The sequence below is a fragment of the Pedobacter psychrotolerans genome, from assembly GCF_004340665.1.
Classification (GTDB): domain Bacteria; phylum Bacteroidota; class Bacteroidia; order Sphingobacteriales; family Sphingobacteriaceae; genus Pedobacter; species Pedobacter psychrotolerans.
The window spans coordinates 90,076-137,622 of sequence record NZ_SLWO01000007.1 but is presented as its reverse complement, the minus strand read 5'-3'; the positions used below and the strand labels follow the sequence as shown (position 1 = coordinate 137,622).

The 47,547-nt window shown below is 38.0% G+C and carries 36 protein-coding genes and 3 tRNA genes (1 of these 39 only partly in view); 17 read left to right on the top strand and 22 right to left on the bottom strand.

What is annotated here, in order from left to right; genetic code table 11:
• Nucleotides 1-556: 556 nt before the first annotated feature.
• From EV200_RS17455 to EV200_RS17425, 7 genes are all read right to left on the bottom strand, one after another.
• Nucleotides 557-1,792 carry a PQQ-dependent sugar dehydrogenase gene (locus EV200_RS17455; protein ID WP_132534935.1) on the bottom strand — a complete coding sequence of 412 codons (1,236 nt, stop codon included), beginning with the start codon at nt 1,790-1,792 and terminating at the stop codon, nt 557-559.
• A gap of 442 nt (nt 1,793-2,234) precedes the next feature.
• Nucleotides 2,235-3,395 (bottom strand): esterase, encoded by a 1,161-nt coding sequence (locus tag EV200_RS17450; RefSeq protein WP_132534933.1) that lies wholly within the window; start codon nt 3,393-3,395, stop codon nt 2,235-2,237.
• 284 nt (nt 3,396-3,679) lie between these two features.
• Nucleotides 3,680-4,159, bottom strand: coding sequence for a glycosyl-4,4'-diaponeurosporenoate acyltransferase CrtO family protein (locus EV200_RS17445; protein WP_188754076.1), 480 nt, complete (start codon nt 4,157-4,159; stop codon nt 3,680-3,682).
• A 102-nt stretch (nt 4,160-4,261) separates the two neighbouring features.
• A complete protein-coding gene (locus EV200_RS17440; protein WP_132534929.1) occupies nt 4,262-5,083 on the bottom strand; it encodes a helix-turn-helix domain-containing protein in 822 nt (273 codons plus the stop codon).
• Nucleotides 5,084-6,055 carry an aldo/keto reductase gene (locus tag EV200_RS17435; protein WP_132534927.1) on the bottom strand — a complete coding sequence of 324 codons (972 nt, stop codon included), beginning with the start codon at nt 6,053-6,055 and terminating at the stop codon, nt 5,084-5,086.
• 255 nt (nt 6,056-6,310) lie between these two features.
• Nucleotides 6,311-7,741: a hypothetical protein gene (locus EV200_RS17430; protein ID WP_132534925.1), complete on the bottom strand. Its 1,431-nt coding sequence runs from the start codon at nt 7,739-7,741 to the stop codon at nt 6,311-6,313.
• A 30-nt stretch (nt 7,742-7,771) separates the two neighbouring features.
• The gene (locus EV200_RS17425) at nt 7,772-8,575 is read right to left on the bottom strand and encodes a porin family protein (protein ID WP_132534923.1); all 804 of its coding nucleotides are present in this window, start codon (nt 8,573-8,575) and stop codon (nt 7,772-7,774) included.
• Nucleotides 8,576-8,923: 348 nt separating this feature from the next.
• On the opposite strand from EV200_RS17425, the gene EV200_RS17420 reads away from it, so the two are divergent.
• Nucleotides 8,924-9,436 carry an NAD(P)-dependent oxidoreductase gene (locus tag EV200_RS17420; protein WP_132534921.1) on the top strand — a complete coding sequence of 171 codons (513 nt, stop codon included), beginning with the start codon at nt 8,924-8,926 and terminating at the stop codon, nt 9,434-9,436.
• A gap of 78 nt (nt 9,437-9,514) precedes the next feature.
• Here the strand turns inward: EV200_RS17420 and EV200_RS17415 are convergent, their stop codons facing one another.
• On the bottom strand, nt 9,515-10,318 hold the full coding sequence (locus tag EV200_RS17415; protein ID WP_132534919.1) for an AraC family transcriptional regulator: 804 nt from the start codon (nt 10,316-10,318) through the stop codon (nt 9,515-9,517).
• A 101-nt stretch (nt 10,319-10,419) separates the two neighbouring features.
• On the opposite strand from EV200_RS17415, the gene EV200_RS17410 reads away from it, so the two are divergent.
• From EV200_RS17410 to EV200_RS17385, 6 genes are all read left to right on the top strand, one after another.
• On the top strand, nt 10,420-11,913 hold the full coding sequence (locus EV200_RS17410) for a 2-isopropylmalate synthase (protein WP_132534917.1): 1,494 nt from the start codon (nt 10,420-10,422) through the stop codon (nt 11,911-11,913).
• Nucleotides 11,914-12,552: 639 nt separating this feature from the next.
• Nucleotides 12,553-13,869: a DNA polymerase IV gene (dinB, locus tag EV200_RS17405; protein ID WP_132534915.1), complete on the top strand. Its 1,317-nt coding sequence runs from the start codon at nt 12,553-12,555 to the stop codon at nt 13,867-13,869.
• Nucleotides 13,870-14,164: 295 nt separating this feature from the next.
• A complete protein-coding gene (gene dnaE, locus EV200_RS17400) occupies nt 14,165-17,176 on the top strand; it encodes a DNA polymerase III subunit alpha (RefSeq protein WP_132534913.1) in 3,012 nt (1,003 codons plus the stop codon).
• Between the two features lie 152 nt (nt 17,177-17,328).
• Entirely contained in the window at nt 17,329-17,535 is a 207-nt protein-coding gene (locus EV200_RS17395) for a DUF2683 family protein (protein ID WP_132534911.1), read from the top strand.
• A complete protein-coding gene (locus EV200_RS17390; protein ID WP_132534909.1) occupies nt 17,535-17,828 on the top strand; it encodes a type II toxin-antitoxin system RelE/ParE family toxin in 294 nt (97 codons plus the stop codon). Before EV200_RS17395 ends, EV200_RS17390 begins: the two co-directional genes overlap by 1 nt.
• A 147-nt stretch (nt 17,829-17,975) precedes the next feature.
• A complete protein-coding gene (locus tag EV200_RS17385; RefSeq protein WP_132534907.1) occupies nt 17,976-18,479 on the top strand; it encodes a YdeI/OmpD-associated family protein in 504 nt (167 codons plus the stop codon).
• A 576-nt stretch (nt 18,480-19,055) separates the two neighbouring features.
• Here the strand turns inward: EV200_RS17385 and EV200_RS17380 are convergent.
• From EV200_RS17380 to EV200_RS17345, 8 genes are all read right to left on the bottom strand, one after another.
• Complete coding sequence (locus tag EV200_RS17380; RefSeq protein WP_132534905.1) at nt 19,056-19,784, bottom strand: polyprenol monophosphomannose synthase; 729 nt, start codon at nt 19,782-19,784, stop codon at nt 19,056-19,058.
• 132 nt (nt 19,785-19,916) lie between these two features.
• Nucleotides 19,917-21,419, bottom strand: coding sequence for a peptide MFS transporter (locus EV200_RS17375; RefSeq protein ID WP_132534903.1), 1,503 nt, complete (start codon nt 21,417-21,419; stop codon nt 19,917-19,919).
• A 1-nt stretch (nt 21,420) separates the two neighbouring features.
• Nucleotides 21,421-23,184 (bottom strand): peptide MFS transporter, encoded by a 1,764-nt coding sequence (locus EV200_RS17370; protein ID WP_132534901.1) that lies wholly within the window; start codon nt 23,182-23,184, stop codon nt 21,421-21,423.
• 146 nt (nt 23,185-23,330) lie between these two features.
• Complete coding sequence (locus EV200_RS17365; protein ID WP_132534900.1) at nt 23,331-24,224, bottom strand: hypothetical protein; 894 nt, start codon at nt 24,222-24,224, stop codon at nt 23,331-23,333.
• A gap of 3 nt (nt 24,225-24,227) precedes the next feature.
• Nucleotides 24,228-25,403, bottom strand: coding sequence for an acetyl-CoA C-acyltransferase (locus tag EV200_RS17360; protein WP_132534898.1), 1,176 nt, complete (start codon nt 25,401-25,403; stop codon nt 24,228-24,230).
• 172 nt (nt 25,404-25,575) lie between these two features.
• Nucleotides 25,576-25,743 (bottom strand): Arc family DNA binding domain-containing protein, encoded by a 168-nt coding sequence (locus EV200_RS17355; protein ID WP_132534896.1) that lies wholly within the window; start codon nt 25,741-25,743, stop codon nt 25,576-25,578.
• The gene (locus EV200_RS17350) at nt 25,727-26,266 is read right to left on the bottom strand and encodes a hypothetical protein (RefSeq protein ID WP_132534895.1); all 540 of its coding nucleotides are present in this window, start codon (nt 26,264-26,266) and stop codon (nt 25,727-25,729) included. The genes EV200_RS17355 and EV200_RS17350 overlap by 17 nt, the downstream gene beginning before the upstream one ends.
• A gap of 1 nt (nt 26,267) precedes the next feature.
• Entirely contained in the window at nt 26,268-27,125 is an 858-nt protein-coding gene (locus EV200_RS17345) for an SPFH domain-containing protein (RefSeq protein WP_132534893.1), read from the bottom strand.
• Nucleotides 27,126-27,243: 118 nt separating this feature from the next.
• Here EV200_RS17345 and EV200_RS17340 point away from each other — a divergent pair, with 118 nt between their 5' ends.
• The 5 genes from EV200_RS17340 to EV200_RS17320 all read left to right on the top strand — a co-directional run bounded on the left by EV200_RS17340 (nt 27,244) and on the right by EV200_RS17320 (nt 31,755).
• Nucleotides 27,244-29,322: an HD family phosphohydrolase gene (locus EV200_RS17340; protein WP_373287832.1), complete on the top strand. Its 2,079-nt coding sequence runs from the start codon at nt 27,244-27,246 to the stop codon at nt 29,320-29,322.
• An 81-nt stretch (nt 29,323-29,403) separates the two neighbouring features.
• Nucleotides 29,404-29,490: transfer RNA gene (locus EV200_RS17335), tRNA-Ser, on the top strand.
• A gap of 96 nt (nt 29,491-29,586) precedes the next feature.
• Nucleotides 29,587-29,660: transfer RNA gene (locus EV200_RS17330), tRNA-Pro, on the top strand.
• A 54-nt stretch (nt 29,661-29,714) separates the two neighbouring features.
• Nucleotides 29,715-29,788 (top strand) — tRNA-Pro (locus EV200_RS17325).
• Between the two features lie 182 nt (nt 29,789-29,970).
• Entirely contained in the window at nt 29,971-31,755 is a 1,785-nt protein-coding gene (locus EV200_RS17320; protein ID WP_132534891.1) for an ABC transporter ATP-binding protein, read from the top strand.
• Between the two features lie 881 nt (nt 31,756-32,636).
• Here EV200_RS17320 and EV200_RS17315 read toward each other — a convergent pair.
• On the bottom strand, nt 32,637-33,740 hold the full coding sequence (locus EV200_RS17315) for a linear amide C-N hydrolase (protein WP_132534889.1): 1,104 nt from the start codon (nt 33,738-33,740) through the stop codon (nt 32,637-32,639).
• Between the two features lie 545 nt (nt 33,741-34,285).
• Between EV200_RS17315 and EV200_RS17310 the strand changes: the two genes are divergently transcribed.
• On the top strand, nt 34,286-35,518 hold the full coding sequence (locus EV200_RS17310; protein WP_229676689.1) for a glycoside hydrolase family 76 protein: 1,233 nt from the start codon (nt 34,286-34,288) through the stop codon (nt 35,516-35,518).
• A gap of 207 nt (nt 35,519-35,725) precedes the next feature.
• Here the strand turns inward: EV200_RS17310 and EV200_RS17305 are convergent, their stop codons facing one another.
• The 3 genes from EV200_RS17305 to EV200_RS17290 all read right to left on the bottom strand — a co-directional run bounded on the left by EV200_RS17305 (nt 35,726) and on the right by EV200_RS17290 (nt 38,683).
• Complete coding sequence (locus tag EV200_RS17305; protein ID WP_132534887.1) at nt 35,726-36,250, bottom strand: STM3941 family protein; 525 nt, start codon at nt 36,248-36,250, stop codon at nt 35,726-35,728.
• Between the two features lie 1,017 nt (nt 36,251-37,267).
• Nucleotides 37,268-37,807, bottom strand: coding sequence for a hypothetical protein (locus EV200_RS17295; protein ID WP_132534885.1), 540 nt, complete (start codon nt 37,805-37,807; stop codon nt 37,268-37,270).
• A 432-nt stretch (nt 37,808-38,239) separates the two neighbouring features.
• A complete protein-coding gene (locus EV200_RS17290) occupies nt 38,240-38,683 on the bottom strand; it encodes a hypothetical protein (protein ID WP_132534883.1) in 444 nt (147 codons plus the stop codon).
• Between the two features lie 279 nt (nt 38,684-38,962).
• On the opposite strand from EV200_RS17290, the gene EV200_RS17285 reads away from it, so the two are divergent.
• Nucleotides 38,963-40,888, top strand: a complete 1,926-nt coding sequence (locus EV200_RS17285; RefSeq protein WP_165877961.1) for a tetratricopeptide repeat-containing sensor histidine kinase — start codon at nt 38,963-38,965, stop codon at nt 40,886-40,888.
• Nucleotides 40,889-40,891: 3 nt separating this feature from the next.
• Nucleotides 40,892-41,524 carry a response regulator gene (locus EV200_RS17280; RefSeq protein WP_132534879.1) on the top strand — a complete coding sequence of 211 codons (633 nt, stop codon included), beginning with the start codon at nt 40,892-40,894 and terminating at the stop codon, nt 41,522-41,524.
• A 330-nt stretch (nt 41,525-41,854) separates the two neighbouring features.
• Here the strand turns inward: EV200_RS17280 and EV200_RS17275 are convergent, their stop codons facing one another.
• Together EV200_RS17275 and EV200_RS17270 are read right to left on the bottom strand one after the other, a co-directional pair.
• Nucleotides 41,855-42,709: an alpha/beta hydrolase family protein gene (locus EV200_RS17275; RefSeq protein ID WP_132534877.1), complete on the bottom strand. Its 855-nt coding sequence runs from the start codon at nt 42,707-42,709 to the stop codon at nt 41,855-41,857.
• 133 nt (nt 42,710-42,842) lie between these two features.
• Nucleotides 42,843-43,760: an AraC family transcriptional regulator gene (locus tag EV200_RS17270; RefSeq protein ID WP_132534875.1), complete on the bottom strand. Its 918-nt coding sequence runs from the start codon at nt 43,758-43,760 to the stop codon at nt 42,843-42,845.
• Nucleotides 43,761-44,109: 349 nt separating this feature from the next.
• Here EV200_RS17270 and EV200_RS17265 point away from each other — a divergent pair, with 349 nt between their 5' ends.
• Both EV200_RS17265 and EV200_RS17260 read left to right on the top strand, forming a co-directional pair.
• On the top strand, nt 44,110-46,467 hold the full coding sequence (locus EV200_RS17265; protein WP_132534873.1) for a TonB-dependent receptor: 2,358 nt from the start codon (nt 44,110-44,112) through the stop codon (nt 46,465-46,467).
• A gap of 41 nt (nt 46,468-46,508) precedes the next feature.
• Nucleotides 46,509-47,547, top strand: the 5' portion of a protein-coding gene (locus tag EV200_RS17260; RefSeq protein ID WP_132534871.1) for a PepSY-associated TM helix domain-containing protein. It continues 167 nt past the right edge of the window; only the first 1,039 of its 1,206 coding nucleotides appear in the window; it begins with the start codon at nt 46,509-46,511; its stop codon lies beyond the right edge, outside the window.

The window sequence follows — 47,547 nt, the reverse complement described above, 5'->3', positions numbered from 1 at the left end:
TAAAATTTGTCATGTTGAGCTTGTCGAAACACCGTTAAAGACAATTTTTTATAAGTCCTTCGACAGGCTCAGGATGACATCTACGAGATAGAAAAGGTTATGATGAGTTGCTGAATGATTTAGAGAATGAATTTTTGAAGAAGAAATAACGTAGATCTATTGAGTATATTGATATGGAAAAGAGGCTGTATCATCATTATTAATTAAGCTTAAAATTTGTCATGTTGAGCTTGTCGAAACACCGTTAAAGACAATTTTTTATAAGTCCTTCGACAGGCTCAGGATGACATCTACGAGATAGAAAAGGCTATGATGTGTTGTCGGATGATTTAAAGAATGAATTTTTGAAGACGAAATAATATAGGTCTATTGAGCATATAGATATGGAAAAGAGGCTGTATCATCATTATTAATTGAGATTAAAATTTGTCATGTTGAGCTTGTCGAAACACCGTTAAGGACATTTTTTTATAAGTCCTTCGACAGGCTCAGGATGACATTTTCGAATTTTGATACAGCCTCTTTTTATAGTTTAATTTTTTGTATTGCTTATCTGTTATGATTTATCAATTCGGTAAAGCCTTCCGCCATCGGTAACGGCATACAAGGCATTATCTGTACCTTGTGTAATGTCTCTGAAACGTTGACCTTCACTGGCGAGTAGCCTTTCTTCACCAGTTACCTGATTGTTCACGATAACTAAGCGAGCAATGTGTGTGGCAGAAAGGGAGCAAATGAAAAGGTTATTTTGCCATTCAGGCACACGGTTATTTTTATAAAATACCATGCCACTTGGTGAGATCACGGGATCCCAGTAGTATGCGGGCTGTTCCAGTCCGTTTTGCTGTTGAATGGCCGATCCAATGGCTGCACCACTGTATTCAATGCCATATGTAATCGTTGGCCAGCCATAATTTCGTCCGCCCTGAAGCCTGTTGATTTCATCTCCGCCACGTGGGCCGTGCTCACTTTGCCAGATTTCTCCGGTAACGGGATGAAGTGCCAATCCTTGTGGATTTCGGTGTCCGATGCTATACAATTCAGGAAGTGCACCTGAGGTACTAAAAGTTGGATTAGCTGTTGCAGGTTGTCCGCTGGTATTGATTCGGATTACTTTACCTAAGCCAGCGGTAACCGATTGGGCCAGTGGTCTGGTGGCCAGGTCTGATCGTTCTCCAGTGCTAACTATGAGGTTACCTGTGCGGTCGAACAAGATTCTTCCACCGTAGTGAAGCGTACCGTTATAAGCCGGGCCTGCACGATAAATCACCGTTGCATTTTCAATTGTTAATTCGTTTTGTGCTAATTTACCTTTAGCTACTGAGGTTAGGTTACCGCCAGCAACGTTTTCTGAGAACACCCAGTAAACCATTCTATTGGTGCTGAACTGTGGATCAATGCAAAGTCCGAGCAATCCGCCCTGTCCGTTCGCATTTACTGCCGGAAGCCCTGTAATCGGTGCGCTCAGTGTTCCGGTAGTGGTAGCGATGCGCATGGTTCCTGCTTTTTGCGTGATCAATAGTCTTCCATCCGGTAGTGTGGTAATGCCCCATGGTGCGGTTAAAGCGGTAGATATTGCAGTGCCTTTAAAGGCGGTATTGGTGCGTACCGCAGTAATTCTGGTCTGTCCGGCAAAGGCAGGGGTGTAGCTGGTATTGGGTGGGTTGGTTTCTACACCGGGGCCACTTACTGATCCTGGTTCAGGATCTGTATCAATGATGCCTCCTTTTGAACATGCGGTTGCCATCAGCACATAGCTGGCAATGGCAATCAGGTAGATTTTTGTTTTCATGGTAGTGATTTTTAGTTTTCCTGTTAATGATCTGATTATCAATACAACCCTTATGATGATCGATTAGTTTTTAAGGAAGAACTAAATATTTGCAATCGCATCTACAGTGTGCTAACAATGGATTGAATTTTTTAAGTTTTGATAATCAATGTCTTGAATAGTATTTAAACAAATAGGTAGTTGGTGCCCATTTATTAGAATGGAAGCAAATCAAATGAGAAATGCATTAAACGCAATACCTGTCTGTATCGAAATACAGACCATTGAAAACTTCATTCGGCATTTGGCTTTGAAGCCAGGTGAGCAGGAGAAATTTCAATCATTCCCCTGTATAATTGGTACAGGGGAATGCTGATTTATAAAGAAGTTTTGTTACCCTAGCGGGGTTTAATAGATCTCTCGCTGAAGTGGAATTTTCAATCGACAGTTTATAACCTCTTCCTTATTTGAATAACTGTGGTGCAAAAAGCACCAGATAATCACGCCAGTTTGACCAGGTGTGTCCGCCTTCACTTTCTACATACGTATATTTCGCACCCATTCCGTCAAGCTTCTTTCTGTAATCGGCTACAGCCTGATAAAGAAAATCAGTTTTGCCAATGCCAATCCAATACAGTTTTAAACCATTATTAAACTGGTTTTTTAAAGAGGCATCAACATCTGCATAAACAGGTGATTCTGTTTTGCCAAATGGCATAATGGCGGGAGAAAACAGTCCGACATAATCGAAGGTCTTTGGATAGAACCTGGATGTATGCAAAGAATGAAAGCCACCCATAGATAAACCCGCTATCGCCCGTTGTGATGGTTTTGCGTTCACGCGGTAATTGCTTTCTACAAATTTGATGATATCGGGGAAGGTTTCTTCCATTTTGCCATCCATGGTATGCGGTAATTGCATGGTGGGTTTATAGTAGCCTTTGGCATCTTCACCAGGGGCTGCCTGCTGCGCCACATTTCCATTTGGCATCACCACAATCATGGGTTTTGCCTTACCTGTGGCAATCAGGTTGTCTAAAATTTGTGGGGTACGGCCTAATGCTGCCCAGGCTTCTTCATCACCACCCATGCCGTGTAATAAATACAATACCGGGTATTTGGTTTTGCCGCTTTCGTATCCGGGCGGGGTGTAGATGGTGATTCGTCTTTCCATCCCATTACCTGGAGAATTGTACCATCTTTTTGCAACGGTACCATGAGGTACATTAGCTACTAAATAATTATCGGCCTTGCCGCTACCTACAATTAAAACATTAACTACCGATGCCACATCTCTGATTTGATAAACGTTATTGGCATCTCTGATTTTTAAACCATCTACTATAAAAGAATAGCTGTACAGTTCTGGTTTCAGGGTTGTTGTGGTGTAAGTCCAAACGCCATCAGCCTGTTTTTTCATTGCGGCGGTTCCGGGTGCAGCTAATAAATCGCCTTGTAGCTCTACCTTTTTTGCCTGCGGCGCATCCAGCCTGAACGTTACACTTCGATCAGTATTGATTTCGGGTGAGGTAATTTCTTTTTGTTTGTTGAAATTTAAATTTTCTTGGGCATAGGAGCCGAGCGTGGTGAAAAGCAGGAAGTTTAATAATAGTTTTTTCATCATAGGGGATGTTTTGGTTAGGTTTTGTTTTTTTGTTTACTGTCAATATACAAATCAGAATTGATATTGTTGCTTTGGTAGCAAGCTGAATTTGATTAATGATATGCCTTACAATACTATTTAAACAGGTTATCGCTATTAGTTAAACCCCTATCCGCCTATCGGCACCTTTCCCCTGAAAGGGAAAGGACGAAAAAAAAGGTAATTCCCCTCTTTTTGATGGCTGGTTGCAGACCGAGGTGTTTAAATCAATTCATAATTATCTAATTCAGGTTATTAAAAGAAAACTAAATGGCTAAGATTTTTGAGTTCATTTTATTTTTAAATTGATCGATTCTTCTTTTATTTTCCTGTTGCAATAAAGATGGGTATAAATTCATTAGAATGTTTACGATGGTAATGATTAATGCAAACAGGAACTTACCTTTAAATATCATCACACAGGCAAATATCATCACAAAGCCAAACGCTATTAAATGACCGATCTCAGCAGTAGTCATTTCATTTCGGAGTTGATCTAATTCCCCTGGCTTAATTTGCTTCTTTATAGAAAGTTTTGGATTAAAGTATTTAAAGAATGAATTTTGAACGAGCCATTTAAATATTCCTAGCCCTATTTTATTGCTGATATTCTGATTTTTTATGATTAAAAGATTCGACAGGTATTTGCTGTAAAATTCAGTTTTGAGTAAAAGCGTATTGACCATAATGCCTACTATCCAGGAGATAAATGTGATTGAAATGCTAAAAGTGAGGTAATGAACCATTGTTATTTGAATAAGCGCTTCCTGCTAAGATACTAAGCTTTTTCAAAATTTAATCTCCAATTTCTGCGGGCATTTGTTATTTATCTAATCAAGCAATCATGATTAAGAAATAATATAGATCAACTCATTTGGTGATTTGCCAAACTTCGTTTTAAAAGCATGAGAGAAGTGCGAGAGGCTTTTAAAGCCTAGATCCAGATAGATGGAAGATGGTTTTTGGTGCTTGATTTCGATCAGGTATTTTGCTGCGTTCAGTCGTTTGTTCTGCAGCCACTGTCGCGGTGGTGAATCGAAAGTTTTTTGGAAATCGCGTTTGAAACTTGCCAGGCTGCGGCCAGTTAGCTGTGCGAATTTTTCGACAGGAACGTTGAAATGAAAATTGCTAAGCATAAATCTTTCCAAATCGATTTTATGGGGTTCAGTAAAATCGAATAAAAAATTGCGAAGTTGTGGCAAGGCCAGCAGAAGTAATTTAACACCTTCTTTCACTTTCAGAATACCCATTTCATCCGTCATCGTTGCTCCTGAGCTTCGGGCATAAGGAACAATGGATTGAAAATATCCCTGCAGAAATTCGTTAGATGGAATTAATAGATTTGGTGGGCCGATATATTTCTGATCTGCTTCAAGCTTTTCTTCTAATACAATTTTGCATAACAGATCTTCCTGCAGGGAGATTACGATTGTTTCATAATTTGCGCCGGGTAGTGGTGTTTTAGTTAGAATACCTACCTGGTTTTTGCGAATCAGCAACATTTCTCCTCCATTCATTGAAATTTTTTGCTCAGAAGTTTCTAAAACAAGCTGTCCTGAAACCTGAAGGATTAGGGTATGGTGGTTCCATAAACAAACTTTCTCCTTCCGCTTTGCAGAGAGGTAGGAATAAAAGATCACGCCGGGGAGAATTTCTTCTGGACTGGTCATTTAGCGTTGTAAATATGTGCCGCCATGTATAGCGCCTATTGCAAAAGTAGTGTTTAAAATGTTCATTTCTTCAGGCGTAAATACAATATCCATTGCCAGTATATTTTCTGGTAAGCGGGATCTGCGGCTCATGCTTACTAAAGGCATGATGTGATTTCCCTGCTCTTTTACCCAGGCAATAGCAAGCTGTGTTGGTGTGCAATTTTTATTGCTGGCTAATTGCTTTAAAATTTCTACTTTTTCCAGGTTATGAACAAGGTTTTCACCTTGAAATCGAGAGAAATGATTGCGGTAATCATTTTCGGCAAGCGGAGTTTTCATTTCTCCCGTTAATAAACCTTCTGCAGTATTGGCGAAGGCCACGATGCCAATGCCTAATTCCTTTGCCGCTGGTAACAGCTCGCTTTCAATTTGACGATCAGCTAGCGAATAGCCAAGCTCAAGTGCACTAATGGGGTAAATGCTGTTGGCTTTGCGAAGTTGCTCAGCCGTGATTTCCGATACACCAATATGGCGCACTTTACCTTCTTTAACCAGGTCTGCAACTGTTCCGATGATGTCTTCTACCGGTACACTGTCGTCCATTCGGCTGGGCTGGTAAAGGTCGATGGTTTCGATACCTAAACGGGTAAGTGAATAATTTATAAAATTCTTAATAGCGATGGGTCGCAGATCCATTCCCATCCATTGTCCATTGTGAAAAATGGCCCCGAATTTTACGCTGATGAAGGCATCGTTGCGCCTTTCCTTGATGGCTTTGCCGATCAGCATTTCATTATGGCCGGCACCATAAAAATCTCCGGTGTTTAAAAAGTTGATACCGCTATCTAAAGCTTCATGAATGGTGGCTATACTTTCTTTTTCGTCGGGTGTGGAACCGCCCCAGATGGAGGACATGCGCATACAGCCTAAGCCAAGTTTAGAAACAAATGGGCCATCTTGACCCAATTGGATTTTTGTAATGTTTTTCATGCTACAAAGATCGATGTTGATTGCCTATTGCAGGTTTCTTCTACGGCTCAAATCATTAGTCTGTACGGCTCATAGCTTTGATTATCTCTTTTATCAGACCTGATACTGGATTGGCGACAATTTTTTTGATGGGCTTAACCTAAAAAATAGTGCAATAATAAAATAATTTCGGACAGATACATTGTTTCCTAAATACAAAAACCCCTGCAAGTAAACTTACAAGGGTTTGTTAAAATTTTATAGGATCGTATTTTTCTAGTATACTTTCTTCACTCTGCTTTCGCCAGCACCGTAATAGAAGTTAACGATTCTCTTATCACCTTTATTAGGAAGCAAGTAATTTAAACCGGTACTTAAATTGGTGGTGAAGTTTAAATTTGAAGTATAAGTTAAAACGTATAGGTTTTGAGAAGAATCATAAACCGTAGCTTTTGAAATTACACCTTTGGCATTTGCCACGATCCTTCCGGCAGCGTCTCTTCTTAAATGAACGTACCCATATCCACCTTCAACAGAGCTGGTTATCTGTAATTTCCCGGAACTGTTAGTGGTAGCGCTTAGAAGCGGCTGGCTTTTGATGATGTTACCTGTAATGTCGATAACCGAAACATCTAATTTTGTGTTTGCATCAAATGTGCTTTGATTTAAATCATAATACATACCGTTGTAATAGTTGTAACTAGATACATTAAGGCGCTCTATCTGATAACCATCAGCTATCGAACTCAGGTAAGCCGTGCTGTTATAGTTTCCATTTACTTGCATATATAGTTCTCTACCTAATTTATCTTTTGGAAATTTAAGATAAATAGGGCTGATAATGCTAGGAATATTTACACCATAAGAATTTACGTTAAAATAAGTTTTAACGGAAGCCATATAAGGTAATTGAAAAGGCATTAAGCTAGCATCTGTATCTTCTGTACCATAAACATACAATTTCTGATCTGCCTCTATTTGTGCAAAACTAAGTGCATATCCACCTGGTGCTGCAGGTAATTTTAGTGAATAAGTACCAGTTGCTGTTGTATAAGTTGGAAACTGTACGCTATATGTGCCACTGAAACCGTTAGGGACAGATGTAGAAGCCGTAACCAATACATTTCCGCCTACTTTTTCTGGTGTCGAATTAGTTAAATCGGTATCAATGTATAATGTTCCTGAAATTTCGTTTGACAATTCTGCTGTATTCCACAATTTTGCTGTTCCTAAAGTGATATCCTTACGCATAATTTGTGTTGCTGCATAACCAGTCTTGGTAATTAAGAAAGTACTGGTAGGAAACAAATACAAAGAAGAAAACGTTGCTATACCTTGTGCACTTGTTTTGGTTGAGAAAAGCTTGCCCTCTGATGAAACAATTACTTCAGCATCAGCCACTGGTGCATTGGTTACCACATCAGTAACAGCTACGCTATAGTCTTGTTTTGCGGCAGCTACAGCACTTGTACGGGCTAAACTGTCATTCAATTTTAGCTGTTGAAGTGCAGCAGTATTAATAAGTTGTTGCAGTGCATTTGCACCTTTTTGTTTTAACGTTTCTAAATCCATCTCATGCTGGTATTTTAGCGTTAATAATTCCTTTTGGGCAGCAATTGCATCTGCTTCTGAAAAATCGTCTTTTGAACACCCTGTGGCATAGAGCGCCAGGGCAACTAAGAATAGTCTGGTAAATTTTAATTTCATATGAGTTAATTCTGGATTAAGATTTTTAAGTTACTGTACCGGAATGATCAGGCCCAGTTTAGCTATAAAAGAGTTGGATTTGATGTCGCTTCCGAAACCTACTTTCTCCATGTAGGAGTAGCTTTCCCTTGCCGGAGTTGCGCCAGCCATATATCTGAAGTCTAATAGCAATTTTACATTGCTAAAAAGTGGTAAACGCAGATCTGCCCCTACAATCAGGTTTAGTCTATCCCGGTTATACCTGCTGGTCACATTTTCTGAATCTGTTACGGTAGTGATAATATCTTCTCCTGGTAATAAGTTGCCCGTTTTTTGGTAATGTTCGTTTACATTAAAGTTATAGGCATAACTCCCGCCAACATACACGGCTGGTTTCCAGTCTTTTTTTAGCGGAATAGAGTACCTTAAAAGCAAAGGGATGTTCAGGCTATTTAAATGTACGGAGCTGTTTTTAACATTTTTGGTTGTAAAGCTCTCTGGTAAACCATACCTGGTATCATCTTTAAAAGTTAAGAGTTGGCCACCCTGTTGAGTAAAGCTTGCCTCCAATTGGATACTCCATTGCTTATAAACGTTATAGGTAAGCAGTAATCCGGCATCATATCCGGTATTGGTTCCTGTTTGTGGCTGACCACTACTAAATTTGTTCACTGTTAATCCTCCTGCAACACCAATCTCAAATTTAGAGATAGGGGTTTGAACATTCGCCGTATCAACCTGACCTTGTGCATGAATGGTATTGAGTAATAAAAAAAGTGTAACGAAGCTGAAAATACGAACAGCGTATAGCTTGAAAATTGCAATAAATTGCAATGTAGAGGTAAGAGGGCGCATTAGTTATTTGTTTGGTCGCCAAAAGTAATAAAATTTTGTAGATATTATCATTCATATTTATTTTTTTGAGAATTTATTTTCAACCTCTGAGTAGAAAATAATAAACCTCCTAAGATTTTAAAACCTTTAAGGTTTGATAGAGAAATCTTGTTAGTACAAACCCATAATTTATATATGTTTGTTTTATTAGAATTGTCTTGTAAAATATTGAATGAGTTACAGAATCGGTGTTCGGTTCTGTAAACAGCTTAAGCGAAATGTTTAGATAATAAATAAATATTAACAAATTTTACAAGAAACAATGAATCAGCATATAAAGATAGCCGTCTTTGGTGGCGGTGGTAGAACTTGAAAACACCTTATTATCAGTTAATTGAAAATGGGTACAGTATTAAGATCCCTCTCCGAAATCCAGAAACCTTCGAAATCAAGCATCCTTTAGTCCAAATAGTTAAAGGAGATGCCATTGAGTTTGAAAAAGTGAGTGCGCTTATAGATGGTTGTCAGGCCTTAATCAGTACCATTGGCCAACGCCCAGGCGAACCTTTGGTTGCGGAGCTAGCAACTAAAAATATTTTAAAGGCGATGTCAAATTATGGCGTAAAGCGATATATTTTGGTGGCAGGTGTTAACATTGACACTCCTTTTGACCATAAAGGACCTGAGACGATTATTGCGACGAATTGGATGAAAGCCAACTTTCCTATAATTCAAGAAGATAGGCAAAAAGCTTATAGGCTTCTAGTAGAAAGTAGTGTCAATTTTGGAAATGTTCGCTTAAGTCCGTCGATAAGCTCGCTTTTTGAAAAAGGCTTAAATTGTAAGTTTTGCATCAGATGTAATTGTTACCTATTTTTTTAAGACGAAGAAGTTCATGTTTAGCAAATGCTATGCAAAAACATTTACTGATCACCGGAATTCGATCATTTTTCTGGTTTATTAAGCCTGTCTGTGTTTCTTCTTTAGTAAGTAGGTTTGGGGCCTAAATCCTAAAACTTCGTGAAAATTATTACTAAATGTAGAAACACTTTCATAACCAAGACGGTATACGACCTCACTCACATTCGATATGCCATCATCAAACCATTCTAGCGCTTTGATCAGCTTTAAAATTTTTAAGAACTGAAACATTGGCATGCCAAGCTCTTTTTGAAAAAGCCGGGACAATGTGCGCTCTGAAATACTAAATTGCTTTGCAATACCAGCAATAGAATGTTTTATAAGAAAATGCTCGGTTAAAAAATTTATTATTTCAACCATTTTTGATGATCTGGGCGCAGGGAGTGCTAACGGTATTTCTTCTTTACAGATATCCGGTAAAATATTTTTGAAGTTGCGGTAAAAGCATTGTTCAGTTTCATCAGCAATGGTATTTTCGTTCCATTTTCTTGAATAAAATATTAATTCATCTAATAAAGAGCTGGTTTGGTAAATGCCAATTTGTTTATAGAATGGGTCTTGTTTGTCAGAAATATCAAGGTATATCGTACGGATTAGCAGATCAGGAGAATAGGAAACTAATTTATGGTTTTCATTCTGAGGTATCCAGGCGCAGAACTTTGTTGGTAATAAATATCTGTTGTTTAAAGTATAAAGAAAAAGAAGCCCATTTTCTGCAAATACCAATTGACCATGGGGATGCTCGTGCCAATCTGTACTGAACTGACCAAAATGCTGATGAAGTACATACCCATCTCTCACCTCTTCAACGCAATTGATATTTTTAAGATTTTTTTTCAGCATGGCGTAATGGAATAAATTTCAGGCATTATACGATAAAATGCCAGATTTTGCAATGATAACTTTGAAGAATAAGCGTGAGTTGTAAATGAAATTATTATAATATGCAAGAGAAGATATTCCTATTTGACACTACATTAAGAGATGGTGAGCAGGCACCGGGATGCCAGTTAACTACGATAGAAAAAATATTGATAGCAAAAGAACTGGAGTTGCTTGGGGTAGATATTATTGAGGCAGGCTTTCCGGCTTCTAGTCCCGGAGATTTCAACGCTGTGGTGGAAGTTTCTAAAGCCATAACTAATCCTATCATATGTGCTTTAACACGAACTAAAGAAAAAGATATTTCAATAGCAGCCGAAGCCTTAAAATATGCCAAAAGAAAAAGAATTCAGACAGGCATTGGAACTTCTGACTATCATATAAAATATAAATTTCAGTCAACGAGAGAGAATATCATAGAAATTGCTACCTCTTCTGTGAGGTTTGCCAGAAACCTGGTGGATGACGTGCAATTTTTTGCAGAAGATGCAGGAAGGGCTGATTTAAATTATCTTGCTAAAGTAATTGAGGCTGTAATTGAAGCAGGGGCAACCGTAGTTAATATTCCTGATACCAATGGTTTTTGTTTGCCTGAAGAGTATGCTGCCAAAATACGTTTTCTTAAAGAAAATGTAAAAAACATCGACAAAGCAATTATTTCCGCACACTGTCATAATGATTTAGGTATGGCTACGGCTAATTCTATAGCTGCGTTGTTAAGTGGGGCAAGGCAAGTAGAATGCACCGTTAATGGTGTTGGAGAACGTGCCGGTAATACTTCACTTGAAGAGGTTATTATGGCTTTACACGTAAAAAACAATCTTCCCATTAAAATTAATGCAGACACCACCAGACTTTATTCTTTAAGCCGTATGGTATCTCGAATGATGCGTACTCCGGTTCAGCCTAATAAAGCCATTGTCGGGAAAAATGCTTTTGCACATTCATCAGGCATTCATCAAGATGGTGTGATTAAAAATAAGGCAAACTACGAAATTATGAAACCGGAGGATGTGGGTACAAAAGCTCCAGTGCTTATGCTTACGGCACGGAGTGGGAGGGCTGCCTTACAATATAGGCTCCAACTTATAGGCTATAATGAAATAACGAAAGATGAACTGGATGAGATTTACGAGAGATTCATCCAAATTGCAGACGTTAAAAAAGAAATTCATGATCATGACCTTAAGGCGCTTATGGGAGAGGAAAATGCCGGAAGTGGAATTGTACTTAAGAAATTAGAAATAAAAACGGGACTTGATATTAAGCCCGAGGCATTTATCACTCTCCTGGTGAATCACGAGGAAAAAACTATTCAATCAAAAGGGAATGGACCTTTGGATGCTGCAGTTTGTGGGATAAACAGCTTAATACAAAAAGTTATCACTATTGAAGATATCGACGTACAGCCAGTTACGGCGGGATCTTCTGCAGATTCGAATGTGTTTATAAGAGTTTTATACAATAAAATTTTTTACGAAGGATTTGCTTCGGGCCCAGATATTGTTTTAAGTATGGTGAACGCTTACCTGGTGGCTGTAAATAAAATTGAATAACAAACCATTTTTTCGAAAAATATTATTTTCTTTCGCCCTTTCTCTTCAAAATGAAAGGTGCCGCTAGGCGGATAGGGGTTAGTTCAAAGATTCATCCACTGCGGTCGGAATGACGAGATTTTTCGAATCTAACCACCCCGCCCGATGGGCACCCCTCCTTAAAAAAAGGAGGGGATTTTGATTTTACGATATGGTTCGATAAATAATTTTTCATCGCCCTTTCCCTTTCAGGAGAAAGGTGCCGCTAGGCTGATAGGGGTTAGTTCAAAGATTCAGCCACTGCGGTGGGAATGACGAGATTTTTCGAATCGAACAACCCCCCACCCAATGGGCACCCCTCCGATACAACAGAGGGAGTGGCGATCATAATTTCCCATTTTCAGAGGAGTGGTCGCAGACCAAAGTGTCAAAATCAATTTAATAATTATCGAATTCAGGTTCCTGAGGGACTTGCTAACTAATTTCTATCTGCCAAATAATCTGATGAGTATGATTTAATTAGGTGTAATATTCTTAAATAATTTAAGCTAATAATGTTAGTATTTTGTTAGTAAGTCAATTGGCTTTTAAAATATAAAAGCTAAATATATTAGTAAATTTGTTTTAATGTAACGCCACGAAATTTAAATTGATAAGGAGATGACGGACAAGGATAAAAAAATTATTCATATGGATCAGGATGCTTTTTTTGTATCGGTAGAATTAAAGAAAAATCCTAAACTTATAGGCAAGCCTGTTGTTGTGGGTGGTAATTCTGATCGGGGCGTGGTTACTTCCTGTAGTTATGAAGCCCGTAAATTTGGTGTGCATGCAGCAATGCCTGGTAGAATGGCAAAACAACTTTGCCCACAGGCTATTTTTGTGAAAGGAAACATGGATGATTATTCAAAAGCATCGCATGAGATTACGGAAATTATTTCTGAGCGCGTTCCTTTGTTTGAAAAGGCCAGTATTGATGAGCATTATATCGATATGACCGGGATGGACAAGTTTTTTGGCTGTATGAAGTTTGCTTCCGAACTGCGGCAAACCATTATCAGGGAAACCGGTTTGCCCATTTCGTTTGGCTTATCAGTAAATAAAACGGTTTCGAAAATTGTAACCAATGAGTGTAAGCCTAATGGTGAAATGGAAATTCCTTTTCCTGGGGTTCGCCCATTCTTAAACCCACTGGCGGTTTATAAAATACCTGGAATAGGCGATGCCACACATAAAAAACTGAGTGAAATGGGCGTGCGTAAAGTGCAGACCTTAGCCGAAATCCCTCAGGAATTGATGTTCAAGATTTTAGGTCAGCATGGCTTGGGCATCTGGCAAAAAGCAAATGGAATTGATCTTTCTCCTGTTGTTCCCTATCGTGAAAGAAAATCCATTGGTACACAAACCACCTTTGAAAACGATAGCATGGATATTTCGAAAATGAAAGCCATATTAAGTGGAATGGTAACCAATTTAACCTATGAACTCCGGAGCCAGCAAAAATTAACCGCTTGCATTACTGTTACCATTCGTTATTCAAATTTTGAAACTGTTACCCAGCAAGCGCGGATTCCATACACGGCACTTGATTCCTTTTTAATTAATAAAGCACATGATCTGTTTAAAAAACTCTATGCTAAAAGAATGTTGCTGCGCTTAATTGGAGTTAAACTCTCACATCTCGTGAGTGGCTTTGAACAGATTGGACTGTACCATAGTTCAGAAGAAGAGTACGATTTGTATCAGGCGATGGATAAGGTTCGAAATCATTATGGAATTGAATCAGTAGTTAAAGCCTGCATTGTAAAGCGGCCTGAACGAGATGAATATGGAAAGGTCATTAAATATAATCCTCGAAAAAAGCACCTTGATAAGCAATCAGAAGAAGAAAACGAGCCTGTTGAAGAACGTAAAAAGTCAAGAATCAGAACTTTTATCAATTCTGATTTAGGTACAGCTACAAAGTTGGATGGATAAAAACCAGCGTTAACTTGCGAAGTTTCAAAGGCTATAAGCGTGACAGAACTTCGCCAGTTTTATAGGAGATCCTAAGTGTTAAAGCCTTGATATGATTTGGTAGTTGCTCACTAGAATTTAACGATACGAACTATAATCAAGAACAATTAGACTGATGAAGTTATCCCTTCACACTATGCCATCAAAACTTCGTAAGTCGGCTGACTACTTGCGAAGTTTCAAAGGCCATGAGCGTAGTAAAACTTCGCCAGTTTTAAACTATGAACTGAGTGGAAATTAAAAACTGACAACTAAAATGTTTCTAAATGTACATTCTTCTTATAGCCTGAAATACGGAACGATGGATATCCCAGCCATTGTTTCGAAGGCCCGTGCTTTGGGCATCCATCAAATGGTGTTAACTGATATTAACAATTCTACCGGAGCAATCGAATTTATCCGCGAATGTTATAAACAAGGTATTGCTAAAGAACCCGATGAAGTACAAGCCGGAAATATTCCATACCATTTAAAGCCAATTGCCGGGATTGAGTTCCGAAAAGAAGGTCAGCTGTTATATATCGGTATTGCAAAAAGCAAAGAAGGGATGCGGGAACTTAACGAGTTTTTAAGTATCCACAATATTGAAGATCAGGCCTTACTAAATGATGCACCTGTTTTTAAAAATGCTTTTATTATCTATCCGTTTACCAGAAACTTCAACAGGGTTTTAAAGGCAAATGAGTTTGTTGGAATTAAGAGCAGTCAGCTGAATGGCCTCTATAAACATGATTTATTGCAGCAAAAGGAAAAACTGGTGGTTTGGCATCCTGTTACGGTAGGCAGTAAGGTAGAACATCGTTTGCACGAATATTTAAGGGCAATTGAATTGAATACCTTATTGAGCATGGTGCCTGACGATTCAAAATGTGATCCTGATGAAATTTTGATCGCGGAGGAAGCACTTCAATCAAAATTTGAAGCCTTTCCTTTTATTATTGATAATACCCAAAAGTTGATGGATGCCTGCGATCTGAGCATTTATTTTGAACCTCAGATAAAATCCAAAAACAGATATGCGTATACGAAAGAAGGTGAAATGTTTGATCGCACCTTGCTCAGGCGAATTGCTTATAAGGGTTTGGCTTATCGTTACGGAAATGATCACCCTGTTGCCAGGGAAAGGATGGAGAAGGAGTTGAGTATCATTGAGTTTAAAAACTATTGTGCCTATTTTTTAATCACATTTGATATTGTTCGTTATGCGATGGGGCGGTGTAAATTTTACCATGTTGGCAGAGGTTCGGGAGCCAATAGCATTGTAGCGTATTGCCTGCGGATTACCGATGTAGATCCCATAGACCTTGATCTGTATTTTGAGCGTTTTTTGCATGAGAAACGTACAAGTCCTCCGGATTTTGATATCGATTTTGCATGGGATGAGCGGGAGACCATCCAGAAGTACATTTTCAAAAAATACCCTAAATGGCATGTTGCTTTTTTAGGAACGATGAGCACTTTTAAAGACCGGGCAATTATCAGGGAAATTGGAAAGGTTTTGGGTTTACCAAAAGAAGAGATTGATACCTTTACCGACCCGACAAAAGAACGCGAAAACCAGCAGAATTCAACTTACCAGAAGTTGCTGGCGGTTCATCATCATATGAGAAGTATGCCCAATCAGCGCTCTATTCATGCGGGTGGAATCTTAATTTCTGATGAGCCCATTACTTACTATACGGCACTGGACATGCCGCCGAAAGGTTTTGTAACTGTTCAATGGGATATGTATGAGGCAGAAGCTATTGGCTATGAGAAGTTTGATGTGTTAAGTCAGCGGGGAATAGGGCATATTCGGGAAGCCGTTCAACTCATCAAAAAAAACCAAAATAAAGAGATTGACATTCATGATTTCAAGACATTTAAAGATGACCTTCGATTAAATGCAATTCTTCGTGAAGGACAACCTGTGGGCTGTTTTTATATCGAATCGCCAGCCATGCGGCAATTGCTGAAAAAATTAAAGTGCGAAGATTACCTGACATTGGTGGCAGCCAGTTCCATCATTCGTCCAGGTGTGGCCAGTTCAGGGATGATGAAATCTTTTATTGAGCGTTATCATGCTCCAGATAAAGTGGTTTACCTCTGCAAGGAAATGGAAGAGCAGCTGAAGGAAACTTATGGCGTAATGGTTTACCAGGAAGATGTGATCAAAGTTTGCCATTATTTCGCTGGCCTGGATTTAGCTGATGCAGACGTATTGCGAAAGGCCATGAGTGGAAAGTACCGTTCAAAGCTTGCTTTTGAAGAATTGGTCAACAAATTTTTTCAATCTGCCAGGGTTCAGGGGCATGCAGAAGAACTTATTACGGAGGTTTGGCGACAGATTTCTTCCTTTGCAGGTTATAGTTTTTCAAAAGCACACTCTGCATCATTTGCAGTAGAAAGTTATCAAAGTTTATATCTTAAAACCTACTATCCGAAAGAATTTATGGTGGCCGTTTTAAATAACTATGGCGGTTTTTATAGTCGTTGGGTTTATGTTCATGAGTTACAAAAAACAGGCGCAAAGGTTTATCTCCCCTGCGTAAACCACAGTGATGAAGTGGTAAACATCAAGGGCAACGAGGTTTATCTCGGTTTTGAAAAGGTGCTGGGTTTAGAAAATAAAATGATTAAACAGATTCCGCAGGAGCGGAGAAAAAATGGTTCATTTAAAGATCTTGAACAATTTGTAAAGCGAACACAGATTACTTTAGAACAAGCCATTTTATTGATTCGGTTGGGTGCTTTGAGGTTTACTGGAAAAGATAAGAAGACATTGCTTTGGGAGATTTATAATTACCTGGGGCATAACCAAAAAAGAATGGATTCAGCAGAATTGTTTCAACTGCAAAGTAAGGAATATACATTGCCTGTATTAGAAAATTCGGCACTCGAAGATGCTTATGTAGAACTGGAGTTGTTAGGATATCCGCTAAATTTCAATATGTTCGATTTTTTGAAAACGAGTTATCGTGGAGAGGTAATGGCTGCAGATCTAAGTGAACATGTGGGGGAAATAGTGCGCATGGTGGGTAATTATGTTTGTGAAAAAACAGTGCATACGATTAAAAACACTAAAATGTGGTTTGGTACCTTTCTGGATGTAAAGGGTGATTTTTTTGATACTACCCATTTTCCGAATACTACTCCCATGTATCCATTTGCAGGGAAGGGTTGTTATTTAATTTTAGGTAGGATCGTGGAAGATTTTGGCTTCCCAAGTGTGGAGGTTTTGAAGTTTGCCAAGCTAGATATTGTAATGAATCCGGTAGCTACTGATTAATTATGAGCCGAATAAATATGCTAATCGGCTCATGAATTAGCTGTTTTTTGAGCCGAATAGCAAAAATAGCTACTTCTTTATAAGGCAAGAAAGATTTATAGGTTTTGCCTGATAATTTTTAAATTTGTACATTAGTTAAAAATCATATCAAAATGGAAACTTACCTTGTACATCCTGATAAAATACAAGAGAAAGCTTTAAAGGCCTTTCTTGATGCTTTGGAAGTTCCTTATGAAATCAGGAAAGATAATGCTCTGCCTGCACATGTTATATCTGGAATAAAAAAAGGACAAGAAGATATTAAAAAAGGGAAGAGTTTTTCATTAGCAGAATTCAAAGAGAAAATCTCAATTATTTGATGGGATTGCCTGTCATTATATCAGAAACGGCCTTCTTAACTTTTGAGTCGATTTGTGCTCAGGTGCAAGAACGATTAGGGGAGAAAGCACTTAATGATTTCAAAAAAAATACTATAAAAACACTTGAGTTAATCAGCGAAACACCTTTTCTTTATAAGCGGACAGCATTTGATCCGAATATAAGGCAGGGATTAATTAAAAAAATATCCTCTGTGTTTTATGAAGTTAAGTCAGATAGGATAGAAGTACTTTTCTTCTGGGATAATCGGCAAGAGCCAATGTTTTATAGTTAAATGTTCTTATTGTAATGTAGGATAGAAAGTTGGTTTGATAATTAAATAATATAAATAGGTCAACTTCTATAAAATTTCAAAGCCTGTACAGATTTCTATATTTAAATAAGGTAGATCTTGTTTTAGCTAATTTATATCAAACTACAAATGATCCACATCAAAGCAGAAATAGAACGTTTTGAACAAATGGGCGAAAAAACGGGCTGGAGTTACGTCTTCATTCCTGCTGCCATAGCGAATGAAATTAAGCCTGATTGTAAAGTATCATTCAGAGTGAAAGGGAAACTTGATGACTTGGAAATTGCCGGAATAGCTACTGTGCCAATGGGGGAGGGTGATTTTATCATTGCCATTAATGCTATACTCCGCAAAAAAATAAGAAAGGAAGCTGGTGCTAAAGTGGAATTATGGCTGGAAGAGGATAAAGATTTTAAAGTTGAAATGCCCGCAGATCTGGAAGTATGCCTCGCTGAAGATGAAAGGCTGCTCACTCGTTTCCTCCAACAACCTAAATCCCATCAAAATTATTTCATTAAATGGATTAATGAAGCCAAAACGGAAAAGACACGTACCAAAAGATTAGTAATGACCATTGATGCAATGGAAAAGCTACAGGATTTCGGTGGTATGATTAGAGCGGGTAAGTCTTGAGTTGTATATCCTAATGCATATTTGTCAGTCTGTTACAAAGATTTCTCGGCTTCGCTCTAAATGACGACTTGTTGCAAAATATTACTTTCATAATAGGAAGTTGGTATTCAAAAAATGTCGTCATTGCGAACTAAAGGGAAGGCTTAGTGATAGGGTGAAGCAATCTGATCTGTGCTAAAAAGATGCTTCGCAAATATGAAAATCGTCATTTCGACTGTAGCGCAGCGTAATGGAGAAATGTTTGAATCATTACAACACTAAAAATTTCTCGGCTTTGCTCGAAATGACGACTTGTTGCGAAATATCACTTTTATAATAGGAAGTTGGTATTCAAAAAAAATGTCGTCATTACGAACTAAAGGGAAGGACTTAGTAATGGAGTGAAGCAATCTGATCTGCTAAATAGATTGCTTTGTTAGTTGAAAAAGCCGCCTCGCAATGAAGAAAATGTCGTTATTACAAACTGAAGGGCTTAGTGATGGAGAAATCTTTGAATCATTACAACATCAAGGATTTATTGGCTTTGTTCGAAATAAAGACTTATTGTAATATATCACTAACCTATAACTGCCTAATCTATCTTTTGTAATCCCTAAACCAACTACTCACTTTCATTTGGATTACACCTAAAAAAGCCTCTCTGAAAATACGCGTGCTCATTTTAGACGTACCTTCTGTTCTATCGGTAAAAATAATCGGTACTTCTATGACGTTAAAGCCAAACTTAATGGCCGTAAATTTCATCTCAATCTGAAAGGCATAACCTACAAATCGGATTTTTTCTAAAGGAATCGTTTCCAATACAATCCTGCGGTAACATTTAAAACCAGCAGTAGCATCCTGAATGTTGATCCTGGTGATAAAACGAACATACATTGAAGCAAAGTAAGACATTAACACTCTTCCCATTGGCCAGTTTACCACATTTACCCCTTTTACATACCTCGACCCGATGGCTACATCTGCACCATTTAGACAGGCATCACGCAAACGGGCCAAATCATCTGGATTATGAGAAAAATCCGCATCCATTTCAAAGATAAACTGATAATCCTTTTGTAGTGCCCAGTTGAAACCGTAAATATATGCGGTGCCTAAGCCTTGTTTGCCGGCACGTTCTACGATAAATAAATGTCCGTCATATTCTGTCTGAAGCGATTTTACAATATCTGCAGTCCCGTCAGGAGAACCATCATCAATAATCAAAACATGAAAAGGTTGATTTAACGAAAATACCTTTCGGATAATCCTTTCAATATTCTCCTTTTCATTGTAGGTAGGAATGATTACTAAACTGTCTGACACTTTTGTTCTGGTTTATATGATTGCATTTTAAGCTAAAAAAAATAATTTTAACTTTAGAGGGCGAAAGTAAATATTATAAATTAAAAAACCGTATCAACAGTGCTGATACGGTTTAAAATCTATTGAAATGTTTTATCTAACCTCTTGCATCAGTTTTTTGATCAACTGAGAAAATACAATCAAAAATACTCCGGCAATTAATGAGTAAAGCGCAAGTGATTTGTAACCTTCCGTGTAGGAAGTAAGTTTGCTCATTAAAGATGCATTTTCAATACTAGACATTTCTGCACCCAATTTACCGGCAGCAAGCTGTCCGAAAGCACTGAATAAGAACCACATGCCCATCATCATCCCAAACATTCTCTTTGGTGATAATTTAGTGATGATTGACATTCCGATTGGACCAATACATAATTCGCCAAGCGTAAGCAGTAGATAACCCAATGTAAAAATATTTAGAGAGCTGATGCCTTGACCATTAGCGAAAAACCTGGTAGCATAGAAAACATAGAAACTCACAGCTAGTAAAACAAAACCTAGTCCAAATTTTACTACTGTATTGGGTTCAATTTTACGTTTGTACATACCAATCCATAATAAACCTACCAATGGACTAAATACAATTACGAAAAATGAGTTTACGCTGTTGTTTACTACATTCGGATCAATAGAAAAGAATAGTAGGTTATGGTCTAAATTATCTTTAGCAAATAAAGAGAGTGAACCTCCGCTTTGTTCTGAAATGGCCATAAAAATAAAGTAGCAAAGAATGAAAATAAAAGCAGCCAGTAATTTATATCGCGCTTTAACTTCCTTAATGCTAAACATTTCATAAAAAAAGTAGATCAGCGCCACAATACCAAGCGTATACATAAAATAATCAGTATAAGCGGTATTTCTTACCATGATAAAAATCAGCGGGATACAGAAAAGAGAACCCGCGTAAACTACTATTTCATAGATTGTTCTTTTTGCTTTTTGTAAATGAAGCAGTGGAGAATTACCAATTGGGCCGAGGTACTTTTTAGTAAAGATAAAAGTACCCAAACCAAATGCCATTACCAGTGCTGCAGAAAGAAAGCATAAATGCCAGGAAACATACTTTCCAAGGTAAATACACATGGCACCACCCAATAAGCCACCTACATTTATACCTGCATAAAAGAGCCCATAACCAGCATCTCTCCGGTTATCTTTTTCATGATAAAGTTCGCCAACCATTGATGATATATTGGGCTTGAAAAAGCCTGTGCCAATAATGGATAGTGTTATACCAACATAAAATAAATCATGGGGCGAAAAGGCAAGGATTAGGTTTCCTACAATCATTAATGTACCACCCCAGAAAAGAGATTTTCTAAATCCCAAAACTTTATCGGCAAAAATGCCGCCTATAAAAGTAAAGGCATAAACAAATGCCTGAATGGCACCATATTGCAGGTTTGATTTCTGGTCACTCAAGCCTAATTGATCAACCATAAAAAAGGCAAGTACCCCACGCATGCCATAGAAACAGAAACGTTCCCACATTTCTACCAATGATAAATACCAGAGTTGTTTAGGGTATTTACCTTCAAAATTTTGAATCGCTTCTAAAGTTTCAATAGAAGGTGTCTTTTCAGTAATAATCTGCATTTTATTTAACCCCGTGCATTAGTTTTTTAATTATTGGCGTAAGCAACATAATAAAGATCCCCAAACTTACAGGAATAAGGGTAAAGATGAGGAAGAAGGTAGACATGGAATATTGTGCTGTGATTTTATCAATCATACCACCCATCGTACCAGCAATTTTATTTCCAATAGCCAGTGCTAAATACCAGATACCAAACATAATTCCAATCATACGGCCAGGAACCAGTTTACTTAGATAGGATAGGCCAATAGGAGAGATAAATAATTCGGCCATGGTATGGAAAAAATAAGCTAAAATAAGCCAAATCATACTTACTGATGCCACTTTAGCACCTGCAGGTATAGAGCTAGAGCCATAAGCCAGCGCCGCAAAGCCAATACCCAATAAGATCATGCCTATGCCGTTTTTAACGGTTGCGGTTGGACTATACTTGCTTTCCCAAAGTTTAGACACAATAGGTGCACAAGAAATAATAAATAGTGAATTTAAAATACCAAACCAAGTGGCAGGAACTTCAGTTTTAACCGCACTGTATTGGTTCTTTAACATATAGATTACCATACACCATATTATAGCAAAACCAACTGCCAAAATGATATTGCCTAATGCAAACTTGGAGAATGTTTGTCTGAATAACTTAAATAACACGTAAGAAATGATTGTTAGCGGGATAATTGTAATTAAAGTATTCGCTACGTTAAAAATGATTTTTGAATTTCCTTCCAGTATTCTGGCCGTATAATCTTTAGCGAAGATGGTCATAGAACCGCCGGCTTGCTCAAATGAAGCCCAGAAGAAAATGGCCACAAAGGCGAGTACAATAACCACAATCATTTTATCTCTAAGCTGTGGTGTATATTGAACTATTCTCTTAATCAGCACAAAAATAAATAAGCTTAAAGCTGAAATAATGGCAAAGTTATCACCTGATAGCTTACCTACAGAAAAGTTAAAAACGGTATGTCCAGAGACTTTAGAATAAGGATCATTAATAATCCAAACGAGGCCAATAACAGCAATAAATACAATTAATACAATGTCAAAAATAGAAAATGGATTTCTTTTGGCTTCAGCCGGATGCTCATCTTCATCTACGGTATCTTCATTTTTGACAGGTTTTAAACCAATAGAGCCAAAAATATTTTTCGTAAAATAGAATTGTAACATGCCTACAAACATGAAAATACCTGCAAGACCAAAACCGTAACTCCAGCCTATTTTTTCACCAATGTAACCGCATAATAGCATCCCTAAAAATGAGCCGCAATTTACGCCCATGTAAAATATGGTGTAAGCGCCATCTTTTTTCTCAGGATGTTTTTTATACATATGAGATAGGATGGAAGTCATATTTGGTTTGAAAAATCCATTACCCAATACCAGAAGGCATAAGCCCAGGTACATAAAAATTGGATTAAACTCAAAAGCCATCGAAAGATGGCCCAATGTCATTAAAAATGCTCCGATAATAACCGCCCAGCGATAGCCCAGAAATCTGTCAGCAATATATCCTCCTAAAATAGGAGTAAGGTAGGCAAGAGAAGTGTAAGAACCATAAATAGCTAAGGCGTGTTCACGAGGCCAGCCCCAACCTGGATTATCACCTAAAATAGAAGATGTTAGAAATAAAACGAGCAAAGCCCGCATACCATAGTACGAAAATCTTTCCCACATTTCTGTAAAGAAAAGCACGAATAATCCGGCAGGATGACCCAATACTTTGCTGCTAAAGAAATCGTCTTTGGTTTCAAGGGATGTGTGCATAAAACATTTATTGGTTTTAGTTTATGAATTCAGAATTTGTGTGTTGTTTAAGCTAGTTTGCAAGGCGCAATATAGTCAGCGAAGGGCAAACTCACAAATTTTTAACTTACAGGAATGGTAATGAAGATGTTAAGATTGAGCCCAGGCTAAAACTTTCTGATGGGTTTAACATTTTTCTTTGGATCTGCATATTGTTCATCCATTGCATGCGGATCGTTATTAAGTTCCAGACCTTCCTGTAATTTAAGTTTTCCGCCAATAATTTTGAATCCATCGAAGGTACCGTCCGAGCCATAAAATTCGTATTTGCCTATCATGTCAGAGTCGAAAGGAGCAAGGTGATCAAAAACAATCATGCCAGCCTTTTGATCAACTTTAAGCGTCATCGCATTTGATTTGGTATATTCAAAAATTACGCGGTTTTTATCCTTAAGTTCTTTTCCTTCAAACACTGGCGCACCAAAATACACTTGCTCCTGATCAAAGGAAAGAATTTCAATTACTTTCTTGGTGGTGCTTGGAGTATTTCCCTTCCATCCTAGCAAAACATAATAGGGCTTGCGGTTTCCACTTGTTACGGGAACAATCTCATAATAACGTGCACCAAACCATTTTTGATTATTGTTTACTGCATTTGCATCCGTGATGTTGTCTGTTTGATCAATGAGTGGATACAACTTTAACGGGCCATTATTGGTATTCATTTGAATGGTTCCAAAATAACGGTATGTGCCATTTTCCTGTTGAACATACCAACTTAAAATCCGGAAAGACTTGTCGGGTGACTTTATCACTGAAACGTTTTTTAAAGAATCAAAAGGATAGGTAAAAGAATTGGGCGTTTTTAATGCCTCAACCAAGGTTTTTACAAAGGTACTGTTGCTCACCGTTTTTTTGATATCAGTTTCTGCTGCTATGGTTGCTGTAGAAATCCTGATCAGGGAATCTTGAAAAACGTCGAGCTTTTTAATGCTTTGTTGAGCTTTTAAATTCAAACTCAACAAAGCGGCTATCAGAAGGAAGTAATATTTAATGTTCATTTGTTACATTTTCTCAATCACGAGGGCGCTGGCGCCGCCGCCACCATTACAAATTCCTGCAACACCAATTTTGCCATTATTTTGTTCCAGAACAGATAGTAAGGTCACCACTATTCTTGCTCCAGATGCACCTAGCGGATGACCCAAAGAAACTGCTCCACCGTTTACGTTTACCTGGTTTTCCTTTAAATTCAGTTTTTGATTGTTCGCAATGGAAACTACCGAAAAAGCTTCATTAATTTCAAAATAATCAACATCTTTAATGTCAATATTTGCTTTTTGTAAAGCTAAAGGGATGGCTTTCGAAGGAGCCGTGGTAAACCATTCGGGCGCTTGTTGTGCGTCTGCATATCCTAAAATTCTAGCCAATGGCTTAATCCCAAGTTCTTTTGCTTTATCTGCACTCATCAACACCAATGCTGCTGCACCGTCATTCAGGGTAGAAGCATTGGCTGCAGTAACGGTTCCATCTTTTTTAAATACGGGTTTTAATGATGGAATTTTCTCAAACTTAACAGCGGTAGGTTCATCATCCGTGTCAATAATAGTGACCTCACCTTTTTTATCCTTCACTTCAATGGCGATGATTTCATCAGCAAATTTTCCGTCGGTTTGTGCTTGTTGTGCCCTTTTATAAGATTCTATAGCGAAATTGTCTTGATCCTCGCGGCTGATATGACATTCGCTGGCGCAAAGTTCAGCTGCCGAACCCATGTGGTAATCGTTATAAACATCCCAAAGTCCATCTTTAACTAAGCCATCAGTGATTTGTCCATGTCCTAATCGGTAACCATTTCTGGCTTTATCCAAGTAATAAGGTACATTACTCATACTTTCCATACCGCCGGCAACAATAACGTCCTGATCGCCATTGGCAATACTTTGAGCCGCTAACATGATTGCCTTCGTACCTGATGCGCAAACTTTATTTATCGTTGTGGTTGGTAAATCTGGTAAGCCTGCAAATTTTGCCGCCTGGGTTGCAGGTGCTTGTCCTAAATTTGCAGACAGCACATTGCCCATATAAACTTCCTGAATATGTTCGGGTGTTAAGCCAGCTTTTTCTATTGCAGCTTTGATGGCAAAACCACCTAATTGAGTAGCAGAAAATTGAGATAATGTGCCTCCGAAACTGCCAATAGGGGTTCTTACAGCTGATACAATTACAACTTCTTTCATGAATAAAATATTTTATGAATTTTTGGTTAGGCCACTAAGTTATACATTTTTTGATTGGAGAAAATAAATCAAATGTTATTTTTAATATGAGTTTTTAGCGGATTTAGCGCAAAATCATGAATGCCACAAAATTTAGGTTTGGCAGAAGATGATCAACGCAGGAATCTGACGGTTATTCATCTTTTACTTTACCCCTTTTTCTTGATTTGAGAGCTTGATTCAGGAGGAACTCTATCTGTCCGTTGGTGCTTCTAAATTCATCTGTAGCCCATATTTCCACTTCTTTTAATAAAGCGGGACTAATCCTTAATACAAAAGCCTTTTTATCTTTCTCCGCCATCTCGATTAATTGCTTGAATATTATACCTTGTTTTAATATTGATGAGAAATGATTCCAATTCCTCTACCTTATTGGTGCTGAAAAGTAGTTTTTTGCCGTTCTTAAATTCCAGTTGCAAACCGCGGTGGCCATCATTTAACAGGTAAGCTTTATCTTTAAATTTAAACCAGAGTCTGTTTTTAATACCATAACCTCCATATTCAGAAAAGGCATTATAATCCCGGATATATGCATGATCTATACTATTCCAGGTTTGTGCCTTGAATTTATAATTGAATGGAAAATACCGATAGGAAATACCTTCGCTATTTATTTTCAAAGTAAGTTGATTTTGCTGAATGAGGAAAATAATTAAAAATGGGGAGAGCGTGGCTAAGAAGGGTAAGAAATACATTTCTTTAAGTGTTTCGTAACCAAGTCCTCCCTTATAAAACAGCAATATTACTACCGTAGGAAAAATGGTTATACCAGTGATTAGATATAACCACCAGATTTTTAATCCATGTTTTTCCTCAAACTCCATATTAGTTATAAAGTGTTCCTGTATTTACAACCGGCTGCACATGCCTGTCACCACAAAGCACCACCAATAAATTACTCACCATAGCGGCCTTACGTTCTTCGTCAAGTTCAACAATTCCTTTTTCTGATAATTTTTCTAAAGCCATTTCAACCATCCCTACAGCCCCTTCAACAATTAATTTACGTGCTGCAATCACTGCTGTAGCTTGTTGGCGCTGTAACATGGCGCTGGCAATTTCAGGTGCATAAGCCAAGTGTGAAATACGTGCTTCTAAAACATCAATTCCAGCTCTTGAAAGGCGCTCTGTTAATTCTTTTTCCAGAATTTCGCTTACTTGTTCTGCACCATCTTTTAAAGTGATGCTGGATTCTTCACCTTCAGCATGATCATAGGGAAATATATTAGCCAGATGCCTAACTGCAGCTTCACTTTGGATATTTACATATTGCATATAATTTTCTACGGCAAAAACAGCTTTTGCAGTTTCATTCACTTTCCATACCACTACGGCTGCAATTTCAATGGGGTTCCCTAATTTGTCATTTACCTTCAATTGCTGGCCGTTAAGGTTATTGGCTTTTAGTGATAATTTTCTTTTAGAGGTAAGTGGATTTACCCAGAAAAAACCATCTGCCTTTACGGTTCCAGTGTATTTTCCAAATAAAGTTAACACCATTGATTGATTGGGGTTGATGATGAGAAAGCCCGGGAAAACCAAGAAAAGATCTACTGCTAGTATAATGCCCCCTGCGATAAAGGATTCAGAAACAAAGCAGAATATTGAACCAGCTAATAATAATAGAGATAATACAAATGTTAAATACCCGGATGGCGGGCTAATGATTTTTTCCTGATACATAGTTGATATTAATTTGATATCATAAAGTAAATTATAAAACCTGGTAATTCCAAACAAAATGATTAAAATGTATATTAGATAAAAATGCTATTTTTGACAATATAATAATCAGATCGTTTTGGCTAAAATCAAAAAAAATTCACATAAAATTCTATATCGTAAGTATTCATCAAACTTGAAGTATGTAATGATGCTGTTTACGGTTTTCGTCATTACATTATTTCTTCCAAAACAACCCCGGTTTAGATACGAGTTTGAAAAAGGAAAAGTGTGGATGAATAAAGACTTAATTTCTCCATTTAGTTTCGCTATTTTAAAAACCAACCCACAGGTTAGTATCGATAAAAAAAATGCGCTCAAAGATGTTTTACCGGTTTATCAGTATGATCAATCAATCAACAGGAATGCTTTGGAGGCCTTTACCAATGAATTTGATATTAAATGGAAGTCTACCCAACTGGATGAAAAAGATAAGATCAGGTTTAAAGCAGAATCATATCGGTTGCTGGATAATATTTATAAGCGGGGAGTAATCAGTTTAAATGCCAAGCAACAAACAAATGGTAAAAACTACGATTTTTCTCTCATGGAGAATAACGTGGCGAAACAAAAAAATACGCAGGATGTATTTACTACCGAAACGGCATTGCTCTATTTCAAGCATAATTTTACTTCACCCAACCAGGTGATGAGCGATTTGGTCGCTAATCTTGCAGAAGATCACATTACCCCAAATATTATTTTTGATGAGCGATTAACGCAGGTTATTCAGCAAAATACTGTTGATAATATTTCTACAACAAAAGGAATGGTGCAGAAAGGTGAGCTGATTGTGTCAAAAAATGATGTGATTGATGATGAAATTTATCAAAAACTGGAATCATACAAAGCTACTTACGATGCACAGACGAAAACCATTGGCAGCCGGGCATTGGTTTACCTTGGTCAGGTGGTACTGGTGAGTTTTATGCTTTCCATTCTAATGTCCTTTCTTTTTCTTTTTCGAAGGGATATTTTCTCTGATAACCGTCAGCTGTCATTAATTCTGATTGTGACTACAGGTATGTTACTGGCGCTCACGTGGGCCATTAAAATGGAAATTCCGAGTTTGTATTACATTCCATTCTGTGTAGTTCCCATTATTATCAGAATCCTTTTTGATACCAGGCTGGCGCTCTATCTTCATTTGCTGGTGATTTTAATTGCAGGTTTCTTTGTGGCAAACAGTTTTGAATTTGTTTTCTATCAGGTTACGGCAGGAATGGTTGCCATTTTTAGCATCAAAAACTTCGTTAAACGGGAGCGATTCCTGGTGTCTGCATTATTTATATTGTTGGCTTATTTCGTTTCGTTTGTTGGGATTGCATTATTGAGAGAAGGTTCTTTCCGTGAAATTGAGTGGGTGAATTTTATTCCTTTTATCTTTAGCGTATTGCTATCACTTCTTGCTTATCCGCTAATCTATTTATTTGAGCGTATTTTTGGAATCACTTCTGATGTGGCCTTAATAGAATTAACCAATACGAACAATAAATTACTTCGTGAACTGGCGTTTAAAGCGCCAGGTACCTTTCAGCACTCTTTGCAGGTAGCGAACCTGGCAGAAGCTGCAATATTTAAAATTGGTGGTAATTCTGTGCTGGTAAGGGCAGGGGCGCTTTACCATGATATTGGAAAGGTTGATAATCCGCAATACTTTATTGAGAATCAAAATACGGCTGTTAGTCCGCATGATAAACTGCCATATGAGCAGAGTGCGCAGATTATTATTCAGCATGTGCACAAAGGAATTGAGATTTTGAGGAAAAACTTAATACCTGAAGCGATTATCGATTTCATCAGAACACATCATGGCAATACAAGGGTAGATTATTTTTACCAGTCATTTTTAAAAAATTCTCCTGAAAAATTTGTCGATGAAAACATTTTCCGCTACCCTGGACCGATCCCTTTTAGTAAGGAAACAGGTGTATTAATGTTGGCCGATTCGGTAGAAGCAGCCTCAAGAAGCTTGAAAAATCCGGATGCGCAGAACATAAATGACATCGTTGAAAGGATAATTAACTATAAATTGGAGCAAAATCAGTTAGATAACTGTGATTTAACATTAAAAGATATTGAAACTATCAAATTGATATTCAAGACGATGCTGATGAGTATCTATCATGTGCGAATAGATTATCAACAAGTTTTGTAATTTTCTTTTGTAAAATAACTTGTTTTACTATATTTGCAGACCTCAAAACAAGGTCGGTAGGACAAATTTAGAGGTTGAAAAGGAGAGGTGCCTGAGTGGCCGAAAGGAACAGTTTGCTAAACTGTCGTACTGGTAACGGTACCGCGGGTTCGAATCCCGCCCTCTCCGCGCAAAAAAAAAGTAATAAAAAAAGTGAATATGTCATTTTAAAATTGTTACTTTGCAGCCCTTAGAAATAAGGAAATAAAAAGAAGATACCAAGTTCGGGATGTAGCGTAGCCCGGTATCGCGCCTGCTTTGGGAGCAGGAGGTCGTAGGTTCGAATCCTGCCATCCCGACAAAAGTTCAATCTACTTTTCAAAAGGATTAAAAAAAGGTGATACCAAAAAGTTCGGGATGTAGCGTAGCCCGGTATCGCGCCTGCTTTGGGAGCAGGAGGTCGTAGGTTCGAATCCTGCCATCCCGACAAAAACAGAAAAAGCCCTCTAAATGATAAATTTAGAGGGCTTTGTTTTTTTATTGGTATGAGTTTGGGTAAAAAAGATGCTATGAATGATAACTATACAGGATGATCTTGAAGATTCTAAAGTATAATCATAAAACAAGTTTTATTACGTTATAAAATACCGTATGTAATTTGCCGAAACTATGAAGATTCTGTTAAGCTATTTAAAAAAACACAAGTATATTGTCTTATTGGCGTTGTTGATGACAGCAATCAATCAGGGTTTTTCACTCGTTGAGCCATTAATTACTGGAAAACTTGTTGATGACTATATCAATAAGAGAGAACTACTCACCAGACATGAATATTTCACAGGAATTATGACTTTAATAGGTTTAGGTGTTGGTGCAGCGCTCATATCTCGAATAGCCAATAATTTTCAAGATTTTTTTACGATCACCATTGCACAGAAAACAGGAGCGGAGATGTATGCCGATGGAGTGAAACATTCGTTGGATATGCCTTATTATGTTTTCGAAGAGCAACGAAGCGGTGCAAAGCTAGACATGCTAGGCAGAGTGAGAAGTGACTCTGAGAACTTTATAAAGTCTTCCATCAATGTCACCTTTATGGCACTATTTGGGATCATTTTTGTAAGTGTGTATTCAGCTTTAATTAGCTATAAGGTTACGTTGGTGTTCATCGCTTCCGTTCCGATCATTACCTATTTAAGCTGGAAACTATCTGAGAAGGTAAAGGTTATTCACAGGGCAATTATATCCAAGACCTCAGTATTGGCAGGACGTTCAACAGAGTCACTGAGAAATATCGAATTGGTAAAAAGTCACGGCTTAGGTGAACAGGAAATTAATCGTTTAAATACGGCGACTTATAAGATTCTAAACCTGGAAATTGTAAAAACCAAAATCTTGCGGATGCTGAGCTTTATTCAGGGAAGTACAGTTAATGTTGTGAGAAGTGTAATGATAGTGGTGATGCTCATGCTAATTTTTGATAAAGAACTTTCAGCTGGTCAATACTTTAGTTTCTTATTATACTCTTATTTTCTATTTGGACCCTTACAAGAGTTCGGTCATATGGCTTTAACATGGCGGGAAGCGCAAATATCTTTTGGCAACTTCAAACGCATTATGGATATGCCTGTGGAAGCCGTGCCCGACGAACCGACGGCACTAAACAAAATTGATCATATTGAGTTTAAGGATGTATTTTTTAAATATAAAAATAGTAATCGCAATGCATTGAATGGCATCTCCTTCCATGCCGAAGAAGGGGAAACAGTAGCATTTGTAGGGCCTTCTGGATCAGGGAAAACCACCTTGATTAAATTATTAGTTGGCTTATACAAACCATTCAAAGGAGATGTATTTTATAATAAGACACATACAGATGAAATTCACCTTGATGAGCTGAGAAGGAAAATTGGTTTTGTCACTCAAGATACGCAGTTGTTTTCCGGTAATATCAGAGACAACCTTAGGTTTGTAAGACCTGATGCAACGGATGAGGAGTGCATGGAGGCACTCAACAAAGCCGCCTGTCAGTCGTTGTTATCGAGAGCAGAAGATGGCCTTGATACGCTTATCGGAGAGAGTGGCGTAAAAGTTTCTGGTGGTGAAAAACAAAGATTATCCATAGCGAGGGCATTATTAAGACATCCAAATATTTTACTGTTTGACGAGGCCACCTCGGCATTGGATTCCTTGACAGAAGAGGAAATTACTAAAACGGTGAATAAGTTATCTGAACTTAAAGATCATATTACCTTGATCATTGCCCACCGCTTATCAACAATCATGCATGCTAACCGAATTTATGTTCTGGAAAATGGAGAAATTGTGGAGAGCGGTAATCATGAAGAATTAATTGATCAAAAAGGGCTTTATTACGCCATGTGGCGCCAACAGATCGGCAGGCGTAAACTGGTAGATGAAATTAATAAACTTGATGAATTATTACTCGATTAATCAACTCTTAGAATGGAAGCCCGTTTGTATTTTCGACGGGAAGATTTATAAAGAAATATCCCTATTTAAGTATTTCTTAAGTTTTAGTAATTGTAGTGTTACTAAATTTGCAATAGATAATTCTCATCGATATATGGTATCGACTAGCAAAAACAATTATGTTTGAAGGTGATTATTGACTCATTAGCTATCTAAAAGCAAGCATATCGAACATATTTTAGATGAGCAACCGAATTGTATTATCGAAGTGGTAGTTTTCCTCTGAAGGAAGACAAAAGGGGGTTTGATTCGAGATGATTTTTCACTTATATGCGGAAACATAACATTGAACATGTCAGGCAAGCCGGAACTCAGTTACTGAAACCAGACGAGCATGTAATTTTTGTTTATATCCTCTTGAGGAAACATGAAGCTAATGCATATCTATCTAAACCACTAGAGGTGCAATCCAGGAAAAATATCTGCGGTAGAAGTTAAGCCCGTATTGACACTACAATGTTATAGAGCTATTTGTGCAATATGTGTATGACACCAATGTTTTAAGGATGAATGTATACCTTAGCGAGGACCTCCGTATAATCATTTCCTCTTCGGTCTCAGTGTGCATTGCTGAAAACTATGCTATGTTTAAATGATCAAAACAAAGATATTAACTGAAATGTAAAATTGAACTTATAATAAGAAGCTGTATCATTATTAATTGAGATTAAAATTTGTCATGTTGAGCTTGTCGAAACACCGTTAAGGACATTTTCAGAAGTCCTTCGACAGGCTCAGGATGACATTTTCGAATTTTGATACAGCCTCTTATAATTTATAGATCTCTCATCCGAGAGGAAGAGGAATGTCATCATGTTTCCTCTTGACTTATTTGATAAATCTTAAGATTCCGGCAGAATATTCTGAAAGAAATTCACGATATTTTCTTTCAGTTTTTCGAAAACATTGGAACTTCCAAATTCTTTATTATCATATCCGATGGGAAATCCTTTTTCAACATATTCACTGTTTTTTGCAATGGTCAGATTTTGGAAATGATCATTAACAATGCCTGTTTCATCGGTGTGAATATCTAAGTATTTCACCACCGCATTTTTATCGAAATTTAACTTGGTCATGTCGATCGTCTTGACTTCTTTTTTTAAGTCGGATCTGAAATAGAGATTCATTTTTTTAGTGTCAATAACAGTCTGCCATTCGCCGGGATGTATGGAGTTTAAAACATTCCATGCATAATCAACAGGTTTTTCATCGTAGTTATACTTATTAAGCATATAGTACGCGCGGGTATAGCGGTCTTCCCAGTTTTTACTTTGACTAAAATTAAACTTTTCACTTCCACCGAGAAAATCAAACTTTTTTGAAGCATCGAGATCCTCATGGTATTGATTGTTGCATAGCAGCGGCATTGGCATTTCTTTATTAGTCAGTACTGTATATTTACCGTTTAGTAAAGCGATCGTTGCAGAATTTCCTTTCGCATCAGTTAGAAAAAAATGACTTCCTGCTGCATTGGGCCACCAGTCGATATTTGGTCCATCATTCAGATGTTCAATAACTTCTTTTACAGATTTGTAATTGTCCAACTGATACTGAATCCACTGTGCCCAAAACATATTAGGCTGCATTGGATTATAGACTTTACTGGTTTCCTCCAGATACAATTCAACCAAAAAGAGACCTTTTTCATTCACTCCATAACAAGGGAAATCGTATCCCAAAAGATTAAAAGTTACAGAACCGAATTTTGAACGCCATTGCTGAGTGTATTGCTGCTGGTCAGTCGTCAGGTTTTGCCAGCTTATATTTCTTTTGACAACCTCACGCTTGTTCACAACGATCATTCCGGGCATCGTTTTCCAGTTTTCGTTAAAGCCGATTACATTATGATTTTTACCTGTAAGTAAAAAGACAGAGCAGGCATTAACAGGAGTGGAATAAATGAAAGAGCATAGTACAATGAGGCGCAAAAACAAAAGTTTCATATAGAATAAGTTAAGAATTAATTCATTATTCGCAAATATAATAAGATTTATAAATGGCAACCATTTAGGTACTGGTTGATGTGCTATCTATGCTGTCTTCTTTTTTTTTTAAAAATGACTATCTTATATGAAGCTGATTCTACAGAATAAATGGATCTCTCTTATTCTACTCGCCGTTGCATTTGCTGATTAGTCCCATTAATGATGTATTCAGCTGCAAATGTAACTTTTATGGAAATGACAATATTGCCATAATGAAATACTATATAAAAACTTCTAAAATGTGTATTAGTTGCTTTATATATTTTTGATTATTGCCAATATAAAGTTAACTGATTTAAATTTTTTCAGAATTATTTTACTGATAATCAGGTTTTTATTTTTTTTAAAATCTTGTTTTGATAAAGTATGGAATATCATTGGGCATAATAATTACTGAGTAACCTTAGTATTTAAACGCCAGCTTTATATTTATCTTTAAGCAATTAACATCGCTAGCTGTTCCAAACAGCTTAGTGCAATAACCAAATATAACTACCGAAATTATGAAAACAGACAAAAAGAAAGGTCAAAGATGGACTTTTAAAATTACAGATCGCCTTCGTGGAGGCCGACAATTGATTGTAGTCAACACCTTTGTATTGGCAATCCTTCTGGTTAGCTGTAAAAAAGAACAGAAACCTAGCAAACCTGAATTGTCAGCAGCATTGGCTATACAGTCAAATACCGCTGATCTGGTAAGTGTGCCACTGCCCACCAAAAATGAGGCGCTCATGGCCATGCAAGTCTATAACAATCATTTTTACAACCAGTATGGTACCTACGGTACATCTTTTAAAGCATATTATTGGAAGGATGATAACCACACCGGACGTATGGATTTCTGGACCCAGCAAGAGGCCATTGAAATGCTTATTGACGCCTATAATATCAACCCTAGCGATGATTTAAAAAATAAGATCATTTATCTGTACAATGGGGTGCGGGATGGCTATGGATTGCTTTGGTCCAATAACATCTATAATGACGATGTGGTATGGGGCGCTTTAATGTGTATTCGGGCATTCAAGATCACCAATGATGGCGGGATGTTAGATATGGCAAAAAATAATTTTAATATGATGTGGAACCGTGCCTGGGATACACAGTCTTTAGGAGGGGGATTATGGTGGACCACTGCCAACGAGACTAAAAATACTTGCGTGAATGCACCTGCAGTAATATGTGCAATGCTGTTATATCAGGCTACAGGTGACCCGGTATATAAAAATAGGGCCAAGCAGCTTATGGATTGGATAGTGCTGAAGCTTTATGATGCATCTACCGGTGAAGTTAAAGGTGCCATCAACAAAGCAGGAAATATCACAGAAGGTGCACTCTCTTATACCCAGGGCACTTTTATCGGCGCCTGTGATATTTTGCGCGGAGATTATCCTGCAGTGAATTACCGTGCTATGGGTTTGAAAGCGATGGATTATGCGCATGACAGCATGTGCAATCAGTCTGGTGGGATACTGAAAGATGAAAATGCAGTTGCAGATACTCAGGGGATGAAAAGCATATTTGCACGATGGGCATGTCTTTTTGTAAAAAATACAGGTACAGTAACCAACTATGGCGCCTGGCTTGATGCGAATGCAGCTCAGGCTTGGTCAATCCGTAATTCACAAGGTTTAATGTGGAATATATGGGGTACACGCACACCAGACAACGTACGTAATGCTTTTGAAACAACCTGCGGTGTGGCCATGATGAATGACATTTATTATTATCGTTAATTGCATTGGTAAAGCCTCAGCCATGATATCCGGTAGGTTAAGGGTTTCTGCCTATCGGATCATTTCAGGTCGCTATCAATCAAGATTGCATTGAAGGCTTGCAATACTATCTTGGCTAGACCAGGAAGATTCTTGAGCCTTGTGTCTTTTAAGTTCAAGAGATAAGAAGCTTGACCGATACCCACAACAAAATGGTGATGTAGATGATTAGCCTGCTATTTTTTTCTGATAGTCCTGAATGATCTCAAATAGTTTGTTTGCGTCCATGTCCAGCTCTGATGCGGTAAGGAAAATTTGCAGGTTCCCGGCTGCATCCTGTATGCCGCTGACTGCCATAGCGGAAAGTTTTTTCTTGATGACTGGCATATAATGTTCAGATCTGCTTACAGTGAGTTCCACAAGTGTATCCCACCCCACTTTGGCAAGGGAAATGTGCAGGATGTCTTTCCAGCATATCAGTCCTGCTGCTTTGCTCACTGCAGTGACCGTTGAGCTTATCCCTTCCTTGCTTAGGACTAGCATCGGAGCTGAGCGGTTTAGCGAAATCAACATTCTGATGATCACAATGAGCAGAATGAGCCCTAGAACAGCGGATATCCCGGCTAGCTTAGTGGCAATGGTACCTGTGAATAATCCGATGCTATACAAAAATACCGCTATCAGGGCAAGCAGGATTGCTGAACAGATGAAGATAAGTTGTGCTGATTTTTTTTTGTTTCTGTAAAATTCCATTTATTGATGTTGTTATTAGGTTATTTTCTGTTTTTAGTAGTTTTATTGAGGCATCGGTGATTCCCTTTCCAATTATTTACTTGGACTAATGGATGGAGATAAACCTTGTTAAATCCTATAGATATATCAACAAAGCGCATTTTTCGCTTGACCATCCTGGTATTGAATGATGGATGTTTTTAAGGGTTAAATTTAGAAATACTAAATGTTCTTTCAATGATGAGCTTCATTTGCGCTAACCGGTAAATGATTGGCTTATTGATTTTAGTGTTCAGATAGGTTCTCAAAGGAAGAAAATGGGATTCTAGGATAGGTCATAGTCGGTAACCATTACAGAAGAGTTTAAATATACAGGTATTTGTTGCCATAGGGCATTGCTAAACCACTCTTCTAATTTATTCACTTCTTCTGTTGTCATTTCCGGATATTTAAGCTTCAAAGATAAATCAAATCAATGGTTTTAACGACTGTTTAAGCTTTATGCCTCATCCAAAAAAATAGAAATTAAACTGGATGGACTTCCCATGTTATTGGTGTGTTGATTTATATGGAATCAGTTTGGTTTGTTTGATGCTTTCTGATGCTTAAGGAAGCGTAATTGAAAAGGTGCTTCAGTTGCGGATGTGGTGAATGCCTGATATGTCAACCTGAAAGGCAATCTTCAAAAGCGGGTGAAAAGGATACGATTGTAATTTATGTTAAAGGTTTTCTGGTTGATTACTCATTGATGCCAAAAAGGTCATGCATTTCAATGTCGCTTATTCCAGTGCGCTACTTTTCATTCATGCATCCGCCTCATTTAAGCGGCATTCTTTGAACGAGCTGGGGGTTACGTAATTATTCCTTTAGGTGCCTTGAGCTTGGCTGAGCTTGATGTGTAGATTGGGAAGGCATTCTGAACTGTTTTAATCTACCTGATATGTCCTTGCGTTAACTTGCATGTCTGCATCAATTTTGAGATGAAGGGGTTATGTGTCTATGAATATTTTAGTGAAAAGACTGCATGTTTTGTTTGGTTTAATCGTTTTTTAAACCTGTAATTTCATGAAATTCATGGATAAACTGTTCAATTTGTTTGCTGGTTCGAAGTGATGCGATGGTTAACAGATCGGTTTTATCAGGCGATTCGGGTTTTTTAAACCTTAAGTTGACTGCGGTTCTGGTGTAAATAAAGTTTGTATAGATCCGCACGGTTTCGATGCGCATAAAGTCCTTGAAATGATAGTGTTTATTTAAATAAGCCAGCGTTCCGGTTCTTTCAATGGTTTGCGCGGTTTTATTGAAAATGACTTTTGTAAAGGCTGCAACGATACAAAAGAATCCAAATAGGAAGAAGGCTGATCCGCCTAAAAGGGCTCCGATCGGGCTTTTGAAAATTAAAGTAAAAAACAATACACCGAATAAAATAAAAAATGTACCCAATATTATCGCTCCTGTTTTTTTACTTTTCAAAAGATAGGAACCCTGATCATAAACAAAATATCGATAGGAAATCATAGCTGGTGGGGTTGAGGTGTTTAAAGTGTTGTGGTGCTGCGGTTGTAAAGGTAATTGCATTGGTTTCTTTTTTTTTTAATTTTTGGAAATTAAAAGGATTGAACCAAACGGGTTGTTTTGGGTATAATGATTCTTAAGATGCTGCTAGTCACTTGGTAATGGTGATCCGTCAGGGGGAAAGGATACTGATCATTAGTATTGTTTGTATTCGTGATTGTTGTTGTTGCTTTTATTGTTGGACGCTGTGGATATCTCGTCGGCGGCGCTGGAACGCTCGTTTTAAATTTTTTGATCTGAACACCTTTCACTGCCGTTTTCAATGCCCGTTTGGATGTTATTTCGTTATTCCTTGATATATGAGGTATAAAGTTAATTGATACTAGTGGCTAAGAAGATGAACTGGGTTTATCAAGGTTAATTTCAATAATTGAATGCAATTATTGAAATTAACCTTGATGCTGCATACAATGTTGCATCTTACCTTCGTCTTTCTTATTTTTTGGCTTTTTGCTGTTCTTTATATTCCTGTAAAAACTTGTTTGGAGTGCAATTGTCAGATAGGTTTTTGTCATAGGCGATATACATCGGTGATTTTTGCATATTGCTTTCTTTAGGAAGATAGATTTCGTAGTTATTGTTTCTATAAGTCATGATAATATATGCCTTGCCTTTATAGGTGATTTCATAGTCTGCCTTACCGTTGTAGCTTTCTACTTTGGCTTTGAATATTTTTCCTGCCCAAGAATGGTCAATGTCATAAACGCCTATGAGTACTTCGTTATTTTTGTCAGGACCATAGCGGGCGGTGGTCACGATCAGGCCTTCTTCGCCTCTGTAGGTTTTACAAACTTTTCCCATTTCGGTCTGCTGCGCGGCGGCGCCGAAGCTGATCAATATTGAGCATAAAAAAGCTGTGATACTAAGTAATTTTTTCATTGGTTTTTTTGTTTTAGTTGGGTAATTAAAATCAAAGATGCGCTATAGCTGCAAGTCTCGCAATAACACTTTTGTATCAATCCTGCATTTATTGAGCTGAAACTTACTGCAGGAAACAGGCTTTTTATAAGTGCGTACCATCACACCTTTGTATGAGTTTCTGGGTAGATACATTTGCTTACCTTTGTCTGGCTACGAATATTTAGTGTAGCATGGTGAACCTTTATGCGATTGTTTAAGAGATGTTTTTGTAACCGGGTGCTTTCAGTGATATACCTATTGTGCTACTTAACGGTGCTTTTAGGTGCCTGCCGGCAGGATCAATCTTCTGGTAATGTTGCTTTTTACAAACGTAGCGTAAGTGTTTCCTTAAAGCCGTTGATTAATGCGGCTATTTTTAAAGCAAAGGATGATCCAGCGGCGGCTATTCCGCTTTATGAAAAGGCGCTTGCTGCGGCAAAACTGCATAAAGATGAGGTAGCACAGGTGAAGTGTTACCGCATGCTGGTGTTTTACTACAGCATTTACAAGAATGATTTTACCCATGCGATAGCCCTTTCAGATGCATCGATCCTATTGGCAAAGAAAATAAATGATCCTGGTACCTATAGCGATCTGTATGCCTCAAGGGCAGTAGCCTACAGCGTTGCAGGCAAACTGAACGAAGCTGCGGATGCGAGTACAACAGCACTGCAATATTTGCAGCAGGACAAAGCACCGGATAGTTTAAAGAATTTTCCGCTATACAATAACCTGGCTGTATTACACACTCAGTTGGGTAACTATAACCTGGCTGTGGAAAATGCCAATAAGTTTTTAAAACACTATACCCCATTAAAGGACACTGCAAGAATGATTGGGGCTTATCAAACGATGAGCAATGCCTATTACCAGGCAAACGATACGGTTAATTTTCGTATTACAGCCAGAAGAGCGCAAGCTTTGCAACGAGCGTATCCGGATAAAACAAAGGAATATATTGTAAACTCGCTTATGGTGGCGCTATATAAAAGCATCAAAGATTACGATAGTGCGAAAGTTGTTGCCCGGCAGCTGTTAAAATCCGATTCTAATATGAATACCCCCAGGTATTTTGAAACTTTAACTCAGATGATGGAAATAGCCGACCACGCTAATGATACGGCGTATGCGGCAAGTATTTTGAAACGGGGCATTCCGATGCAACAGCTTTTGGATGAAAACCTGCTACCGCTTTCCTTAAGGAAGAACGTTTTTGATGGGTATTACAATATACTTAAAATGACGAGTGATAAGGAATTGGCAAAAGTTTGTGTGGAGCAGGCCTACCGCCTTTCCCGCGAACTGCGTAAGCAGGAAATAAATAAAGACCTCGAAAAATATGAAATAGAACGCAAAAAAGTAATGCAGGAAAACGTATTGCTTAGCAAAGACCTGCAGCTAACCAGGAAAAGCAATACCATTACGGTTTTAATCATGGGTGCCGGTTTACTTGCCCTGGCGGGAACTGCTTTTCTGATGAGCTACCGCAGGAAAATACAAATAGAGAAAAACCGTTTCGAGCTGCTGGAAAAGGAGCAGCAATGGAAACAAAGTAAAGCTGTACTGGAAATGCAACTCGTAGAACGCACCCGCATTGCTCGAGAACTGCATGACGACCTGGGCGCATCCCTTACTTCCATAGCGCTGAGTACCGAATTGCTGAAAAGAAAACATCCCCAACTGGATACAAGAGAGATCCGTATTATCGCTGAGAATGCTACGCAGATGGTCGATCAAATGAATCAGATTGTATGGACATTGAATAATAATAATGATACGCTCCAAAGCCTGCTGGCCTATATTCGCAAGTTTGCAACGGGGTTTATGGATGATAATGGTATTGAATTTACCATGCATTTACCGCGATTCACTTCTGAACATATTTTGAATGGCAGCGTACGGCGAAATCTTTTTCTTACAGTAAAAGAAGCGCTCCATAATATTGTAAAACATGCTCAGGCCACATCAGTAACCCTTAAAGTCACCATTACTGAAACAAAGCAGTTAATCCTGCACCTAACTGATAATGGAAAGGGGATGACTGGTCAAAAAGAAGAAATGGTTTCGGGCAATGGACTGCGCAATATGAAGGCAAATATACAAACCATTGGCGGCACGATTATTTGGCTAAATAACCCCGGTGGGGGAACAGGCATTACGGTTACTTACCTTTTAAAAACCTAACCTATGAAAAGATTAATTACCATAGCTATTGTAGAAGACAATGCATCTATCAGGGAAATGCTGCAATCTATCATAGCAATGGAAGAAAGCTACTTATGTACCGGCATGTTTGGAAATGGGGAAGATGCGCTGAAAGGGATCCCGGAGCTCCAGCCTGATGTGGTACTGATGGATATTGGGCTGCCGGGAATTAATGGCATAGACTGTATAAAGCAATTAAAACCCACTTGCCCCCGTACAGAATTTTTGATATGTACGATATACGATGAGGATGAAAAAGTGTATCAGGCTTTGGAATATGGTGCATCATCTTATATCCTGAAAAGCAGCAAACCTGAATTTTTATTGCAATCTATTCTCGAGGTGCACAATGGTGGCAGCCCAATGAGTCCTGATATTGCACGCAAACTGGTACAACGTTTCAGGCAAAAAGAAAATAAAAATGCTGCTGCACTAACAATTACCCCACGGGAAAAAGAAATTTTAGAACTGCTTTCTCAAGGTCTTTTTTATAAAGAAGCATCTGATCAGTTGGGAATTTCCATCAATACCCTTAAACGCCACATTTACAACATGTACCAAAAATTGCAGGTAGATAATAAGACGGAAGCGATCAATAAGGTTTTTGGAAAATAGAATCATCACAATTAATTGATAAAGTTTTATTTAGCTGTTGAGCATTTAGACAATATGTGTTTTCACCAGGCTTAATCCATAATTATGCGGCAAAAACATATTGGTTGTGTCGCGATACTTGGTTAGTATGTAGCAATTTGTTTTATCGTGACAAAAATAGTTGTATTTATTGTGATATGTTAATCGCATGATAGCAGTCAAAGGTGCTGCCAGGGCAACAGCATGAAGGTAATTGGAGAAGATATTCGATTTCATTTATTTTTGTTGTAAACTGAATAATAGTTCATAGGATGATTTTTTCAAAAGAAATTATTAAGAGTTTTAGGATTTTCAATTTAAATTCTCGTTTAAAAAGTCAAGTATATCTATCGGAAGCTGTTCATGGAATTTTTCTCTGTCAAATCTTATGGGATCAGTTGAAGGAAGAAAATTTGCATTTTTCATTGTAGCTGGAAACGGACTCAAAAAGGAAAAGTGCCCTGCATTTTCGATCTCCTTGAATGTTAATTTTGATTTGTCTGGTATATAGTTTAGCACAATCTCACTGTTCCATTTCGGTGTAACTGGATCATGTTCAGCGGTGAGCATAAGAATTGGAATTTCTACGCTGTTCAATGAGTTCAGAAACCAGCCCGTGCCTGGTGCAAGTAATACTATAGCTTTAACTCTAGAATCTGATGCAACTTCAACCACAAGTCCTTCTTTCGTCCGAGGAACTCCACCTGCCAATGCCAGAGCAGTATACCCACCCATTGAATGCCCGATAACCCCAATTTTGGTCTGCAGGATGTTTTTGCTAAACGAATTGTCGGTGAGTAGAAAATCAATGGTCAAACTCACGTGTCTGGGCCGATTTATAAGATTTTCGGTTGTGTTCTCTAATGTATTATTATTACGGTTATTGCCATAATGTTCGAGCATTGCAACGATATAACCATTCTTTGCTAAGTGTGTGCTGATTGTTCTGTATAGAAGATGTGAGCCTCCATTACCGTGTGAGATAATTACAAGTGGAAATTCCTTTCCTATAGTTTCTGCATTAGGACTTACATTCATTATATAAGGCCCGAATGCTATGGGCCGAGGTTCTTCACTAGTCGGGTACTGTAATAAAACAGGAAATGAAATGTTTTTTATTTCATCTCTGATTATCAATTGTTTGCTGCCTACAAAAAAATCAGTCATTTTTTAAATATTACTTTTTATTTTTTCCGGTGAAATGGCCGTAATTCTGCCACCAAGCCCGCAGTATTGCGATCATGTTCGAGCATTAAAAGGCTTCAAATTAGAAAATTAACGCTGGTGGCTGTATACGATATTATGCTATTGGAATATGAAAATCTACGATGCATTTTTTCTCAGGATGTTCATTAAAGTTGTTATGATAAACAGCAAATGGATTTTTATCGGCTTTTTTATATCCATTTTCGTTCATCCATAAAAATAATCCCGTCCACGATTTCTCAAATTCATTCAGGCCAATTTCAAAACTACCAATAATAAATTTTCCTTTTTGAATTGAAGTTAGTCCGATTTCGCCATTTACTTCAACTGGTTTATTAAGCAAAATCGAAGCACTCATTCTTACTTTGTTGGCTTCTGTAACTTTAAAACTGTCGTGGTAAATTGTAACCATTTTAGTCTGCACATTCATCAAACCTTTAGGCGTAGCCCATTTCATTAATTTTTGATAGGCAGATTCAAGGTTCTGTATTCCAATACTTGACACATAAGCCAAATTCATTTGTGACATTTCTTTAATTTCAATTTTTGCATTCATTTTTATCCATTCTTTAAGATTATTAATGATGCAAATGTATTTTTCATGGTTGGGATACGCTTGTCCGTTCTTGCTTTCAAGTTGACAAATCTTGCTATGTCTATTTGGATTTTGTAGTTTAAATTGTGTTGGACTTATTCCGAAATGCTTTTTGAAAGCTCTCGAAAAGGAAGAATTATCATTAAACCCGTATCTATGTGGTATTTCAGACATTGTTATGTTTTTATGCAACACGGCCAAAGCTGATTTTTCTATTTTCTGTCTGTTTACATATTCATTCAATGTTTCACCTGTAATAAATTTGAAAATCCTATGAAAGTGGAAAGGAGAGAAAAAAGCAATTTCTGAAATTGTATTTAATGACAAATCAGAATCCAGGTTTTCGTCAATAAATTCAAACACCCGGTTAATTCTATTTCGATAATCAGCTTGTATTTCTTTATCTGTGCTGGTCATTTTCTTAAATGCTGTACAACTTGCTTATGCGTAACGCGATCAGGCATATCCATCTAAATTGGAGCGGATACGTATATAAGTTTATATTTTTTCTATATATCAAATCTAAAAATAAATACTACAATACAATATTAAACTCAAGAGGCTTTATTATTGTGTAGACAAATGGCTGTTAAATCGGATAAATTATTTCTTTATCGTAGATCTACTCGTCTATCAAAAATTAGTAGCGGTCAGAGATGAAATGATTGCCTGAGGAAGTAAACATATATTTAATTATTTTTATTTAGTATGGTTCTAAATAAAAATTTTAGATTTGCGGAATTATTAAACAAACCAATCATTTCGCATGCTTAAAAATTTACAAAAGGGCCGTTTCGGGGCATTCTGTTCCGGAAATAAAAGGCCGCTCTTTTTATTGTTGCCTGTATTTTTACTTTTATCATTTACAGCGGCGGCACAGAATGTCGTGCTAAGTGGTGATGTAAAAACTGCAGATGGGAAACCAGCTGATTTTATAACGGTTTCCATTCCAGAATTGAATAAAAGCACCCTGACTAATGAAAAAGGCGAATTTTCTTTCAACCGCTTACCGGTGGGAAGTTTTAAAGTTGTTGCCAAAGGCCTAACTGCTATAGCACTTGAACAGCAGGTCACTCTAATTGCAGGGAACAAGAATAAAGTAAGTTTCACTCTTTCTGAAACTTCAAGGCAATTGGAAGAGGTACATATCCTATCGAGCAAAACCAAGAAATTGGCCAGTAAGAAAACAGATTATGTGGCCAGGATGCCACTAGAAAATCTGGAAAATCCCCAGGTATACAGTGTAGTGAGCAAGGAGCTTTTGAAAGAACAGCTTACGGTTGATATTAAAAGTGCAGTTCAGAATACCCCGGGAGCAGTGGCCTATAATTATCCTGCCGGCGGTGTCGGTATTGCTTTCAGAGGCTTTATTAGCGGAGTCAATGCCAGAAATGGCATGGAAACATCTGCTTCGCGCTCCTCACTTGATATTTCCAATGTAGAAAGGATCGAGGTACTGAAAGGTCCTTCGGGCACTTTATTCGGTTCTGCTGTTTCTTCATTTGGGGGAGTGGTCAACCTGGTCACCAAAAAGCCATTTGATACCACTGCTGTAGAAATTGCTTATACTGGTGGAAGCTATAATCTGAACCGTCTTACTGCGGATGTGAATACGCCGCTTAACAAAGATAAATCTATTCTGTTCCGGATCAATCTTGCGGTTAACAAAGAAGCCAGTTTCCTGAGTTATGGTTTTAATAATACCTATATGATTGCGCCGACACTGACCTACAAGGTATCCGACAAACTTACCTTTAACCTGGATGCGGAACTTTTCAATGCAAATACGACACGCCGTACCTACAATACTTATGCGGCCAACTCAGGGATTCACACACCTGGTGAGGTTTTATTGGATTACAGAACATCTATGTTCCATGATGACAATAGCGGGAAAACTTCTGCTTCAAAAGTCTTCGCGCAAGCGGCATATGAAATTTCAGACAACTGGAAATCGACAACCCTGTTTTCTTTTGTGGGCGAAGATGTTGATTATAGCTACCAATCCTATGCCAACTGGACCTCCCCAAGCCAGGTAACCAGACAGGTTGGTTTATGGGGGCCTATTTCTAATAACTATACCAATATCCAGGAAAACATAAATGGTCAGTTTTCTACAGGGAGCATAAAACATAAATTTCTTGGGGGTTTAAATTATAGATTCTATGATGGCAGCCGCCGTGCGGGGGGAAATGTCCTTACCCTTGATAACATAGATGTAACAAAAACCTTTGCGCCCATCAGAAGAAAGGCCGTGGATGCGGGACTTGTATATTATACCTCTGCCGTAGCAGATCAGGAAACCTGGAGTGCATATGCATCTGATGTGGTTAATTTTACCGATAGGCTTTCGGCCATGTTAAGCCTGCGTCTGGATAGGTTTTCGCGCAGAAAGGTGGCCACTACAGAAGGATTCCAGCAGACGGCTTTATCACCTAAATTAGGTCTGGTTTACCAGGTAATTAAAGATAAGGTGTCGCTGTTTGGTAATTATATGAACGGCTTCCAGAATCTTGCCCCTGTTACACAGCCTGATGGAAGTACATTGGTTCTCGATCCAATTTATGCTGTTCAATATGAAGGTGGTGTAAAAGCGGAACTTTTTAATAAAAAACTTAGTGCTACGGCAAGTTATTACCATATTGCCATTGATAATGCTACCCGGGTGGAAGGAAATTTCACGCTGCAGGATGGAAAACAAAAAAGTAAAGGTATCGATCTTGAACTGATCGGGAATCCAATAGCGGGATTGAGTATTGTTGCAGGTTATGCTTACAATGATAACCGCATTGTGAAATCAAGCAATCCTGCCATAGAAGGTAACAAAGCAGTGTCTTCCCCTGAAAATGTGGCGAACTTTTGGGTAACCTACACACTACAGCATCAGTTAAAGGGACTGGGACTGGGTTTCGGCGCCAATTATGTGGATGATAACTTCTTTACTGCGGAAAACACTTTTTATATGCCATCTTATACGGTTTATGACGCTACTTTGTTTTATGAACAGCCTAAGTGGAGGCTTGGTCTTAAGATGAACAACATTAGCAATAGAAAATATTGGGACCTTGGTGGAAACGCCCAGGCACCAAGAAATGCAATGGCCAGCTTGTCATTTAAATTTTAAGTAACCAGGGAGCGGCGCTGAGCCGCTCTCTTTTTTATCATATGTTTACAGATCAAACCAAAAAAATATCTAAATCCAGAAAATCTACATTCAGGCGCGTTATTGAATGGCTGCACTTATGGCTTGGACTGATCTCTGGAATCATTCTCTTTGTCGTCTGTTTAACCGGGGCGATCTGGGTATGGCGTCATGAAGTTTGGTATTTTACTGAACAATATCAACGCGTAACTATTCAGGAAAAACCTTTTCTAGCTCCCTCGGTGCTGATTGCAGGATCAGGTAACTATCTTCGGGCAAAAGAGCATGGCGAGGTGATCTTAGATGGGATTACTTATGGCCGGGCTGGTAGGTCAGTAATGTGTTCTTATAACTTGTCAGGTGAAAAATCTGCCGCCATTTATCTTAACCCCTATACAGCAGAAATTATTAAAGACAAAAGGGAATCTACCGCGGCAGAAATTTTTTTTATTTTCATAAGAGCCGGGCACCGTTTTTTCTGGCTTCCCCGTAACATCGGAAGCCCGGTAGTTGGTTCCGCCTGTATCGTTTTTCTGATCATTCTCCTTACCGGTCTGATCTGGTGGTATCCAAAAAAATGGAACGACAAGACAAGAGAAAAAAGTTTCAGGATAAAATGGGGTGCCAAATGGAAACGGCTGAATATTGACCTGCACAATGTCCTTGGATTTTATAGTTTCATTTTTGTGATCTTGCTTACCGTTACCGGTATCGTATTTACTTTCGAATGGTTTGAAAAAGGGATTTACCGTAGCCTGACATGGAAAGAAAAAACAACCCATGAAAAGCCGCCGCTTTCAGATACTACCATTACCAAGATCAAGTATCAGCAGCCTGTGGATTTACTGTGGAGCAGGATGAATAACCTATATGGTCGGGAAAAAATAGGCAATCTTTGGATCAGTGTACCCGGAAAGGCCAAAGAACCTTACCGTGTATCTGTCAATTTTGGAGACGGAACGATTCTGTATAATTCCCGTATCCATTATTATGATGGAAAGACATTGAAGAAACTGCGTTGGAAGGGTAATAAGGCTGTTGATTACGAGCAGCTCTCGGTGG

What these genes read in the sequence shown, in the direction of transcription:
- EV200_RS17455 (WP_132534935.1), bottom strand. Translation starts at nt 1,792, where the DNA reads ATGAAAACAAAAATCTACCTGATTGCCATTGCCAGCTATGTGCTGATG.
- EV200_RS17450 (WP_132534933.1), bottom strand. Translation starts at nt 3,395, where the DNA reads ATGATGAAAAAACTATTATTAAACTTCCTGCTTTTCACCACGCTCGGC.
- EV200_RS17445 (WP_188754076.1), bottom strand. Translation starts at nt 4,159, where the DNA reads ATGGTTCATTACCTCACTTTTAGCATTTCAATCACATTTATCTCCTGG.
- EV200_RS17440 (WP_132534929.1), bottom strand. Translation starts at nt 5,083, where the DNA reads ATGACCAGTCCAGAAGAAATTCTCCCCGGCGTGATCTTTTATTCCTAC.
- EV200_RS17435 (WP_132534927.1), bottom strand. Translation starts at nt 6,055, where the DNA reads ATGAAAAACATTACAAAAATCCAATTGGGTCAAGATGGCCCATTTGTT.
- EV200_RS17430 (WP_132534925.1), bottom strand. Translation starts at nt 7,741, where the DNA reads ATGAAATTAAAATTTACCAGACTATTCTTAGTTGCCCTGGCGCTCTAT.
- EV200_RS17425 (WP_132534923.1), bottom strand. Translation starts at nt 8,575, where the DNA reads ATGCGCCCTCTTACCTCTACATTGCAATTTATTGCAATTTTCAAGCTA.
- EV200_RS17415 (WP_132534919.1), bottom strand. Translation starts at nt 10,318, where the DNA reads ATGCTGAAAAAAAATCTTAAAAATATCAATTGCGTTGAAGAGGTGAGA.
- EV200_RS17410 (WP_132534917.1), top strand. Translation starts at nt 10,420, where the DNA reads ATGCAAGAGAAGATATTCCTATTTGACACTACATTAAGAGATGGTGAG.
- dinB (WP_132534915.1), top strand. Translation starts at nt 12,553, where the DNA reads ATGACGGACAAGGATAAAAAAATTATTCATATGGATCAGGATGCTTTT.
- dnaE (WP_132534913.1), top strand. Translation starts at nt 14,165, where the DNA reads ATGTTTCTAAATGTACATTCTTCTTATAGCCTGAAATACGGAACGATG.
- EV200_RS17395 (WP_132534911.1), top strand. Translation starts at nt 17,329, where the DNA reads ATGGAAACTTACCTTGTACATCCTGATAAAATACAAGAGAAAGCTTTA.
- EV200_RS17390 (WP_132534909.1), top strand. Translation starts at nt 17,535, where the DNA reads ATGGGATTGCCTGTCATTATATCAGAAACGGCCTTCTTAACTTTTGAG.
- EV200_RS17385 (WP_132534907.1), top strand. Translation starts at nt 17,976, where the DNA reads ATGATCCACATCAAAGCAGAAATAGAACGTTTTGAACAAATGGGCGAA.
- EV200_RS17375 (WP_132534903.1), bottom strand. Translation starts at nt 21,419, where the DNA reads ATGCAGATTATTACTGAAAAGACACCTTCTATTGAAACTTTAGAAGCG.
- EV200_RS17370 (WP_132534901.1), bottom strand. Translation starts at nt 23,184, where the DNA reads ATGCACACATCCCTTGAAACCAAAGACGATTTCTTTAGCAGCAAAGTA.
- EV200_RS17365 (WP_132534900.1), bottom strand. Translation starts at nt 24,224, where the DNA reads ATGAACATTAAATATTACTTCCTTCTGATAGCCGCTTTGTTGAGTTTG.
- EV200_RS17360 (WP_132534898.1), bottom strand. Translation starts at nt 25,403, where the DNA reads ATGAAAGAAGTTGTAATTGTATCAGCTGTAAGAACCCCTATTGGCAGT.
- EV200_RS17355 (WP_132534896.1), bottom strand. Translation starts at nt 25,743, where the DNA reads ATGGCGGAGAAAGATAAAAAGGCTTTTGTATTAAGGATTAGTCCCGCT.
- EV200_RS17350 (WP_132534895.1), bottom strand. Translation starts at nt 26,266, where the DNA reads ATGGAGTTTGAGGAAAAACATGGATTAAAAATCTGGTGGTTATATCTA.
- EV200_RS17345 (WP_132534893.1), bottom strand. Translation starts at nt 27,125, where the DNA reads ATGTATCAGGAAAAAATCATTAGCCCGCCATCCGGGTATTTAACATTT.
- EV200_RS17320 (WP_132534891.1), top strand. Translation starts at nt 29,971, where the DNA reads ATGAAGATTCTGTTAAGCTATTTAAAAAAACACAAGTATATTGTCTTA.
- EV200_RS17315 (WP_132534889.1), bottom strand. Translation starts at nt 33,740, where the DNA reads ATGAAACTTTTGTTTTTGCGCCTCATTGTACTATGCTCTTTCATTTAT.
- EV200_RS17310 (WP_229676689.1), top strand. Translation starts at nt 34,286, where the DNA reads ATGAAAACAGACAAAAAGAAAGGTCAAAGATGGACTTTTAAAATTACA.
- EV200_RS17305 (WP_132534887.1), bottom strand. Translation starts at nt 36,250, where the DNA reads ATGGAATTTTACAGAAACAAAAAAAAATCAGCACAACTTATCTTCATC.
- EV200_RS17295 (WP_132534885.1), bottom strand. Translation starts at nt 37,807, where the DNA reads ATGCAATTACCTTTACAACCGCAGCACCACAACACTTTAAACACCTCA.
- EV200_RS17290 (WP_132534883.1), bottom strand. Translation starts at nt 38,683, where the DNA reads ATGAAAAAATTACTTAGTATCACAGCTTTTTTATGCTCAATATTGATC.
- EV200_RS17280 (WP_132534879.1), top strand. Translation starts at nt 40,892, where the DNA reads ATGAAAAGATTAATTACCATAGCTATTGTAGAAGACAATGCATCTATC.
- EV200_RS17275 (WP_132534877.1), bottom strand. Translation starts at nt 42,709, where the DNA reads ATGACTGATTTTTTTGTAGGCAGCAAACAATTGATAATCAGAGATGAA.
- EV200_RS17270 (WP_132534875.1), bottom strand. Translation starts at nt 43,760, where the DNA reads ATGACCAGCACAGATAAAGAAATACAAGCTGATTATCGAAATAGAATT.
- EV200_RS17265 (WP_132534873.1), top strand. Translation starts at nt 44,110, where the DNA reads ATGCTTAAAAATTTACAAAAGGGCCGTTTCGGGGCATTCTGTTCCGGA.